Raw genomic sequence first — 57,671 nt, 5'->3', positions numbered from 1 at the left:
CCATTAAAGATGATTTGGATGGGTTTGGAGGTTTCTTCCAGGCGTGGGGGACGGGGATAGTCCCAGACCGATTCTTGACCAGGGCCGGGGGGGATGGGTGCGGGTCGCATGGCGATTTCTCAAGATAGAGTAGGAAAAACAAAGATACAGCATTTTCCAGGCGGATGAGGTACGTGGGCTTTGTCTCACGTACCTCATCTGCTTGGAACGGGTGATAAAGCCTGGAAAGGTTAATCCACGCGGATCTCCTGGGGGTTGTTCCACCGGATAATGATCTCGCCACCCAATGCGTTGACAATATCCTCAATGATGTAGAGCTTGACATTGTCGGGGTCGTTGAGAGCTTTGCCGATGCTGGAGTTGTATTTCAGCACTGGGGGGACATCGCCATCTTCGGACCGCAATTTGCAAACTTCCTGCGTGAGTTTGTACTGGCTATAGCCCAACTGCTGCATGCGGTGAGCCAAAATTTCTTTCATGTCCATCAGGACGGTATGCCGTAAACGCTAACGGTAATCATGCTTGATTGAAGAACCCATTTGAGGTTGTTCACGGAGAGAGTCCCCGAGAAAACAATAGCTCAAATGGGTCGTGAGAGAGGATAACGGAGAAGCAACCCCATTTGGAGCGATCGCCTGTCCCATCGCTCTCAAAATGGGCTTTACACCTAGGCAGCCAAGGCCAAATCCATCGCCAAGTCCACATCGCGGTCTAAAACCATAGAAGCAATCTCGTGCCGTAGCTTGAGCTTGGCAACACTAAACGCATTCCGCAGCATCTCCAGTTGGATTTCCTTGCGGGTACGCTTCTCTCGGGCTCGTGTCAACTGCTCTTGATAGGTCCGTAGCTCTGGATGGAACCCACGCAACTCTCCGCGCTTCGCCCGACGCTGGGTGTCGTTCTTCAGCTCACGGTTGCTGGCAATGGTGTTTTCAATGCTCAGGTCAATTCGGGCGATCGCATACTCTAAACTCGCAACTTCGCGGTCGAGACGGGCGATCGCTGTCCTCAACTTGGCAATCTCATGGGGATAGTCGTTGATCGTTAATTCTGGTTTCCGAGGGGTTTGCATAACCATAGTGTGTGAATCCTTATTGAAAAAATCTGTTTTACGCCACAGCTTGACCGGCACCCGAATCCTGTTGCTGCCGCTGGTCGATCGCCCTCAGGGCGTGTTCAAAGTCGTGCCGATTAAAGGGATAGGCTCCGCTGTAAAGGTGGTAATCCATCTCATTCACGAGTGCTTCGATGGATAACTCTAACCAGCGCTGCATCGCCTCCATGAGTTCTGGATCGGTGTAGGGGTCTTCGCCCCATCGCTCCCGGAGGTTGTGCTTCAGGTCAGGCAACGCATCAGTCATGGCCTGCCGAATGCGGGCCGAGTTGATGTACAGTTCCATGGGAACTCCTCTAAAAATTGGGCTGAACGACCTCGGCTCAGAGGCGAACGATCAGACGGGATAGTTTGAAGACGGATGGGGGCAGAAAACTGGGCGATACCGCACGTTACACACGCTCGCTCACTGGCTCATATCTGTAAGCCAAGGCTGGTCAATAGAGAGAGCGATCGCCACAGCACTTAATTTATGTATTCATTATAGCGTACCTACGCTATAGAAAGGGCAAAAAATACCCTATTTAAAGCCATAAAAGCGTACTTTTGTTCTAGTGCGAAAATGGGCAGATTTGGGCCGTATAGCGGCCGCTTTAAACATCATTTCTTAAGCGCAAAGCCGACCACAGCACAGTCAAAGTTGGGCAAAATGAGGATATAGCATGAAAGTGCTATATATGGCGATCGCTCTCCTCTCAAAACCCCACTCCACAGCCCAATCAAATTACCTCTCAAAATTCCATGATGCAGGTTCGCGCTATACCCTTCTGATTGTTTAAATCCATGCGGGTTGAGTGTAATTGTTTAGCCCCTCAGGAGTGAGGCTCCTCATGGGCAGAATTTAGGGTTACAGTAGCAACGACCCCTCTCGGTGTCGGCATGATAAGGCTGGGCATGGGCGCATCAAATTCTGGTATTGAAGCGGAACGTCAGGCGGTGATTCGCCTGGATAACATTTCCCGTGTCTATGGTCAGGGAGAAGCGATGATTCGGGCGTGCGATCGCATCTCTCTCTCCATCCACGCTGGGGAGTACTGCGCTATTATTGGCCAGTCTGGTTCCGGCAAAAGCACGCTAATGAACTTGATAGGCTGCCTCGATCGCCCGACTTCAGGGCGCTACTACCTGGATGGAGTCGAGGTGTCGCAGCTTAGCAAGAGCCGCTTGGCGAGAATTCGCAACCGCAAGCTGGGCTTTGTGTTTCAGCGCTATGAGCTGCTGCCAAATCTGACGGCTCTAGAAAACGTCATTTTACCCATGATGTATGCCGGAGTAGGGCACTCGCTTCGGCGTAAACGTGCCGAGTATGCTTTGCAGCGGGTGGGGTTGAGCGATCGCCTCCACAAAAAGCCAGGGCAATTGTCGGGGGGACAGCAGCAGCGGGTGGCGATCGCCCGCGCATTGGTGAATCGTCCGGTCCTTCTGTTGGCCGATGAGCCAACGGGGGCACTGGATACGCAGTCAGCTCAAGTCATCACCCAGATTTTCGATGAACTGCATGCCAGTGGTATGACCCTGATTGTAATTACCCACTCCCAGGAAGTGGCCAGCTACAGCCAGCGCATGATCCGTATGAGTGATGGACGTATTGTAGATGATAGTGCGACGCCGGCCGCTATACCTCGTTAAGCCAAATGGGCGTAGGACAAGGCCTTACATCCATCTCTTGTACTTCATCGGCTCGGAAAGGGTTATAGATTGAGGAGCTGTATCAGCATCCGTCGAGATGTTTGAGAACTTAGTTTTTTGTTGTTCTGTTAAAACAAAAACTAAGTTCTCGCAGAATATCCAATTATGTGTTTGTCTGATAGGCCATTTTGAAAATTACTGTGTTTATGGCTCATGCTTTTTGCAATTACCTCAGGATTTTATTATTTGTCTACCCGTTTTAATAGAGCCTGATATTTTATCTCTGAATTTGATGTTTAATACTTCTCTTTTGTACTGAGTCTGGATACTTGACGGAGGCTTGTGAACATGAGCGAAAGCTGTTCTAAGTATTACACTAAGAATCATTTTCGGTGTCCTGCTTTGTATGCTATCTTTGGCTATTTCTGGAATAGTCTCGCCCACCTCATCGATATAGATAGGGTTTGTGTCGCCTGTATTTTAGAGATTTAGATTGGCATTTTGTGAGGTTGCTAGAATACAGGGTTTGGCTTTCTGTTGGCACCACTCTTTTTTGCGCGTAAAATCTCAAGAAATGTGTTCTAAAGTGTTGGCTTAAATGGTGCTGTTCAACGTCGTCTACCTGAATCTGGGTGTCAGTTAAGGGGGTTTGGTGAAACCTGATTTATCTTCGGATTTGGAGCCTCAGCAACCTCCATCCGATTTTCCTGAAAATACGTCTGCAACGGGTCTGGGTTTACTGGAGGAGGATATCGATTCTCGGCAGCGCCGAGGGGTACGTTGGATCATTGGTTCTGGTCTAGTTTTACTACTGGGATTGGGAGGCTGGTTTGCCTATCAGAAAACCTTGCGTGCCCCAGCAGAACCCGTGAGTGTGGCAACCATTCCGGCTCAGCGGGGGGATGTGGAGGTCATCGTGACTGGGTCTGGTGTGGTGGAATTGGGGGGACAGCAGACCTTCAAAGCACCAACTGATGTGACCGTGGAAGCGGTAGCCGTGAACGAGCGGCAGCGGGTAGCTAAAGGGGAGGTTTTGTTGGTGTTGCGCGATCGCAACCTACAACAGCAACTAAACCAGGCGCGGGTGGATGTGCAAAAATCCCGCAACACCTTCAACCGAGAACGAGAGCGCATTCAAGAACGTCAGGGTCGCCGCGCTCGAGCACAAGAACGGGTTCAGGAATCCCAGTCGTTGCTGGACCAGGGCTTTATTTCTGAAGACGATTTTCGAGGGGACCAAAATGCTTTGGAAGACGCTGAGAGTAGCCTGCGGGATGCGGAAGTAGATCTTGCCAATGCTGAGCTGGAGCTTCGTAATGATGAACTACAGCTGCAAACCCTGCAGGCCCAGCTTGCCGACACTCGGATTGTGGCCCCTTTCGATGCCGTTATTCTGAACGTCCTGGTTAATCCGGGGGATGGGGTTCAGCAGGAGGGGGAGTTACTCACCATCGGTGACCCCACCCAGGAAATGGTACGGCTTCAATTATTGACATTGGATGCCCAAAGGGTTCGACCCAACATGCCCGTGCGGGTCAGCGTTATTGGCCCCAATGCACGTACCTTTGCAGGCCGGATTGCTGATGTCGCGCCCCAGGCTGCTGCCCCTAGTGCCAACAATTCTGGCCGCAACGACCCAACCACTGTGGAAGCACGAGTAGTGTTGGATGCTCCCAGCCAGACCCTAATTCCCGGTAGCGATGTCAGTGTGGAAATTATTTTAGAGCGAAGCCGGAATGCGATCGCCATCCCCATTACAGCCGTTCAGAATGGAGACTCCCCCTATGTTTGGGTGCGAGGTGAGGATGGGACGGCACAGAGGCGATCGGTCGTGCTGGGGCTTCAGAGCGTGGAACAGGTGGAAATCCGGTCTGGTCTGGCTCCGGGAGACCAGATTATTCCCGTCCTTCCCTCTGGCGTTACGCTAACTCCGGGTACACCCCTCACCGCACCGGGGGAGGCTCCGTCGCCATGAGCCTCTCTCCTCTAGATTTATTGCAGGTTACATTCAACGATCTGCGAGGTAATTGGGTGCGATCGGGGCTGACGGCTCTCGGCATTTTTATGGGAGTTGCTGCGGTCAATGCCACTCTTAACATCGATGCCATTACTACGACCCAGCTCAATCAGAAGCTTGCAGAACGTGATAACCCCTACGTCTCTCCCTTTATTTACGACCCCACCTGGGATAAAGATCCACCTCGCCTCACTGCCGAGGAGATCGAAACGGCGCGTCGGGAGGTGGCGGGCATCCGTGACTATAGCTTTACGACCAACATTTGGGGCATTTCTGAGGTGCAATACCAGGATGTAGTAGCCACCCAGGTAGATATGGTTGGTGTTTCACAGAACTACCAGCAAACGACCGGACGGCAAATTCTGCAAGGGCGATTTTTCAGCCCGGTGGATTTTGAGCAGTACTACGCTGTGGTCATCGTGGATGAAGCGTTAGCCGGTCGCCTATTTCAGGACGTGTCTCCGATTGGGCAAGGTATCTATATTGCCGGAACCCGCTTCACTGTAATTGGGGTAAGCGAAACCAAGAAAAACTGGGCAGACGAAGAACCAACTGGAACCGTCTGGTTTACTCAGAGTTATACCAGTGTGCTGGCCGGCGGGTACAACATGGAACGGGCACAACTTGCTCTTGCCCAACTGAGCACTTACAAGACAGTAGAGGAATCGTTGGAAACCTTTTTCAAGCAGCGCTATCCCGGTTTTAATGTTCAGATTGGAAGTAATGCGGAAGATCTCTACAAAGAAGAACAGCAGCAGCGAGCGTCAGCCCGAGTATTGAAAGGAGTGGGGCTGCTGGCCCTGGTGATTGGCGGAGTGGGAATTGCCAATATCACAGTGGCAGCGGTGGTAGAGCGAACCCGAGAAATTGGTCTGCGGCGAGCGTTAGGTGCCACAGATCTGGAGGTGATGGCTCAGTTTATTACCGAGGCAGCGGTTCTGAGCCTGCTAGGTGGAGTCGCTGCAGTGGTAACGGTACACTTCTTGACCCAGGTGGCGGCTAAGCAAGTCTTTGAGGTTCCCTACACGTTTCGCTCGCAGGATGCAGCAATCTCCATGGGAGCTGCTTTTGCCGTAGGGGTCGGGGCCAGCCTGCTGCCAGCTTTGCGGGTCGCTCGCTTAGATATTGTTGATGCACTGCGGGGAGATTAGAGGAGGATGTTGGGCGATCGCCATCCATGGCTCAAAATGAGTCTTCTCACAGGTGTGCTGTTGGGTTCTATAGTTCCAGCCGGAACTGCACAGCCGCTCGATCCTACTATCCCAACGGGAGTTGCCCCTGTCTCTCCCCTGTTTCAGTCCACACCCCAAACTTCTCTCTCAGAATCCACTGATTTCCAACAGGTACCCCTCCGTCTGCCTCAACTCATTGATTTGGTGCTTGAAGGCAATCGCGAACTACGAGATGCCCTGCTAGAGCGGATTGTGCAGCAACAACAACTGGTGGAGGCAGAGAGCCGATTTGACCCCGACATTACTCCCCGGCTTTCCCTGGCCGTGACGCAACGCTTAGAAGATTCGGAGAATGAGTTTGTGAGGGAAGACCGCACGACCACCGATGAGTCGGCCCGGGTCACAGCCGAAACCCTGACCCCAATTGGTACCAGGTTAGAATTGGCGATCGACCCACTCGATGATCAGCCTGTCGAATTGATTGTGCGCCAACCGCTTCTGCGAGGCTTTGGTGAACGCATTAACCGGGCCCCTATCACCCAGGCACGCCTGACCGAGCAGCGTAATCAGCTGGCCCTGCAACAGCAAACCACGGAGACCATCACTCAGGCCATAACTAGCTACACTGACCTGATTCAGCAACAGGAAGCGGTTCGGATTCAGGAGCAGGCCCTGGAGCGACGTCGTGACCAGAACGCAATCATCAACGCTCTGGTACAGGCTGGTCGGCGTCCCCGAGTTGATTTGGTGGAAGCCGACGGCAATATTGCCAATGCCGAACGAGACTTGCAAAATGCACGTAACCAATTGGCCCAGGCTAATACAAATCTGCTGAATTTAATTGGTAGTGATGAGCCGATCCAGTTTGTCGCATCACTGGATGAAGTTGCTCGGTGGTTTACAGCGGCACTGGAGCAAGTACCCAGCCTGAAGCTCACGGCATTATTAGAAACGGCTTATCAACAACGGCCTGACTATCGCAGGGCTCAGCTTGCGACCCAGGTAGAGCAGGTGAGCGTGGATATTGCAGCGGATAATCAGCGCTGGCAACTGGATGCGGAGGGGCGCGCTACTATGGGCGATGATGCGGAGGCCCGATTGGGGTTGGTCGTGACCCGACCTTTGGGGGATGAACGCTTGGAGACAGAGCGCCGCCGTAGCCAGGTAAACCTGTTGCAGAGCGAAAATGAACTGGCACGTGTAACGACGGCAATTCGCAACGAGGTAACGACGCGCCTGGAGGACGTGCGATCGAATCAACTACGGGTAGAAGCAGCACGCCGAGCCTCCGAGGCGGCCGCGTTGCAATTGCAGGGCGATCGCGAAAAGTTTCGGCGGGGCCGGGGCGGGGTTACCTTACTGGATCTGAGCCAGCGAGAAGAAGCGTTGGTGAATGCCCAAAATGCACAACTGGAAGCAGAAATCGCGTTCTTGAACAGCCTGACCCAACTGGAGCAAGCGGTGGGCATTACCCTGATTACCTGGGAATCTCAGATCAATTTCACACCTGCTTTGGACGTACCAACCCTACCCTAAAGCCCGTTTAAGATGATTTCTCTTGCCCTTGGAGAGAAAAGCATCCTGTGTCATCAGGGCTTACGCAAGCCCACCATATTTAGAGCATTTACGTTGGGTGTGGTGTGCTTCGCACACCACACCCAACGTAAATGCGTAAGTCCTGGTCATGTTGGGTTAAATGTCTATGATAAAAAGTGGCACGGCGCAAAGCACCGTGCCACTTTTTATCATAGACATCTAAATTTACTTGTGATTGAACTTTATTCGCTGCAAGTGTAGACGGGATGCCCATTTACATCGGTGACAGTACAACGGCGGCTAATATCTCGATGGGCGGCAATTCGGCTGAATTCCTGTTTGTCCATCTGCGCCAGTTCGGCAGCTTTGCTAAAGGGGAGCATTTCGCGATCGTACAGAGCGATCGCCAATTCCTTCAACAACTCCTGCTCAACCTGCTGATTGGGAATCCGCAGCGCTTCCAAAACAGGATCAGGAATGATTAATTGCATCGTCATAGTGTGTTTTTCCTCATCCAGACCTATGTATAGGATGCCCTGTCAGCCGGAAGATCCCACGTTCTAAAGGTATATTTTCACACTTTGTTTTCCAGGTTTTCATACTTAATACCAATTCGATATGGAGCTGTACTATAAGGTGGCAGGGCGTGGAACAGGGCGTAGAACAGGGCGCAGCTTCATATTCTCTTTGTCCTAATTTGGCAGTCGAAATTTGTGTGCTGGCATATTAAAGAACCGTAAAAATAGATTTTTTGTAGGAACCGAGCCAAAAAAAGAGTGGAGTAAGCTCCACTCTTCTGCTAATAAACTCGCGATCGCAGCCGTTCCTTATTTTTAGGAGGATGGAAGCGTACGAGCCTGATCAATCTGCCGGAACAGCCAGAGGCCAAGGCCGAACTTGAGGATTTCCATGCTCCAGTAGCCGCCATGCAGCCAATCCATCGTGGGCGAAATGCTGAGGCGATCGCTGAACAGGTCGAGCTGTGCTCCCAGCGCTATCATTTCGGGCGTCAGAATGTAGGTGTAGAGTAGCGGGATGGTGAGAAGAAGTGTAGCCAGGGCGATCGCCCGTCGGCCATCATGGATAATCGAGTTTTGGGCTAGCACCAGTACGCCTGTCAAAACCACCGAGGCACACAGCAACTCGGTCCGATTCAGTACCCAAAACAGGCTATAGCCCACGGAGGTAAAGCCGCTTTCAGCCATCATGCCAGCAACGTATAGCGTAGGCATGACGATCAAGCTGACTACCAGACTACCGCCCAGCCACAGACCCAGGGTGAATAGAATGACGGATGCCCAGGATCTGCGCTCATTGGCAAAATTGATTGCTCTCATAATAATTCCTGATTGCTCTCCCCTTTAGCTTATCGAATTCTGCTAGTGGAAAGTGTGAACTATCGTGTCTGTCTTAGAGTTGATGGCGTGCCCTATCTCAGGTCGGATTTTGCACCAAACCCCAGAAGCTCTATTTTTCGTGTGCCTCCACGAAAAATAGAGCTTCTGGGGTTGGCTACAAGATGTGAGTTCCTCACTGGGTAGAACCGTGAAACATGAAAGAAACAGCTGTGTTTCTTAGGAATCACAAATAAAACAACCTGTAACTCTTTTTGTGGGAGTGGTAGCAAAGCCACCACTCCCACAAAAAGAGTTACAGGTTGTTCGACGCACGCTCCTTAGGAGTGTAGGAAGCTATAGAACCGGTTGAAACCCAACGGATATAGCACAAGGTGCTGGCCAGTTGATGAGGGCTTTGAAGAAGTGCTGTTACACATAAGCGAGCTTGCAAGGTTTCATCCAAAGCATACCAACTATGTTGGATCTACCAGTTTCCTGGACAGTTTTTCAACAATAATTTGGGCTGGTGTTGTAGGTCGTGTTTTTTGTGAGTGAAACGTATCGGGTAAATCTCACTTCTGTAAGTGTTAAATCCGGTTTTATTGCGATCGCCTGGTTAGTTAGGGCATTCGAAGCTAATTAAAGGCAATGCCTTCAATTAGCTTCGAATGCCTAACTAACCAGGCCAAGGCTATCCGGGGGCGGGTAAAGTCCACCGCCCTCGTAAAACTGCTTGTATCCAACGCTTGGGCAGGGAGAATACCTTCTCAAAAATCGTGCGATTAAGGCTGCGAGCTGTTTAGCAAGTTCAGTTAAACGCAGTGGTTCCTTGAAAAAGGGTTACTTTCAGGTGCGTATTTAATGGTTCAAGTTTGATTCTGGGATGAAATTTGCACAGTTGGCGGAACTATATTCCGCTAAGTTGCCATGGGTTGTTAGGAGAAGACTTGGTTAAAGTAGAGACATCCCTGAACAAAGCCCCATTCCATTATTCGAGTTGTGTTGTTACCTGAAGGATTTGACCGGAATGAGTGGTGATTTGATTGATTTCTACCAAAGTTGGGTAATCGAATTGGTGAAGGAGGAAGACGGCTACCGTAGCGTTTGCTATTCGGCCTCTCGAAAGCGTCTTCATATTCGTCAGGTGTATGAAGAACAGTTTCAGGCCATTCGGGCGGCGAAACAACTGATTAGCCGCTATGAAGCCTGTAGCCAACTGAGCCAATTGGTGCGGGATTGGTACGAGCAACATCAACTCAGTCTGGAGGAATGGCGATCGCTAAATGCCTCCCTGTTTGATTGGGTTTTCGACTAATTTTTCGGGCTTTTAGCCCCCTGCTTTGGTTTTGTTAAGTGTGTTCCCTGCTGAAGACTGTATCAACAACACAAAGTCTAAAACTCGGCCCTGCGACTGGAGCCGAGTTTTTTTTAGCTTATGCATACTTGCTGGGTATGGTGTACGCACACGACACCTAGCAAGCAACCCGTTACTTTACCGGGCTGCGGTTTGAGGCATGGCTGGAGCCAGAACGTTATCAATCTCCCGCAGTATCTCAGCACTCAGCTCAACGTCAGATGCAGCTGCGTTGTCCGCTAACTGTTCGGGGCGACTGGCTCCAACGATTGCCGACGACACGCGCTCATCACGTAGAATCCAGGCGAGGGCCAGTTGAGCCATGGAGATATTAAGCCGTTCGGCAATAGGTTTGAGGTTTTGAACGGCAGCGAGGGTGCGATCGCTCATCAAATCATTCATAAATCCATTCATCTTGTCATTGGATGCGCGGGAATCCTGGGGTGGTGCTTCACCGGGTTTGTATTTTCCAGTCAAGACTCCTTGGGCTAAAGGTGACCACACAATTTGGCCAATCCCATGGGCTGCACATAGGGGAAAAACTTCTGCTTCAGGCTGTCGCCATAACATTGAGTATTGGGGCTGGCTAGACACAAACTTGGCCGCATCGGGCATATCTAACGCGGCTTGAATTTGGCTAGCGTTCCATTCGCTAAAGCCGATGTAGCGGGCTTTTCCCTGCTGTACGACTTCCGTGAGCGCCATCATGGTTTCTTCCAGAGGTGTATTCACGTCGTAGCGATGGCACTGGTAGAGATCCACATAATCTACGCGAAGTCGTTGTAGAGAGGCATCCACTTGTTTGCGGATTTGTGCTGCAGATAGACCGCGATCGGTATCTGACATGGGAAAGTACACTTTGGTCGCGAGAACATAGGAGCTGCGATCGACTCCCTGCAACACTTCCCCTAACAGAGATTCTGCTGCACCGCGCCCGTAAACATTGGCGGTGTCAATAAAGTTGATGCCCAGATCAAAGGCTTTGTGGATACACGCTTCGGCCTGTTGCCGCTCGACTCCCCCACTGTAGGTTAACCACGACCCCAAGCTGATCTCAGAAACATTCAGATCACTGCTACCGAGTCTCCGATACTTCATAGCTATGAATCCGTTTTAGTGTTGTCTCCCGCAGTGTGAGGGAAATGCTGAAGGGATTCATCATCAATTTGGGTGGTTTTCAAAGCTTATTCACCTTGCTGTGTCTGGTGAGAAAACTCAACGAACACAGCAAATTACGCCATATGTAGCGGATGGTGAATCAGTCAGCCCATTCTGAAGTGCGTTTTAGTCAAAGTCACCCATTTTGTTGAGTTGAGTACGTCTCATACACTCGACTCAACAAAATGCATCACTTGTAATCAACTGGTGTCAGCCTACAGCGGCTAAACTGCTGCGGCTTTTCGGCGAGCGCTGATCTCTAGATGTAGGAGCAGCGCGTTAATATCGGCTGGATTCACGCCACCAATACGTGCGGCCTGACCAATGGTCAGGGGCCGTACTGCTGCCAGCTTCTCACGCGACTCCTTAGAAAGAGTGTCGATGGTGTGGTAATCCAGATCTGCGGGGAGGGGACGGTTTGCCTGGCGGCTGATCTGGTCGATCTGATTCTGCTGCCGTTGTAAGTATCCGGAATATTTAATTTCAATTTCGACGCCATCCCGTTCCTCCCGGTTCAGGGATGCATTGCCTAATCCGTAATGTGTCAGGTTGCCGTAGTGGAAACCGGGACGACGCAGTAAATCGGCCAGCGTAATCGAACCTTTGATTGCTTGCTGAGTATCCTCCACGATCTGTTGACCGATCGCATCGTGTTGTTTAACGCGGGTGCTGTGAAGGCGTTCTTTTTCAGCCGCGATCGCCTCCTGCTTCTGGGTATACAAATCCCAGCGGCGATCGTCAATCAGGCCAATCTCGCGGCCCAGAGGGGTGAGCCGCTGATCGGCATTGTCGGAGCGCAGAATAAGCCGATACTCGGATCGTGAGGTTAGCATCCGATACGGTTCCCGCAAATCCTTTGTGCACAGGTCGTCGATGAGCGTGCCGATATAGCTCTGCTCACGGGGAAAGACGATCATCTCTTGGCCCTGGGCAAAGCGTACGGCGTTAATGCCTGCTACTAAGCCCTGAGCCGCGGCTTCTTCGTAGCCAGTGGTGCCATTAATTTGTCCGGCACAGAATAGCCCCTCTACTTTCTTCGTCATTAGCGTGGGGTAGCACTGGGTAGCCGGAATGTAATCGTACTCCACGGCATAGGCAGGGCGTAGCATAATGCAGTTTTCGAGGCCGGGGAGCGATCGCAACATCTGCAACTGTAGGTTTTCGGGCAACCCGGTGGAGAACCCCTGGATGTAGAGTTCTGGGCTATCCCGTCCTTCTGGCTCAATGAAGATTTGGTGAGAATCCTTATCGACGAACCGTACAATTTTGTCTTCAATACTGGGGCAGTAGCGTGGCCCCTTGGCATCAACCCAACCCCCATAGACCGGAGACATGTGCAGGTTTTCCCGAATCAGGCGGTGAGTTTCTGCTGTCGTGCGGGTTAAATAGCACGGCATCTGCTCCCGCTCTACCCAGACCTCCGGATCAAAGCTGAACCAGCGCACATCCTCATCACCGGGTTGCAACTCCATGGCGGTGTAATCGACTGAGCGCCGATCCACCCGGGCTGGAGTTCCTGTTTTTAAGCGCCCGACTTCAAACCCGATCTGATTCAGGGTTTCCGTTAGTCCTTCGGCGGCGAATTCCCCGGCTCGTCCAGCTGCCATCGACTTGTTGCCAACCCAGATGCGTCCGCCCAGAAATGTCCCGGTGGTCAAAATCACAGCTTTGCAGCCGAAGGCAACGCCGAAGTAGGTTTCTACCCCAATGATTTCGTCGTTCTTGCCCAAGACCAGGTCGGTTACCATACTTTCCCGCACCATCAAGTTGGGCTGGTTCTCGATAATCCCCTTCATGATGGCGGCGTATTCGCGCTTGTCGGTCTGTGCTCGCAATGCCCATACCGCAGGGCCTCGCGATATATTCAGCACCCGCTTTTGCAGGTAAGTGCGATCGGCCATCTTGCCGATTTCGCCTCCCAAAGCATCTACCTCGTGGGTCAACTGCGACTTCGCTGGCCCCCCGACTGCCGGATTGCAGGGCTGCCAGGCGATCTTGTCCAGATTGAGGGTGAGCAGGAGGGTGCGGCATCCCAACCGCGCCGACGCGAGTGCCGCCTCACAGCCAGAGTGACCCGCACCAACGACGATGACATCAAAACAATCTTGAAATTCGACAGTGGAAGGGGAGGACATGGGCGATCGCATAACTCAATCAATCTTCTATTCTAAAGCTACAGCTCTTTTTCATAAGGACGTTGCTAGTGGGAGACAGCAATTCTCAGTATGGGCACCAAAGCCAAGAGTTCACACCCTACGGGCGTGAACTCTTGGCTTTGGTGCCCGAAAACCGCGCGCCTTTAGCGCGCGGTTTTCGGGCCTGATTTCAAAATGAGAATTGCTGAGTGGGAGATGAGGTGGAAAACTGTAGTCTTCCACCTCATCTCCCACTAGCAACGGCTTCATCAGGGGAAAAAGAGCTGACAGAGCTGTGAGAGCCAAGACGGCAAAATAATTGGTCAATTCAATGTCGTGGGCTTGCGTAAGTTCTATCTTCTTGGAAATAGAAATTTAGTTTAGAGAGTTTTTGAAGGTGGCACATTGCATTGCCCTCAGAAGCATCCCTGGCTCAAAATGGCGTTAATAACGGGCGATACAATGATTCTGTCTTGTTCAACAGTTTGGATACAGCCATGAGAGCACTGGTTACAGGGGCGAATGGATTTACAGGCTCCCATCTGGTCAAAGCTTTGATTGATCGTGGGCATACAGTGGTGGCATTGGTGCGCAAGACCAGTGACCTATCCCGGCTGGAAGGGCTGCCCGTAGAGTTTGCCTATGGGGATGTAACCGATACCGATGCGGTGAAGCAAGCCATGAGCGGCATTGATTGGGTATTCCACGTCGCTGCCTATGTGGAGTTGGGCGTTGTGGATGCAGCTCGTATGGAGCGGGTGAATGTGCAGGGGACCGCTAACGTGCTGGCGGCAGCCCGAGCGGCTCAGGTACAAAAGATGCTCTATTGCAGCACGATTGGGGTTTACGGTGATACCCAGGGTCGAGTGATTGACGAAACCTTTCAGCGGACTCAAAAAGATTTTTCGTCGGCCTACGATTCCACGAAGTACAAGGCGCAGCAGTTGGTGGATCAGGCGGTAGCGGAAGGCTTTTCGGTGGTGAGTGTGATGCCCTCGGGTATCTTTGGGCCAGATGACCCGCACTTTGGCCCAGTGCTTCAGGCCTTTCGCAGTGGCAAGTTGAAGGTATGGGCGGGAGGCGATCGCATCACCGGCATTGTTCACGTCGATGATCTCGTCGATCTGATGCTGCTGGCGATCGAAAAAGCTCCGTCAGGTGCTCACTACATTGCCTCGGCTGGGGAAATGACAACCCGTGAAATGTTCCAGATTGTGGGTGAAGCTAACCAACTCGCTGCCCCCGCCGAAATGCCTCCTCCGGTGGTGCGGATCGTGGGTAATCTGCTTGATCCCATTGGCCGTGTGCTGAAGTGGCAACCGCCGATCAGTAAGGAGCGGGTGCATTATCTATACGATCGCTGTGTGCGTGTCGATGGAAGTAAGGCTATACGGGAGTTAGGTTGGCAGCCGCGATCGCCCGAAGTGGTCATCCGCGAACTGGCGTCTTTAGGAGCTTAACCGCCGCTGTCTTGTTGATATTGATCAATGACACTGGCAGAAAAACTAGTACGCTGAGGCGGAATCCATCACCTATGTTTTTGTGTGGGGTGCGAAGCACCCCACACAAAAACATAGGTTGCAAACGTGAAGACTAGGTGGGCAAATTAGCATCTGGATCAGTGGGCATCACCATCGGGTCGGTATCAGGCAGAGCCCCTTGCATGTCCGGGTCAGGCAGGTCGGGGTTATTTTGCAGATTCACCTGTCCTGGGCTATGCTCCTCTCCCGTTGAGAAGGAGCCACCTGTTGTAGAAACTCCGGCGGTTTTAGCATCACCGGAGGAAGCCCGTGAAACGTTGGTGGCAATGGGATCCGAAATGGGTTCGCCTTCAGGCTGGGAACCATCGGTGGCGGTGCGAGCATCCAGCATGGCACTGCCCGATACGTTCGTGGGGGCCATAGGTTGGGCTTGCTCGGATGAGATAACTGCCTGATCAGGATTATTGCTGGAATCTGACAGGGATGGGTCGTTCATGGTTGTTTCTCAATATTGACAACATTGAAGTGAATGGCAATGAAGTGATAAGCCTACCCTCATGCTAGGAAGGCGATCGCCCTCTTTCCTCTAACAAACGGGGGAAGCTCTGATCTGGGAGTGGGCTCTATGGGAGGAACCCGTCACCCGTCAGCTTGAGACGCAATGGGAACGGATTCAACCCATTCAAATAGGCGTTGTTGCAGAGTGTTGAGCCCTAAGCGATGAGTGGCAGAGATAAAGACTGCATCTGGATGGAGGGCTTGAGCCCGAGCTAGGGCTTCGCTGCTGGTGCGATCGACTTTGTTAAACACCAACAGTTCTCGGGGAGGAATATCGGGTAATTCAGAGAGCACTTCAGCGACGGATTGGATATGCCGCTCCCAGGCAGGATGGGAGAGATCGACCACATGCACCAGCGCATAGGCTTCGCTCACCTCCTCCAGGGTGGCACGGAATGCGTCCATCAGGGCGGGCGGGAGATGGTGAATAAAACCTACGGTGTCGGTGAGCAGGATATCGCGGCGCGTTTGGGCTTCGGGGTCTGCGATGGTGAGGCGGCGGGTGGTGGGGTCGAGAGTGGCAAAGAGTTGGTCCGCAGTATACACCTCAGCGTGGGTCAGCACGTTTAGCAGGGTGGATTTACCCGCGTTGGTGTAACCTACCAGGGCAAAGGTGGGAATCTCTTGCTGTTCTCGCTGGTGCCGTAGTCGAGCGCGATGGGCTTGTAGCTGGTTGACATCCTGTTGGAGCTGGGCAATGCGACGCTGGATGGTGCGGCGTTCCGTTTCCAGGCGAGTTTCCCCAGGGCCACGGGTTCCAATTCCAGCACCGAGGCGGGACATGGTGCGCCCCTGCCCCCGCAATCGAGGCAGACGATACTCAAGCTGTGCCAATTCGACCTGGAGTTTTCCGGCTTGCGATCGCGCCCGCTGCGCAAAAATATCCAGAATGACTTCCGTGCGATCGACCACGCGCAGGCCAATCTCGTCTTCCAGATTTCGAGCCTGAGAGGGCGAAATGTCTTGATTAAATACAATTAAGTTGGCTCCCACCCGTTGAGCTTCGGCGCGGATTTCGTCTAATTTGCCCTGCCCAACGACGGTCTTGGGATGGGGTTGCGATCGCTTCTGCTGCACCATGCCCACCACTTCTGCATCGGCGCTATCTACCAAACGTTCTAGCTCAGCAACGCTGTCGTCAAAGGCGCGGTCGGCCAGGTCATCTGTTTCTACCGCCACGATCAGAACGCGATCGTGATCGGCCTCAGATGGATGTAGCTGATTCAAATCAATGCCAGCATCCTGAAGCTCTCGTTCCCAGCTATGAATCAGGTCATCGGCATCCTGGTCTGTTAGGTCATCTAGACTGAATGACTCCACCATCCAGGGCTGCTCCAGGTCGGGTGCCAGGTGAGCTAAAAACACGTCTTGAATCGTCCCTGCATTTGGGTTATTACGACCGCCATTCTCAAGGGCTAAAACAACAAGGGCATCCAACCGTTGCTGCACCATAGCGACCAGATCGCCCGAGTCGTAGGGGCGGGCCTGAGCCACGATGCAACGAATTCCGCTGAGGCGATCGCCACTCTTCCGGGGCAAGGCTTCTTCCCTTAATTGGGTTTGCGCGGGAGTGCCTACGGCCACTCGCACGAACTGCCCTCGGCGGTTGATGTAGCAGGAAATGGGATGGTGAATGGCAGCACTCAGGTCGGCAAGTTGCTCAGCTAGCTCGGGGGTGAGGAAGCGATCGCCCGGTTGCCGCTGCTCCTGAAGTTTCTCAAGCTGTTTGATGTGATTGGCTTTGAGGCCTTGAAGATCGCCATAGATTTTAGCCATGATACGTACCCGCTGAAAAAGAGTGAAGGGATAGAACGCGGATTTGAAACGGGTTGGCTCCCCAGGTTGTGACCTGGGGAGCCAGATTGTGTGTCAGGTGGTGGAAGCAAAGTGGAATCTAGCGCTGAAATGACATTCCATGCTGTTTCTCCTAATCAAGTCTTTAGTTAAGCAACCCCGATACAGAAACTGCCGAAGATTCTGGCCTATCCGCCTCTACTCTGACCGCCTCCGGCAGAATGGTGGGCTCATCGTCGATCGCCAGCAAAAATTGAATTAATGCGGTCTGATCCTCCGGACTGAAACCGGCCCTGGCATCCACCCAATATTCATGGCCGCTGCCATCTGCATGAATCATCTGCAAATCGGGGTTCTGACGATTGGCGGTGACGGCAACTTGCCGTAGATTGCGATCGAGTAGGACCCGCAAGCTGGCCTCTGGATCGGGTTTGCGGTTCTGTACCAGCGTGCCGGCCAAGCCTATCTCATCCGGATTGGCAACGCTATAGCTGCCGTCTGCGTCCTGTTGCAGGGCAGTGGCGGTGGCAGCCGCCCCACCATCATGAAGATAGGGAGCCGTCACATAAAGCCCCACCAAGTTCTGCACCTTATAGCCCCCATTGCTGTTGAACGCGTAGGCAAGCTCCTGGTTCTGTTCGGGAGTAATGTCTGTGGGAACCGAGAGAATTTTGGGCTCTGTGGGCAGTGGCACCCGAATATTGGCGGGATAGGTTTCAGGGGGCACCATCGCGGGTGGCAATTTCGCCAGGGCTGTGGCGCGGGAGGGCTGTGACTTCACTTCCTCGATAGGAATGACATCGTGGTTGGTGAAATAGCGACCGCTATGGCACTGAGCGCAATTGGCATTGGCAAATACTGCGGCCCCTTGCTTAAGGGTGTCCGGCTCGACCTCAAAGGGATAAGGGGGTGGCGCCAGGGTGTTCTGGTAGGCGGACATGCCATTGACCTGACTGGCGAAAGGCTTACCGGGGGAATTAGCCACCAGCCCATCCAGAATGAAGACGGAACCTTTGGGAAATCCTGGCATTCGCACCACCTGATTGAGGCCGGGAGTGCCGGGGGTGGGGTCGCCTTTCTCAAAGAATTCGGATGGTTTTGCTCCATCGGGTAGCCGAAATCTCGAATCTGCGGCGTTTTGCAGCATTGTCCCCAGCATGGTCTCCTGGTCCATCCCCAGCAAATATTTGCTGAAGTAGGCTCCGGTAGTGGGGTCGGAGTTGACGGCATGAACGTTGTTGTTGAGGGTGGTCAACCCGTGGAACCAGCCCACTGAAGCGAAGCCACTCCAACCATAAGGGTAGGTGTCGTGGGTGTAGGAGGACGGAATTTGGGCTGGATTGTTGACGTTATCGGGGCTGGAATCGAAATTCCCCGGTGCCCAGGCGAGTAGCTGTGCATCGACGGCATCTTCCAGAGCTTTAGCATCGGGCAGTTTCACCGTTTGACCAAAGCCGTTAATGTAGGAGCGATCGCCCAACCCCACGGTCAACGGATTCACCCCCGTTTGCCGGAACATGGCGGCAGAGTTAGTGGCGAATGCCTGCAACAATCCTGAATCTAAATCACTGTTGGGGGCACCTTCTAAAACACGCCCAGTTTCGGCATCAACGGTGGAATGGCAGACAGCACAGCTTAAACCAACCCGCAGCTTTGCACCTTCTTTATGGGCAATCATTCCCAGGGGCAGCAGGCTACCTTTCGGTACATCCAGTCCCGTATTCAGCACGGTTCCCGCTGGAAAGTTGCGGCCTCCAACGGTGACATCCTGATCCAGCTTAATTTGCAGGTTGGTTGTGGGTTGCCCTTTCAGAGCCAGAATCGCTTTGCCCATGCTGATGGGGTTAATAGGACCTGCGATGGCCCCCACCACATCGGTAAAGAAATACTCGTTGCCGAAGGTTTCCCGGTAGAAGGCATCGCGTCCTAACTCAATCAAATCATCCGTAATGGCAAGGGCACCCTGTTCGGGGGCTAGTTGCACGCGACCCGCTTCTGTTTGCCTTAAAACGTCTGCCTCTTCTGCACTCACAACTCGGCCCAGGATATCAAAGGAACCAACCTGAGAAGGCGGAGCCTGGGTAACGGGCGTGAAGGTATTTTTGAGGTCAGGGGCTTTCGTGGGAAAGGTTAATTTGATGTTGTAGGCTAACAGGACAACGCTAACCAGAACGATCAGAAGTGCCAGAATGGGGCGGCGTTTGGGGGTATTGATGCTATCCGACATCGGTAATCTAGAGCCTGCTTAGCCAGAAGGTGCATATCTCCGATACCATCGCAAATTTGGAGTAGGGCTATATCTATCCCATGAGCGAGTTGGAATAGGGAGGCAGGCTGAAGTTTAAAGGGGCGATCGCAATTCCTCCTTGCGGTAGCACGATCTCATACCTCCTGCGAGAGCTTTCCTTAAGGATTAGGGTTACTGCAAGCTGAGCTTCCTTGGGTGAGAGGTGTTTTGGAACATCCAAAAGGGCTTAGCCTGCAGGATGGTTGACTCAAGTGATTGATTAAGGCGTTGGGAGATCAAGTTTCCAGGACGATCGCCCTTCTGTGGCGGGTTTTGCTTCGGATGGTCCTGGTGTCGGGGCGGCGGGAGGCCGGGGACGAAGCGTGTAGTGAATTTCCACGTCTCCATAGGTAACTGGGTTGTCGGTAACCAGAGCGCTCTTCAACACATCACTGGTACCGCTGGCAATATATTGAACGGCCAGGGCTGCCAGCAAAACGCCCAAAACTCGGGTAACAACATTGATGCCGGTTCGCCCAAAAACTTTGGCTAACCAGGTCGCCAGGCCGAAGAGCCCATAAGTCAGGAGCAACACGAGGGCGACGACGCCTAGAATGAGCGCAAAACCCAGGCGATCGCCATCTACCTCACTGGTAAAAATCAGCAAGCTGGCTAAAGTCCCAGGACCCGCGAGCAAAGGAATGGCCAGCGGAAATACACTCACATCCTCTCGCTGTTGGGCTTCTTGCTCTTCTTCGGGGGTTTCTCGCTCCTGCTGGGCGAACACCATGTCAACACCAATCTTGAGAAGCAGTAACCCAGCGGCAATTTCAAAGGCTTCGAAACTAATGCCCAGGTAGCGCAGCAGTAGATTACCCGTAAAGCTAAAAACGAGCAAAATAACGGCTGCCACCAGCACCGCTCGTCGGGCAATGCGATTCTGCTCTTCAGGAGGATATTTGCCCGTCAAGCTAATAAATAGGGGCAGTAAGCCAACCGGATCAATGACTACGAAGAAGGTCAAAAAAGCTCTAGCAAAAAGAGAAAGCATAGGGAGGGAACCGTAAGGGAGCTGGCACGGGCTAACGGCAGAGGTCTTTTATCGATCTACCTGTTACGGTAGATGCTTTCTGTCTTGGGGTGATTCAAGCTGCACATTAAGGCTTGTGGATTAAACAATGCGAGATAAACGTTTTGAGCGGCTGAGCTGAGCATTTAGCCCGTCCTACAAGAATTGCAGTTTATCTGATTTATGCTGCAGAGTCTGTCTCTGAATTGCCTGTACTTGTGTTTACCGGGATAGCGCTTTCGCATGGAAACCTATGACGTTGTTTTGATTGGGGCAGGACACAACAGTTTGGTGTGTGCTGCTTACTTGCTAAAAGTGGGTTACTCCGTTCTGTTGCTGGAAAAGAATTCCATTCCCGGAGGAGCGGCCACCACAGAAGAGTTGATGCCAGATGAGGCACCCGGGTTTAAGTTCAACCCCTGTGCAATCGACCATATCTTTATTCATCTGGGACCTGTGGTTCAGGAGTTAGAACTGAATAAATATGGTCTGGAATATCTTTTCTGCGATCCGGTTGTGTTTTGTCCACACCCCGACGGCAAATATTTTCTAGCCCATCGCTCTGTCGAAAAAACCTGCGCCGAAATTGCCCGCTTTAGCCCCCGCGATGCTCAAAAATATGCTGAATTCGCCGAGTTCTGGCAGCGGGTTGTTGGGATGCTCATTCCCATATTTAATGCACCACCCAAATCTGTGGTGGATATGCTGGGCAATTATGATTTAAACAAGCTCAACGATGTTTTTTCCCTGATAGGTTCTTCGGATAAGACCCTGGATCTAATCCGAACCATGTTCACCAGCCCCATGGATCTGATCAATGAATACTTTGATTCAGAATTTCTCAAGGCTCCTCTGGCGCGGTTAGCGGCGGAACTGAGTACGCCGCCCTCCCAGAAAAACATGGCAGTCGGTTCCATCATGATGACCCTGCGCCACAACCCGGGTATGGCTCGTCCTCGCGGTGGAACGGGAGCTTTATCCAAGGCATTGGTTCGGTGTGTGCAGGATTTGGGCGGTATTATTCGCACCGAACAGGATGTGCAAAAAGTACTGGTGGATGAAGGCAGAGCCGTTGGGGTGCGCCTTGCTAATGGCAAGGAGTATCGAGCCAAGGACGGTGTGATTTCTAGCCTGGATGCTCAACGTCTGTTTCTTAAGCTTGTGGACCCGAAAGATGTGGATGCAGCGAATCCGGAGCTGCGGGAACGGGTCGATCGCCGTATCACTAACCACAACGAAGCTATTCTCAAAATCGACTGCGCCCTATCCGAGCCACCACGCTTCATCCATCACCAACACCGGGATGAAAACATGATGGGTGCTGTGCTGATTGCTGACTCGGTGGCTCAGGTTGAACTGGCCCACACCGACCCTAACATCGGCAGGATTCCCCTGGAAGACCCATCCATGTATGCGGTTGTGCCAACCATTCGCGACCCGTCGATGGCTCCTGAGGGCAAACATACCCTATGGATTGAGTACTTTGTTCCCTACCAGATTGCTGGTGCCGAGGGCACTGGGCTAAATGGTACGGGTTGGACGGAGGAACTGAAGAACAAAGTGGCCGATCGCGTCCTGGCAAAATTTGCCGACTATGCTCCCAATGTCAGTTCCTCGATCATTGCCCGTCACATTGAAAGTCCTCCAGAACTGGAACGCCGTATTGGTGTTACCAAGGGCAACTACTATCACCTGGATATGACCTTTGACCAGATGATGTTTTTCCGCCCACTGCCCGAGTTGGCCAACTACAAAACGCCGATTGAGGGACTATTTCTGACAGGGGCAGGCACTCATCCGGGTGGCTCGATCTCTGGCTTGCCAGGTCGCAACTGTGCGCGGGTTTTCTTGCAAACGCAACGGCCCCTGGTCCAAGCCCTCACGGATGCTGGGGAAATGATTAAATCTACCGCCAGTTCGCTCTTTAACCTCTCATAGCAGGGGTTATGGAACGTGTTAACCCTACACGTTCCATCGTTGGTGTTTAGGTTTCATCTTGCATAGCCGCTAGCCTGCACCCCAAGAAGATCAGTGGTGTCTTCTTGGGGTGTAGGTTTTGTGACCCTATAAATAGCAAGGTGCAAGTGCGTTAAGACAGCGTAGTAGCAACGTTGCCTACAATGCGACGATTACGCGTTTGAACCTACTGTAATGTGATGCGTTATCTAGGATGTTATGGGTTTCATTCATAACATCCTAGATAACTGCGTCAGTGCCGAATAATATGCGAATGGCTCAGGCATAGAGGCTTGACCCGGTTCAGCAATATAGATTAGTGTCCTATGTTTAGCCCACACAGCATTGGAAAAGGCTGGTGATCTTGCAAGCTGGAGTTTGTTTGAGTCGTAAATCGATGGATAGCTAATGACTTCCATTGCATCGTGATTGTTCCAGTTCAATCAATTTGTGATGTGCGGAAGTGGGAATAAGGATGTTCGCAAATGCCTAAATGGAAATTGACAACCGAGTTTACGTTTGATGCTGCCCACTACATCCGAGATTATGATGGGCCCTGCGGTCGTATGCATGGGCATACCTATCGTGTACGCCTGGAAGCAGCCTCTCGCCAGTTGCACGCTTCTGAATATTGTCCCCATGCGGTGATGGTGGCGGATTTCCGAACTCTGCGTTGGGCAAAGCGTGATGTTCTCAAGGGAGGATTAGATCATTGCGTTTTGAATGAGGTGTTACCCGAAGGGTATGAGACTACGGCTGAGATGATTGCTCAGTTCATTTATGACAAGACCAAAAAACAATTACCTGAAGGGGTAAGCCTCAAGGTTGCGGTGTCTGAGACGCCGGGCTCTTGGGCCGAGTACGAGGATGACTAAAGAGGAAACGATGACGATTTCAAGCGCAACGCAGACCGAGCTTTATTCAGAAGAAACCGAGGTGCCGGTTGTCGAGACGTTTCACTCAGTTCAAGGGGAAGGGGCATGGGCTGGAACCAGTGCCTTTTTTATCCGCCTGGCAGGTTGTGATGTTGGGTGCTCCTGGTGTGACACAAAGCAGTCATGGAGTGCCCGTCGTCATCCTGTACGCAGAACGGCTGACTTGATTGCCGAGGCAAAAGCAGCAAACCCGGCGATCGCCATCATCACAGGCGGTGAACCCCTCATGCACAACCTTGGTTCTCTCAGCACCGGATTAAAAGCCGCTGGTCTGCCCGTGCATCTTGAAACTTCTGGAGCCCACCCGTTTAGTGGCATCTTTGATTGGGTTACTTTCTCCCCAAAACAATCTAAACCCCCTCATCCAAGTATCTATCCACACGTGGGTGAATTGAAGGTCGTCGTTGCCAATGCCGCTGACTTGGAATGGGCAGAGCGCCATGCGGCAAAAGTGCCAGCCAATGCCATGAAACTTCTACAACCGGAATGGAATACCTCTGACAGCTATTCCCTCATTTTTGATTACGTTCTGCGCCATCCTGAGTGGCGAATTAGCTTACAAACTCATAAATTCACGAATATTCGATAGGAGTCACCGATGAGCACCCCCAAGGCGATTGTTTTGTTATCCGGTGGTTTGGATTCTGCGACTTCGGCGGCTCAGGCGATCGCCGACGGTTACGACCTGATCGCCCTATCACTTCACTACGGCCAGCGCCACGATCGCGAACTCGATGCTGCCAAACGCGTCGTCGAGCATCTGGGAATTAAAGAACACTTCGTTGTGGATGTGAACCTGGCCCAGTGGGGTGGCTCTGCGCTCACGGATCAGGCGGTTGACGTGCCAACAGGTGGTGTGAAAACTGGCGAGATTCCTAATACCTATGTGCCGGGGCGGAATACAGTGTTTTTGGCGATCGCCCTCTCCCTGGCCGAAGCCAAAGGAGCCGAAGCCATTTACCTTGGCATCAACGCTGTGGACTACTCCGGCTATCCCGACTGCCGTCCCGATTATCTGGCCGCTGTTCAACACCTTGCAACTCTCTCCTGCAAAGTCGGGTTGGAGGGCCATGCGCCCAAACTTGTAGCTCCTTTAGTTATGGATTCCAAGGTGGATATTGTCCACCGAGCCTTGCGATTGGGGGTTCCCATCCATTTCACCTGGTCGTGCTATCAGGGTAATGATGAACCTTGCGGAGTTTGTGACTCTTGCCGAATTCGCGATCGCGCCCTGATTGAAGCCGGTAGATCTGACCTCGCGTCACAGGTGGGGCAGTCCTTGTATGAGCAGGAGACAACTACTTCTATGTGATGGGTTTAACTGGTGATGACAGCGATCGCCCAATGGACAGCCTACTTCCTGCGGGCCCACGTCTATCAAGACAGAGAGGCTTGTCAAAGAATTAATGGGAGCGATCGCCCCCATTCATGGTTACAGTGCTTAGCGTTGCTGAATTAGATCAACAAGCTTACTCCCGAACTTGAAGCACGATTTTGCCACGGGTGCGTCCGCTCTGGCTCAACTTATGGGCTTCTACTACCTGGTCTAGCGGTAGCACGGTTTCAACAATCGGTTTGACCTGCCCTTGATCAATGAGTTGTGCCATCTCGGTTAGCCAATCCGCTCTGGGTTGAATGAAGACATAAGCACTCCGGCATTGATGAGCAGCCGCTTTTTCTTCAGGTGGAGGCGAGATAACAGAAACTAAAATGCCACCCGGTTTCACAACTTGCCAGGAACGTTCTTGAACATCCCCACCCACGGTGTCAAACACCACATCTACAGGATTAACAACGTCCTCAAACTGAGTGGTTTGGTAATCAATCACCTCATCAGCACCCAACTCCAACAAAAAGTCTCGGTTTCGAGCTGAGGCTGTGCCTATCACATGGGCCCCTTTCCAATGGGCAAACTGAACGGCGTAGCTTCCGACACCGCCTGCTGCCGCATGAATCAAAACTCGTTGCCCTGGTGATAACTGAGCGGCTTCAAATAGGCAGTGCCAGGCTGTAATTCCTGCCAGAGGCACTGCTGCGGCATGAACGTGATCAACGGTTTTGGGCTTAAGTGCGACTTCTGAAGCTTTGACAGCGACGAACTCTGCATACGTGCCATCCCGTTGAATATCAGGGCGCGAGTAGACCTCATCTCCCGGCTTGAAGGTAGTCACATTAACACCAACGGCTTCCACAACCCCAGACACATCCCATCCCAAAATTAAGGGTAAATCGTAATCAATAAAGCCTTGAAGATATCCTTCCCGGATTTTCCAATCCACTGGGTTGATAGCGGCGGCATGAACCCGAATCAAAACGTCGTCTTCGGCGATCGCCGGTAAAGGCACATCCTCGTACGTCAGAACCTCTGGGCCTCCGTAAGCGTGAATGCGAACTGCTTTCATCGTCGTCATCGCCCTTCTCCTCGGATGTTTCGTCTTGATTCTAAAGAATCTACGTCATACTTGCATATTCAGGCTTTCTGTATCTTGTTGTGGATGGTGTGCTTTTCACCGCATACACAGCAAGTGGTGGAGCCTAAATCCTAATGTTGATGCATTTGTTGAATAAAGTCTGATTGAACCCATTGGTTCAAATTAATGGCTTTTAGGCATTCGTTACCCGGTATCTGGGTGAGTTGCTGGATGTGTAAATTCAACCAGTCCGGACGAACCGTAGTTTCTGAGAAGAAGCGCCCAGGCTGATTGTGATAGGAGGTGCTTAACGTTTGGGAAACGATCGCCGGATCAACGCGTGTCCACTGGCTGACTAACTTAAGTGCTGCAGGGGTTTTGTCATACCACTGTTGGGCGGCAGTTAAAGCTTTCAGATAGCCGATCACAACCTCTGGATAAGCGTCTGCTAATGCAGCACGCACAACCACACCATAGAATACAGGCAAATTTTCTAGACGCTGATTGCAGAGATAACGAAAATTTCCCTCGCGACAAGCGACATCATGGAATGGGGCAAAGTGGGCGTAACTATCGGCTAAATCAGTTGGGAATTCAAATTTCTTAGATGGTTTTGGATGCTCGAGGGAAGTGAGTTGAACATCACTGAGAAGATTGGCCGCTTGTAGCGATCGCATCACCATACCATGCGCGGAAGAATGAAAAGGAACGGCCAGCACTCGGCCTCGCAAGTCTTCAATACTTTCTAGATTTGATTCATTAGGCACAATCATTGCATTGCAAGAACCATCCGGATTGGATGATACAAAGCTAACCAATCGAGTTTTTTGTGCGTCTGTCTTTTCTGCTTGAATCGCACTCAACAAGAGTGGGTAATCTCCTAATATGCCAATATCTAACTTTCCAGAATGCAATCCCTCAATAATGGGTGCGCCTGTTGCAAAGTCAGGCCAGCGAATTTGATACTGAGTATTACTGTAGCGTCCATCTTTTGGTAAAAAGTGTTCCAACAAACCCAACCGCTGCATAATTAGCCCCGCTGTGATCGCTGGAATCGTACGGTTCTGCACCCCAATGGATAACGTGAGTGTTTCCGGTTTGCGGGGATTGGAATCACGCAGGAGAAAGTTGGGCGATCGCAATCGTACACCTGAAGCACTGTTCATCGGCTTAGTTTGCTGAATCAGCGCAACAAACTTTTGAACTGGATTGAGATGAATAGCCTTCTGGGTTTTCAAATTCGTTTCATTCGAGGACTCAAGCTGCTTTGACGTTAGAAGATATATATTCCCAGCGAGAGCAAACTCTTGTAATGAAATAGCGGTAACGTTTTTCGATTGACAATCCAGTTTGAAATCAAACTCAGATGCAAATCCCACATAACTCCCCTGGGTAATGTAAGTTCGCATTAAGCTAACGGTGTCAACGGTTTCGAGCCGTGGAAATGCTGCTAACGATAACCCCAATTCTGAAAGTCGTGACTCAAGCACGAGCCGACTGGGAGAACCTTCGGGCAGTACAACCCAAGCACTCTGTTTTAAGTCTTGAATGCTCAGCCAGCTCTGCTTGGCTAACGGATGAGTTGAGGCGACAAAGGCAGAGTAATGGATGCCATCGATGCAGGTTGCATGAATATCTGACCCATCAGAGCTGACATCAGAAAAGCCGACATCAACCTGTCGGTCAGTCATGGCTCGATATAGTGCTTCGACTGATTCAAAAACAACACATTGGGTTTGAATTTCAGGATATTTCTGGCGGTAGTTAAACAAGATATTGGGTAGCCAGCCCTCGGCGATCGCCCCAGTACAACCAATCTTTAAGTTGCCAACTTTTCCCTGCTTAATTTCTTCAATTCCTTGCAAAAGCTGATTCTCAACCTGAATTAATTTGGGTGCTTCTTCCAACAAAAAACGCCCTACTTCAGTTAGCTCAACTTTTCGCCCGACTCGACTAAATACTGAGGTTCCCAATTCGGATTCCAGGGATTTAATTTTGGCACTCACCGCAGGTTGCGTCAGATTCAGAACATCCGCAGCATCCGTAAAACTGAGATGTCGGGCAACCTCTAGAAAAACTTTAATTTGGTAGATTTCCATGGATTTGGGGGAGGGCGATCGCCTGCATTGAACCAACAGCATTTCTGCATCAAATTATTTTATTGATCCATAGAAGACTTGAATATATATCGGATTACATTTGGCACAGAATGGAATGACGTTGAGCCCAGTTGACGAAATGCGACGTTAAACAGAGCTGTTTAGAATTTGTGACGGAACCACAATGATTAGGCTAGTCACCCATAGTTTTCTCTGATCTCAGCCGAATCCCTCAACGAAAAGCTTTTCTGAATTTAATAAGGAGATCTGTATGAGTCCCCAAAATACTCAGTGGATGAGGACAGATGTGCTTGTCATCGGTGGCGGTACTGCCGGAACCATGGCGGCCATCAAAGCGCGACAGGCCAATCCTGAAGCGGATGTGCTGATTCTAGAAAAAGCCAATATTCGTCGCAGTGGGGCGATCGCCATGGGCATGGATGGCGTTAACACGGCCGTCATTCCCGGTCACTCTACCCCGGAACAGTACACGCGTGAAGTGACGATCGCCAACGACGGCATTGTGGAGCAAAAAGCAGTTTACCAAACAGGCAAACTGGGCTTTGAAGTGATTCAAGAGCTGGAAAGCTGGGGCGTCAAATTCCAGAAAGACCCCGAGGGTAACTATGACCTGAAGCAAGTGCATCGAGTCGGCAAATATGTGTTGCCCATGCCGGAAGGCAAAGACCTGAAAACCATTCTGACGCGACAGGTGAAGCGGCATAAAGCTAGAGTCACTAATCGTGTGATGGCAACCCGTGTGTTGGTGCGGGACGGACGGGCGATCGGTGCAGTTGGGTTTGATGTTCGCAATGGCGATTTCATCGTCATTCAGGCCAAAGCGGTCATTCTCTGCACCGGAGCCTGTGGACGGCTGGGGCTTCCGGCGTCTGGATATCTTTACGGTACCTATGAGAACCCAACCAATGCTGGAGATGGCTACTCAATGGCCTATCACGCTGGTGCCGAACTGAGCAACATCGAATGCTTCCAAATCAATCCCCTGATTAAGGATTACAACGGGCCTGCTTGCGCCTATGTGGCTGGCCCGCTGGGCGCTCAAACCGTGAATGCGGAAGGTTATCGCTTCATCAACTGCGATTACTGGAGCGGCCAGATGATGCTGGAAGTTTGGAAAGAACTCAATTCTGGTAAAGGCCCCATCCAGCTCAAAATGACGCACCTGGATGACGACACGATCGCCGAAATTGAATCCATCCTATGGGCCAATGAACGCCCCAGTCGAGAACGCTTCCATACGGGACGGGGCGAAAATTACCGCACCCATGGCGTTGAAATGAATATCTCCGAGATTGGGCTGTGCAGCGGTCACAGTGCATCCGGTGTGTGGGTGAATGAAAAAGCGGAAACGACAGTGCCCGGGCTTTACGCTGCGGGGGATATGGCCAGCGTGCCGCACAACTACATGATTGGGGCATTTGTGTTTGGGCGATTGGCAGGGGAGAATGCGATCGCCCACATCCAAGACTTGGATCATTTAGAACCCGACCCAGAGTTTTTAGAAGCTGAAAAAGCTAGAATTTACGCTCCTTTGAATCAACCTAATGGTATTCCACACACACAGGTGGAATACAAACTGCGGCGATTAGTAAATGATTATCTGCAACCGCCCAAAGTGAGCCAAAAAATGGAAATTGGCCTGCAAAACTTTGTCCGTTATCAGGAAACCCTGGAATTAATGGGTGCTCGCGATCCGCACGAACTTATGCGCTGCATGGAAGTGCATTTCATTCGCGATTGCGCAGAGATGGCAGCCCGTGCTTCTCTGTACCGTCGTGAAAGCCGATGGGGACTGTATCACTATCGCTTAGATTATCCCGAAAAGAACAATCAGGAATGGTTCTGTCACGTCAATTTGAAGAAGGATGATTCCGGTGAAATGGTGTTCTTCAAGCGTTCAATTACTCCCTACATAATCGACGTTGATGTCAGCCGAGAAGTTTACGACGTTGCAACGCGATAACCATTCACATTTCTAACAATAGGATTTTGATCGTATGGCACTAATCAACCAACGCGTCGATGTTCCCGTCATCGTCGATGAATCCAAATGTCTCGAAAAATGCACAGCCTGTATCGAAGTTTGTCCGTTGGATGTTTTAGCTAAAAATCCAGAAACCGGCAAAGCCTACATGAAATACGACGAGTGCTGGTTCTGCCTCCCTTGCGAAAAAGAATGTCCCACCGGAGCCATTACCGTCCAAATTCCCTTTCTGTTGCGCTAGTTTCGCTCAAACCTGAAGTCGAGAAAGGCCGGGGTCTGCTTCAAAACCCCAGCAAAGCGAAGCGGCTTAACGCCTCCTTCCCAAGGTCTCCTTGCCGAGGGGGGTCTGGGGGAACGGGCAGCCGTCCCTCCAGTCTGGGGGTTTGGGGGGCGACGCGCCCCCCAGCCAGATTTATGCAAACCCCCCAGCTTATGTAGTGCCATTCCCCTAAAAACGAACTCTAGAACAGTGTCTATGACTGCCAATACCGATTCCGAATTAAGCCCATGGCTGGAGATGCTGCGATCGCCCGAAGAAAGCGATCGCCTCGTCGCCGTCAAAACCCTACAACACCTCGGAGATGAAGACGCACTCAATCCTCTAATCACAGCCCTTCAGGACGAGAGCACAACCGTTCAAAAGCTAGCCGTAACAGCACTCTGGGAACTCGCCAATCCAACAGCCGTTCCTGCCTTAATTGAATGCCTTGCCTCACCTGATGAAGAGGTTCGCGACGAAGCTCAATCCGCTTTAGGAGAGTTAGTCTCTTCTGATCATCTGTTGTTATTACTTGATGCGTTGCAACAAGGAAACATCCATCAACAACTAAGTGTCTTGTTCCTGCTACAAAAGATTCACGATGTGCAGTGTTTACCGTATATCTTGCCGTTCTTTAAATCTAATCAGCCTGAGCTACGCGAAGCTGCCGTGATTACTCTGCGGTATCTGAATCAGGTGAAAGAGTGTCCAGAGGCGATCACCCTTCTCTCCGATCCAGACGCAACCGTCAGACGTGCCGCCACCCTAACTTTGGGACATTTAGCCGATGCCGATATTGTTTCTGCTCTTTGTCGTGCCTTAACGGAGGATGCTGATTGGCAGGTGCGACGTAACGCGGCCAAATCCTTAGCATTACACGCCAATTCATTAGCAGTATCAGCTTTAGAAACGGCATTAGCTGATGACCACTGGCAAGTTCGCAAATTCGCCCTGCAAGCTCTGCAAAAAACACCCGACGATCGCACTCTGCCCGCACTTATTCAAGCTCTCGCGGATGAGTATTCCGATGTGCGTCGGGATGCGGCGATCGCCCTCGGCACCCTCAAAAATCCAGCCGCTCTCAATGCCCTTCAGCAAGCCTTAGATGACCCCGATCGAGATGTCTGCATCTACACGCAACGCGCCATCAAATCTATTCAAGAAGCCTTGCAAGAACCCTCCAATGCCTAACGTAGAAACCCTTTCTCAACCGACCCATCTATCAGACTCAGCATCTGTAGAAGACCGTAAACAAGACGTTGTGCAACGGCTCAAACAGATTATCGAACCCATTCTTAATAACGACATCATCAGCTTAGGCATGGTGCGTAACCTGCGGGTTGTGGATGATTACGTTTACCTGCGTCTCTACGTGGGTCAACACCAGCACAGACTGCAAGAACAAATTCAGACGACTTTATCTTCGCTCTCCTGGTGTAAAAAGACTTACGTTCAGCTCTGCACCATTCCGGGTGTTCATACAACTCTCGCCATCTCAAGTGGTAAAGGTGGTGTCGGAAAATCAACCGTCGCCGTTAACTTAGCAGCAGCTCTCACTCTACAAGGGGCCAAAGTTGGTCTGCTCGATGCCGATGTCTACGGTCCCAATGTGCCCCAAATGCTGGGTGTAGACCTATCGGATGTGCAGGTTATCGATACTCCCAACGGGCAGCGGTTTCAACCCCTGGAAGCCCATGGAATTAAAGTAATGTCGGTTGGGCTTCTGGCAGAGCCCGATCACCCACTTGCATGGCGTGGGCCAGTGCTACATAAGATCATTACCCAATTTATCCATCAAGTCGATTGGGGCGATTTGGACTATCTGCTAATTGACCTGCCTCCCGGAACTGGAGATGCCCAAATCACCATTATTCAGGAGAGTCCGATTTGTGGCGTTATTTTGGTGACAACGCCTCAGCAGGTGGCGATCGCCGATGTTCGTCGCAGTGTCCATATGTTTCGTCAAGTGGGTGTTCCAGTTCTCGGCATTGTTGAGAACATGAGTTACCTGACAAGCCCCACAGGTGAAACGCTACCAATCTTTGGAAGTGGGGGTGGTACTCAGTTATCAGCGGAGCTTCAGACTTCCCTACTGGGTCAGATTCCAATAGATGCTCGTATTTGCACCGGCGGTGATACTGGAAAACCGTTGGTATTGACGGAGCCGACATCGGCGATCGGTCAAGTGTTGATGCAGACCGCAACCGCTCTTGAAGCAACATTCTGTGCCGTGAGTAGTTGTCTCTAATTTTTGTGGGGCGGGCAAGATGCCCATCCCACAAAAATTAAGAGCTGATTTCAGTGTCACTCGTGTAAAGCTCCATCACACCTTGCTAGTTTTGAATTGTGTGAGCAGAGCAGCATGTTTCCGAGAACCGAAAGCCTTGGAAAGGATTGATGCTACGTATGCAGCATCAATCCTTTCTAGGGCTTTTCAACCTACTTCTGAAAATACCGGATCTCTGAATGTAACTTTCCTAAGAACAGCTCGTTTGTGAAGTAACCGTGCTGCATAAAAAATCTACTCGTGGTGATGTTCAACGGATGAACCTATAGAGAGAGGTGCTTTTTATCGAGGCTCTGGAAACTATAGGCAGTCCCTCTAGATTGCAACAATTTGGGTGATCCAAGGGGATTTTGAGCTGAGTAATAATTCAAGCTCAGCATTTCCATCCATAAGTGAAATCCCCTTTGTTCAGCCCACGAGGTAAAGTCATGGCTCCCGTTGATGTCTTAAACAAAATTTCGGATGTCATCTGGGAAATTCCAGTCTCCTACAAGAGTGGAATGCGTGTGCCTGGACGGATCTATGGCACTGAGAAACTGATTCGGGAATTAGATGACGCCGTCTACGACCAGATCACCAATGTGGCGACCCTGCCCGGAATCACCAAATATGCCTTGTGTATGCCCGATGGCCACTTTGGCTATGGCTTTCCGATCGGGGGCGTGGCGGCTATGGACGTGGATCAGGGAGGCGTGATTTCCCCCGGTGGCATTGGGTTTGATATTAACTGTGGAATGCGGTTGGTCACGACCAATCTCGACTACAAGGAAGTCAAACCTTACATCAAAAAACTGATTGATAAGCTATATGAACGGGTTCCGGCCGGGGTTGGTAGTGCCGGGTTCGTCAAGTTGTCCCGAAATGAGTTCCGCAAGGTAGCGGAGCAAGGGGCACAATGGTGCATCCAGAATGGCTATGGGTGGGAAGAAGACCTGGAATTAATGGAAGAGCAGGGCTGCTTAAAGGGAGCCGATGCCAACAAAATTAGTGAAAAGGCGATCGATCGCGGGGCTCATCAAATTGGCACACTGGGTTCGGGAAATCATTACTTAGAAATCCAGGTGGCTAAACGGGAGAATATTTTTGATAAAGAGTTAGCCAAAGCAATGGGGATCACCCGCCCCGATCAGGTGGTGGTGATGTTTCATTGCGGTAGTCGCGGATTTGGGCATCAGGTTGCAACGGATTACCTGCAAAGCTTTCTCAAGGTTATGGAAAGCAAGTACGGTATCAAAATTCTCGATCGCGAATTGGCCTGTGCTCCCTTTCACTCTCCTGAAGGACAAGCCTACTTTTCTGCGATGAAATGTGGTATTAACATGTCGTTTGCCAACCGACAGGTAATTTTGCATCGCATTCGTGAAGTCTTTTCGCAGGTGTTTGAGCGATCGCCCGAAGACCTCGGTATGCACATGGTTTACGATGTGTCACACAACACGGCAAAGCTAGAGAAACACATGGTGGATGGTCAGGAGCGATCGCTCCTCGTCCATCGTAAGGGTGCGACTCGTGCCTTTGGCCCTGGGATGGCTGACCTGCCATTTCGGTATCAGGAGACAGGACAGCCTGTGATTATTGGTGGCAGCATGGAAACAGGTTCGTACTTGCTCACCGGAGTATCTACAGGCGATCAAACCTTCTTTAGCACTGCCCACGGCAGCGGACGCACGATGAGCCGTACGAAAGCTCGTAAAACCTGGCAAGGACAGCAGCTTCAGAAGGAGATGCAGCAAAAAGGCATTTATGTTCGCAGCACCTCCTATGCAGGGCTGGCCGAGGAAGCCGGAGGAGCCTATAAGGATGTCGACGAAGTGATTGAAGCGGCAGAGTTGGCGGGTATTAGCCAACGGGTCGCCCGATTAACACCCATTGGTAACGTGAAGGGGTAATGTATGCCAGGACGTACACCGTTGACGGTGCTGACGGGACCGTTGGGAAGTGGTAAGACAACACTACTGCGACACATTCTGACAGTGGTGCCCCGCAAAATTGCCATTTTGATGAATGAGTTTGGGGAGATTGCGATCGACACAAAAATTCTGCAAGGCAAGAATGTGGAAATGGCAGATTTGGGTGGTGGTTGTGTTTGCTGTTCGCTACTAGGTGAATTTGAAGCGGCAGTTGATGAAATTATCGCAACGGTGAATCCAGATCACCTTGTAGTAGAAACAACAGGCGTAGCAGAACCGGATGCTCTGGTATTTGATATTCAAGAAAGCTTGCCCCAGGTACGACTGGATGGCGTAATTACGGTCATTGATGCGGACGGTATGGTGAAGTATCCCCAGGTGGGACATACGGGCCGCATTCAAATTGAATCCGCAGATATCTTGCTTCTCAATAAGGTCGATCTCGTTTCTGAAGAGGAATGGGTCACGGTTACCGACAAACTCCACACAATCAACGAAATCGCTTCCATCATCCCTACGGTTCGCTGTCAGATTGACCCCGATCTGCTATTTGGCATCGGGCGTGAACGCTTACAAGCAGCGCTCCACCATCATCACCAACCCGAGTTTGAGTCCTTTAGCTACACCTCCCAGGCGGTTTATGACCCCGCCCGGTTCACAGAATTTGCCGATTCTCTGAGGGCTGATGTCTATCGAGCCAAAGGTTTTGTGCAATTTCCTGAAGGTACACACCTGTTCAACTTTGTTGCCGGACGCTGGGACTTAGAACCTTTTGATCCCTCTCCCACAGAAATCGTTTTCATTGGCAAACACATCACCCAACAGAAACCTGAAATTTGCGATCGCCTCCAATCCTGCGAGCAAGAGTAAGTACCATGCCCTACGAATTTCTTGAAGATATCGCGACGGCTGATATTGCCTTCCATGCCTGGGGAGACGATTTAGAAGAAGTATTTAAATCTGCAGGAGATGCTGTGATCAACACCATGATTGATAACCTGGAGGCGATCGCGCTTACTGAAACACGTACGTTTCAACTTGAAAACGATGAACTGGATCTCTTGCTGTTTAACTTCTTGCAGGAATTTGTTTATTACAAGGACAGTGAATTGTTATTACTACGGGCACAGCAGGTTCAGATTGAAGCAAAAGAATCTGAATATCGCTTAACAGCCACTGCTCAAGGAGAACGCTTGGATAACGATCGCCATCATCAGCGAGTTGATGTCAAAGCCGTCACGCTCCATCAATTTCAGCTTCAAAAAACAGATGCGGGTTGGATGGCACAAGTCATTCTGGATATTTAAGATGCTACAAATTGACGGTTCTTATGGAGAAGGGGGAGGACAAATCCTTCGTACCAGCTTAAGTTTGGCGGCGATCACTGGGCAACCAATTCGTATCGATCGCATCCGAGCAAAACGGGCGAAGCCAGGATTAGCGATTCAGCATTTAACGGGAGTACGAGCGGCTGCGACACTTTGTCAGGCAGAAATTACAGGCGATCGCGTCGGTTCTACCCAGTTAGAATTCATCCCCGGCCGAGCTGTTCAGGCTGGAGAGTACACCTTTGATGTCACTGAAACTCTGGGAACCGGCTCTGCTGGAGCCGTCACCCTGATTCTACAAACGGTTCTACTACCCCTGGCACTCGCGAAAGGGGAGTCATTTGTCACTTTAAAGGGCGGTACTTTCGTCGCGTGGAGCCCGCCCGCTTCTTACATTGAACAGGTCTACCTTCCGTTCTTACAGCAGATGGGAGTGCTGGCAACGGTAGAACTTGCGGCCTGGGGCTGGTATCCACGGGGCGGGGGTGAGTTAAATTTACAAGTCAGCGGTAATGGTGCGGGTGTGGGTTCGCTCAAACCTCTTCAACTACTGGAACGGGGAGCATTGCAGCAGGTTAAGGGATTGGCGATCGTTACTGAACTGCCGTCCCATATTCCACAACGGATGGCAAGCCGAGCACAAACTTTGTTGGAGCAAGCACAGCTCAAAGCCCAGATACAACCGCGACGAGAACGAGGGGTTGGCCCCGGAGCGGGGGTTTTTCTGATGGCTGAGTACGAACATACTCGGACGGGCTTTGGGGCCGTTGGAAAACTCGGATTACCTGCTGAAGAGGTGGCAGCGATCGCCACCCAGGAACTTCTCGCGTTTCACGAAAATGGAGCCCCCGTAGACGTTCACCTCGCGGATCAGCTTCTTCTCCCGGCCGCATTAGCGTCACAACCCAGCCAGTATCGAGTCGCTGAAGTCAGTACCCACTTGACTACGAATGCCTGGGTGATTGAGCAATTTGGGCTGGCAAAGGTTGCGATCGACGAAAGCACTCAGCTCGTGACCGTTACACCCTGCCGTTGACGCAAGCCCAGGCTATAGCGAGTCGATTGAATGTTGGTGACAAAATGAAACGGGCGCACGGATGTATTGAGAAAACCAGGAGCGCGCAGAAAAATTACATTGCCGGGTGTGGTGTCGAGTTGAACGGCATTGCTACCTTGACGGTCATCGCACCGATAGAACTCAGCTTGCCCACTCAGATTAACCAGGGCAATTAGATTAATTGCCCTCAAACTATCTCGATGGGGGGTAATTCCCAACTGGCCTGGTAGATACCGTTGCAATACCAGCTCTGTGAATTGCAAGGGTGTTGTGAAAGGGTACTCAACTAGACCATTACACGCCTGATCCATCAAGTCTTGAAACGCCTGTTTGAAGTCTGGATATAGCCCAGCATCAGGAAATTGGTTACAGGAACTATATTCTGTTCTGACAATGCGATCGCCACCCCCAATAGTTTCAACCTCGGGTTCATAGTGAAAACTCTCTGCCTCCTGCTGAAGAGCTTGCCGCGCTGATTCGGTCAGCAGAGGAATAGACACCGCACCATCAATGGTTAGGGTGTATATCAGAGTATTAATATCAAGGGGTGAGATAAAGAAGGGAATGCCTCCGAATCCTACACCTCCAGCTTACGACTTCTTCTGTGATGATTGAGGGCGCTTCTTCTGACTGTCGCGCCATTCCTCTAAGGTTTTCCCAAAGTGATACAGGCTCCAATGCTTAGGATCGTGTATTAAATAACCTGTAATTCTTTTTGTGAGAGGGGCGGCTTCGCCGCCCCTCTCACAAAAAGAATTACAGGTTATTTTGTTTTTGATCCTTAGGAATCTGCACACAGGCTTTTGAGGCTGGTTAAGCGAGTAATATTAAAATCGTTGCCTTGATAAAGTTGTTCCGCGATTTGAGCAAGCGTCGAGATCTTTTTTGACTCAGGTGATGAGGCCATATTGTATCGTCGCCTTGTTTATTTTTATAGGATTCACATCAAATCTCGCTGCTTCAACATATTCATCAGCTTTAGTTTACGAGCATGAAGTCGCATCAGCTCGGTGTGATACCGTTGCCATTCTTGCTGTTGTCCGAGTTGAAGATAAGCAGCCCGAACTTTATGCAACCAGTTGATTGCATGGTAGTAATACTTCGCTTTTCCCTCATTCATAATGGACTCGGCACGACGACGAGCATTTTCAAGCACCCAGTCGGGCCGATGGGGAATTGCGGCATCCATCACAGGATGAATAATCTCTGATTGATGGGAGCTGAGTTGATTTACTGTGGCGATCGCATCTGCAATCAATCCTTCTTCCACAAAAATAGCGGCTTTTGCTTTCTTACTCTGGTACGTCATGTCCTGCCGTAAGACCGTGAGCAATTCTTGCCGTAGAGAGGGCCAGCGATCGCCTGCCAACTCCTGTAGCTTCAGATAATCTGCTAAGGAGGGCTGAGCCTGAAACGCGATGACTCTCGTTTCTAGGGCAATATCCAGATTGATCCCCTCAGCCAGCTCACTTGCCCAAACGCCGAGTTGATGTTTGCCATATCCATCAAGGGACAAACCCTGAGTTGCAATGCTGAGGGCTTGCTCCAGTTTCCCCTGTTCTCGGAGAGCCTGCGCCAATGTCATTGCTTCTTCCACCGTGCTCATTTGCTGCTGGGCCTGGGCGATCGCCTCTTCCGTGCGTCCCAATTTGGCTAGCATCCACAGGTAGCGATCGGTCTGTCCTTCCGCTTCGGCAAAATGCAGGTATTCCTCATATTTGCCCTGGCGTTCTAAAATCTTCAGGCGAATGCGGGCCAGGCCATCAGCAAAGTCCGGTGCTTCATCGTCCCACGCTCCCAGTTCTGTAATTTCCCCTTGCAGAACCTGCTGAAGTGGCTCGTAGTCCCAGCCCTGTTCTAAAGCTGTCAGACTCATCTCAAAACTATCAATGCCATAATCTTCAGCCTCCTTTCGCCAAGTTTGCAAATCCTTTCGCCATTGCTGGCGATCGCTGTTAGATAACTCGGCACTCAAAAAAGCTTCAGTCAAAGCATCGTCCAGTTCCTCAAAGAAGGCCCCACTATTCCCACTGGAACCATCTAAATTCATCCAATCTTGTATATAGGCGCGGGTAATGGCCCCCAAAATGATCAACGCACTATTGCCATCGTCCTGTTCCAGAAACGCAGCGGCCTTCTGCATCATCTGCCGAATTTCATCCAAGGCAGGCTCATCATTCCATTGCTCGGAGTATCTCATGATAATGCGTTCAACCTGCTGTTCAATAGGTTTTGGATCGATGGTTGTGCGACGGGTTGTTTTCCTGAGTGATGCAGCTTTGGGGGCTGTGAGCAGAACAATCTGAGCTTCGATGGCATCCATCCAGTCGGGTTGCTCCTGCGCGAGATTTTGCACAATCGTTTGTAATTGTTCGCGGCTCAGGGAAGTCAACAGTTGCATTAGCTCAGGACGCTGTTCTATCTGTTCAGGCTGATGCAAACAGGTTAGGAGGGCCGCAACGATGTGTTTGCACCATCCTTCATAGTCGTAGGGACAGGTGCAGGTTGCGCCGGTTATGCCGCCTTTATCGAAGTGAATATTGACCTGGTAGGGGGCCGCCTCACTGCCTTCAACTCTGGCAGATAGTGTATTGCCGCGTTGTACTAATGAGTAGACGGAACCGTTGCGATAGTAAACCTGCCCCCGTTCAAAGGATTGGGCAATCGTGTGGCGACGAATGGTTGTCTCGCTCAACTTTGGTATCACAAGCACACTCCCAGTAAGTCTGAATCAACCTAACTCCAACTTTAAAGTGATCTGACCTTACTCATGTTCTGAGCTAAGGTCATCAAGTAATTTTATTGAAAGTTACACTCAAAACCATACAAAGAGCAAATAAATCAAGGGAGTTGCATTCCTGTGAGGTTTCATGAGCTGTTTTGAGAAGCCCAAGTAGACAAAAAATGAGTATTTACCGATCAAAAAGCTTGTCGGCTCTACCTAGGACTCCATGGATAGAGTTCTGATTGCCATCGATTCGACCCACTATGAAATCGATGTCGTTAAAAATAGAGCTGATACAGGTAAAAATTGTTTAGATGGGATAGCCATAGATCCAATGCAATTGGAACTGGAGTCGATGCGGTTAAAAATTGATGCAATACAATCTCAAATAGAGTTAATGCAATTGAAAGTAGAATCAATGCAGTAAAAAGGAGTATCTGTTAGCTCTCTTTTCGTGATTTGCGGATTCCTATTTTTGCCTGAAATAATTTTTCAGTATCGGCACGGAGTTGAAAACATCTCAATTCAAGGCATTGTTCAAAGAATGCGCGTCTAGGTGCATCTACTCCACTTTCAGGCCATTCAAATATGGCACGTCAGACGATTGATGCTACGTTAACTCCCCAGGAGATTGAGTCGATCATCACGGCTCTCAAAACTATTCGTGAACAGCTTCCCTTCCTGGTAGGCTTATCAACCCAGGAGCGACGTCAGCTGACGAAAATGGGGCGTAAGACACAAACGTTCACCATGCGATCGCTCGATATGGCTGCTCAACATAGCGATGTAATGCCTCGCCATCTAGATGTTGAAGAAGCTCGCCGTGATATTGCCCTATACGAGGCATTAAATCCAATTCTGCAAGCCGTCAGCCAGTTGCAAGAGCTTCTAGAAGATACCCAGATGCTGGCAGGCAGTGAAGCCTACGCGGCTGCTCGGTTGGCTTACCACTCAGCTAAGGTGTCTGGGAAAAAGCTGGGCATTGATGACATCATCGAAGACCTTTCGAAGCAGTTTCGTCGGGTACGGAAGACTCCGACTGTGGTGGAGTAATGAAATGGCGCGATCGCCCTCCTCAAGCAATATTTGTTAGGGTGTCACTAGCGAATCTATTGTGTTAGCTCGTCGGATGACTGCCCCTCCAAAACCCACAAAAGCCGAAATTCAGTCGTGCATCGGCCAAACCATGCACGACGTTATCGCCCCGGATCTCAAAGTGCTGTTTTGTGGCATCAACCCCAGCCTGTATAGTGCCGCCGTAGGACATCACTTTGCCCGCCCTGGAAATCGCTTCTGGCCAACACTTTATGCAGCAGGCTTTACACCCCGACTGTATAGCCCCGCAGAGGATGGCGATTTGCTGAAGTTGGGTTATGGCATTACCAATATTGCTGACCCCGCCACGGCAAGAGCCGATGAATTGACATTGGAAGATTTGCGAACGGGGCAGCGGCAGCTTACGGAGAAGGTGCTGCATTACAAACCACGGGTTCTTGCCGTGTTAGGGGTGAGTGCTTATCGAACAGCATTTAGCCAGCCAAAAACAGGGATGGGACTTCAGGCAGAGACAATTGGTGAAACGGCAATCTGGATATTACCCAACCCCAGTGGACTGAATGCTCACTACCAACTTCCCGAACTGGCAGTAGTCTATCGAGAACTGTTAGAAGCCTGCAAACCCAACTAAGACAGCACAGCAATTCTCATTATGGGCTTCAAAGCCGAGAGCATACACCCGACCGGCGTACACTCTCGGCTTTGAAGCCCGAAAATTGCCCACCTCCAGTAGGCAACAGATCCCTTGTCCCTCATACCATCTCGGGTCAAATGCTTATGATGGAAAGTGGCGCGGCGCAAAGCGCCGCGCCACTTTCCATCATAAGCATTTAACTTTACTTGTTATCACAGTCCAGGTGAGGTTTGGGCAAACAGAGCAGCAAAATCCTTAGTGACCGAAGCAGAGGGATCTTCTGCGGGTTTAGAGATCAGGTCAAAGGCCTTGTTTCGGGCTCCCCGTTCTTGCAGGGCCTGTATAGCAACTTCTGCCACATCGGCTCTGGGAATAGAAGGAGGAATGCCGTTGGGAGCCTGGGTCAAAAATACATCCTGCTTACTGACCAGCAATTCCCGCAGTCCGCCCGGTTGATCCAGTAACCCCCCCGCTCGAATGATGGTGTAATCAATCCCAGAGTTGATTAAGTACTCCTCTGCTCGACGCTTCCACACCAGAATATTGCCCTGCCCAAGTTGATTGAGGGGGTGGTTCAACTGAGTACCTCCCATCGAGCCAACCAGTACGATCTGCTCTACCCCAGCGGCGATCGCGGCATCAATCTGGTTACGCTGACCCTCATAGTCGATCGCTTCTGGCATACCACCGGGTTCAAAATCAAAGGTGGGGCGTTCTCCCGGTTGGGGAGGGGCGGCCATTCGGGGAACGGCACTGGTGAGAATGATGAGAGCCTGGCATCCTTTGAACGCTTGTTCTAAAGCAGCTTTGTCCTTAATATCCCCCAGGAAAAAGCCCTCTGTTGAGCCAAATAATTCCTTGACCTTCGCCTCGGAGCGAGCAAACCCGATCGCCTCAAACTCCTCGGGGTGTTGCCGCAACTTTTGCAGCGTCAGAGAACCCGTTTTTCCAGTGGCACCCGTTACTAAAACCCGTTTCAATGCCATGAGTTTGACCCTAAACTACCAGGACTGTTCTGTCCTCACTCAGTGTAGAACGGGGATGAAGCCTGCTTAACGGTCAGCCCAATCTCTTTTTCACAGAACTTACGCAAGTCCGCCATATTTAGAGCATTTGTGTTGTGTGTAGTGTACGAAGCACACACAACACAAATGCATAAGTCCTGTTTCAAACAAGCGTTTTGGACGTATACACCATGCCCATAATGCTTAAAAAAACAGAGAGGGGAGGTGTATTGCTCCTCCCCTCTCTGTTTTTTAAGTTTTAATGGAGCTAAGCGGATTCGAACCGCTGACCCTCTCAATGCCATTGAGATGCGCTACCAACTGCGCTATAGCCCCGCGTGTGCTTTATTATGATGCCTGAGATTTAGAGATTCGTCAAGCACGGGTTGAAGAAAAGTCCTGAAGTAGGCAGAATGAGGGAGTGCCGGGTTTTCAGGTGCTTTACATACCCAGAATTCTGCGGTTCTGTCCAAATAATTTTCAGGCGATCGCCTTCTCACCATGACCAACACGCCATCCGAGTTTCAGCAAACCCAACCGCTCAGCGAGGAAGAAGCCCAGGAAGTGCTCTTATCCCTGCGTCGTAAAGAAGGCACCTGGCTGAATTGGGGGGATGGATGCCAGCGGCTCCAGAAGGCCGCCTATGCACCGCAACAGATTTTTGAAGGGACGGGGATTGAGCCGATTCATCAGAATCAGTTGATTGTGGCAGCGCAGGTGTATCGCTCCATTCTGGAGAAGGGGGTTTCTGAGGGAGTTCAGACCCGCTTTGAGCGCACGGGGAGTGATAGCCTCTATGAGTTTCGGATTTTGGGGGTGAGCGATCGCGTTGCGGCGGCTGAGCTGGTCGTGGAGAAGAACCTGGATTCAGAAGGGGCTCGGGAAGTCGCCCGGGCATTGAAGGATTTTTCGCGGTTATCTGCACCGCCGGATGCCTTTCCTACCTACCCGGCCGATGCGGTGGCCTATCACTATTGGAAGCTGGCCAAGCAGCAGGGAGATTTGCAGGAGCGATCGCGCCTGATTGCCTTAGGCTTGCGGTTTGCGGATAGTGACACGGCTCGCCAGCAAATTGAAAAATTGCTGACGGATTTTACCGTGACCCGCATGAAAAAGGCTCCTCTGATGCCGACCTATCGGTTGGAAACGGAGAGCGAGGTACCCCGGATGGTACCTGTGGTGGGCAAGATGCCACTGACTGTAGAGGATTTTAAGGCGGTGCCTATTCTGGAGGAGGAAGGAGCGTTCCGTCTGGTGAAATTTTCGGGGGCAGGAGCCTGGGTGGCTCTGCCGGGATGGCAGTCGGTGTTTGCGGCGGAGGATCCGGTTGCGCTACTGATGAATACGGACGAGTTGCCAGGGGAAATTGCCGACGCCAACGAAGAGGTGTTGGTGCTAATTGACCGGGCCGATCGCCAGTGGAGCGAGTTTGCCTACTTCCTGGTGCAGCAGGGAAATGCTCTGGAAGTCAACTGGTTCCCAGATGCACCTGCCCAACCAATTTTGGGTCGTCTGCTGCTTGTAATGCGGCCTAAAAAGGTGCTGGATGAGGCATTTAACAAACAACCGTGGCAAATGGACGAATAACACGCTTGCGCAATGTTTACAGCGCTTTTCAAGCGCTTAAAATCTAGTTATTTTAGTGAGCGCTGTGCTCCGCAGCGCTCACTAAAATAACCGTGGCTGGTTCAAGCGCAAAGCACTGTAAGAGCCGAAGGGTAGTAAGCGTCGGTAGGGATGGGTTTTGCTCGTCTCTTAACATCACATCAAAAATACATTTCAGGCCCGTCCTTGTAGCGATTCGTGGCGATCGCAAGGGCGGGTTTTGCCGAAAGGTTAACACCATAAGCAAACATTCTCAGCTAAACCGGCCACTACGTTAACCTGAGTTTGGGTTAAGGGTGTTTTCGAGTGCCGCGCAACGCGCGGCACTCGAAAACGCTTATTTTGGCGTGCGCGAAGCGCACGCCAAAATAAGGAGATTTCCAGTAATGAAATTACCCCCAGAATGTTGGTGCTTTGCCCGCGAAGCGGGCAAAGCACCAACATTCTGGGTAAATTCTTATGCAGAAACCTCCTAAGCACTTCAGCTTATCCCGAACTGAAGTTACGTTAGAGTGTGACCATTTTAGGAGGGACAACGGTAACGCTGATAGGGCATACCAAAAAGGTTGTTGGGTTGTGCTGGATTCACGCTACAACTCACTTGGGTTTGAGTCGCTGTGGGAATTTTCAATTCTGTTGGCAGTGTGGGTGCTTTTGGGCCTGCGAAGTTCCAGAAGTGAAAGGGAGGGGAGATGCTGGTGGGAAGGGACGGAAGCGGTTGCCAGCGTGGGGCTGTGTTAGGTTCATAGGGAAGAAAGGCGATCGCTACTTTCCCATCTTGGGCCCGCGTTGCAACCCGTAAACGCAGTGCAATACTCAGATCTAACGCGAGTTCCTGAGGGGTTGGGTAGTGGAAGGCGATCGCCGTAGGTTGTTGACGTGCTGAATCTTGCCAAGGATCTCCGGCGAGAATTTGTGCGGCAACGGGTTCTGGATCAGGGCTTTTGTAAAAACCAAGGCTATGAACCACCAGGATGCTGCTGAGCAGGCCAGCGGCGATCGCGAGGACAGGTGTATAACGAGCGGCATTGAGTGCTTGTCCCAACCGACGCCTGGCTCTGCGCAGGTGTATCTGTTGAGGGGGAATTTGCGTCAGCGCCAGTGCCAATAGTGCCCAGAGGCCAGGGAAGTAGACGAAATTGTAGCGCGGGGCGAGGGTGAGGTCTTTACCCAAAACATAGATGATCGCCAGGTATTCCAGCAAAATCAGCAAGGTAGTGGTGGTGATCAGCCACAGGGCTGGATGGGTTGGATATTGATGGCTAAAATTTCGCCAGCCACGGAAGGCTTGCAGGGCAACCCAAAAGAAGAAGGCGACCATCAACAGACCCAGGGGGATGGCGATCGCTAACGGCTGACGCTCCACAGGTAACATCACCAGCATGATGATCCAACCAACGAGCCCCTGATAAAGGGGAGCCAGGTAGCCCCAACCAGAAGATAGGCCTAACCACTCGGTTTCAGGACGGCTGAAGTGGGTAAGCAACACCGGAATCCAGGGCAGGTATCCAAGGATGAGGAGGGCGATCGCCAACCCCAGCATTACACCCGTTCTTGGGGGTACAGCATGCCGATATAGCAGCCACATGCCTATGAGCGATGCCAACTGAGCTACTAAAGCTAGTAAAAAGAAATAGTGGACGTACAAGCCCAACACATTAACACCCAACCACCCGAGCCATACCCAGGCGCGGGTTCGCTGTGCCAGCCAATCTTGCACGAGTAGAACGGAACCGAGCATTGCGAGGCTAATCAGCAAAATCGGTAATGTATAGTGCCGTGCTTCCTGGGAAAGGTAGACCCCATAGGGTGAGACTGCCATCAGAGCAGCGGCCATCAACCCCGCAGGAGGAGAAAAGGCGATGCGATTGAGTAGGTAGAGAGCCGCGATCGCCCCTGTGCCAAATAGGGCTGGAAGCGATCGCAATCCCCAAATCCAGTTCTCCGCATTGGGCTGAAGCCATACCAGCCATTGGTGCAGCAGGCAGAAGAACAACGGGGGATGGCTGGAGTCGCGAATCAGGCGTTGGGCAATGGTTGGACAGGTCGTCTCAGGATTGAGGGTGAAGAATTGGGCGATCGCCTCCAATCCCACAAATTCCCCGGTCGGTACTTCCTGATAATCCCGTCCCATGGCAAACACTGCTGTAATGGTTTCATCGAGCCACAGCGGTTTATCAGCCAGATGCCAGAACCGCAACCCCAAACCCACCAGCATAATTAAGGCCAGCATGATGTAGTGGAGTAGAGCAACCGAAACCGAACGAGAAAACTTCATGGTGAACTACAGCAGTAACCAGGATTCATCCTACTGGCATTCGCTTCAGTTAATATCCATGATTGCCGTTAATCATTACCGTTGACTGCGCTCAATCCACTTCTGCACATTTGGAACTTCAAAATGGCGCAACTTCTCAATCAGGGTTGCTGGGTCTTCGTCGGTCAGCACAATGCTGCGATGCTCAGAGCGAATAAACCCTTCATTCGTTGCATGGTTGAGAAAGGAAAGGAGCTCGCTATAGAACCCCTCGATGTTGAGCAGCCCACAGGCTTTTTTATGAAAGCCGAGTTGTGTCCAGGTAGCGATTTCAAAAAATTCTTCAAAAGTTCCCAATCCACCGGGCATGGCAATAAAGGCATCTGACAGCTCTGCCATGAGGGATTTGCGTTCGTGCATTGAGCCGACAATATGCAAATCCGTTAAGCCCGTATGGGCCAGTTCTTTATCAAATAAAGCCTGGGGAATGATGCCAATCACCTGCCCACCAGCGGCTAGAGTGGCATCTGCGATCGCCCCCATTAATCCAACTCGTCCTCCACCGTAGACCAGGGTCATGTCACGGTCTGCCAGCGCTATTCCCAACTCCTTTGCTGCTTGGAGGTAGGCAGGGCGATCGCCAAAATTAGAACCGCAGTAGACGCAGATACGTTTCATCGTTGCTAGTTTGGTAGTGGGTATGGGAAATAAATAGGCGTGTGCGCCCAATGCCAGAACTTCTGCTTGTTACAAAATCGCCACTCGAAGGAAGATTCACACAGCAACATGAGACGTGTTTTGCTGAAGCCATACTTCTGCTTCAGAAAGACGACAGAAAAAGCGTTCTACCGCTCGCCCAAGATTCTGGTTGTAAAGGGCCATCTTGTTGCAATCGTGGTGAACATAGGCAACCACAGTGCAACAGGCGCGATCAGGATCGGGCGGAATGGTGTTTTGAATGTCAAAGAGACGAAAAAAGCCCACTTCAAAACCATGTCGCGCTAGAAATGTAGGAATGATGACCCGCTGTTGCTGGTGAACTGCAGGGTCTTGTTCACTGACTTCATACCCTTGAATATCCACCAACATACTGAAGCTGAGATGGTTAGGGATTTTACGGCTTTCCCGTTCCAGAGTTTGTTTCCATTCTTCAACTTGTTCGTGGTTAACAATGCCTGCAATGTGGGTCCGTAATATGTTTTCTTCTGGGCTCCACACGGTCTGTATGGGGTTGAGCATAGTTTGAGGACGCGAAATGTGGCCTGGGCGATCGCCTAGCTATTTTCACGAATCATGCGTCAACTTCAATTCTGAAAAATCCCCCGATAGGGTCTGATATGAAACCCGGTTGAGTGACTGTTATTGAGTACTGATGCTGTACAGATTGGGGTGACCGCAATCTACAGCAATCTACAGCAATCTGCAGCAACCTGCTCTAGAAACAGACCCTGGAAGCCCTATGTTTTGTGCGTACATTGCACGAAAAATAGGGCTTCCAGGGTTTAGTTCAGGATTCTGAGGCAGGGACTAATCTGCCCGCTGCCATTGCATATAAGGCTGGCCGTTCAATACATTTTGATAGGTAATCGCGGCGACCGATCCTGTACCTGCCAGGCGTTCCAGGTCAAAGCGCATATAAACATGGCCAAATTGCAGCCAAATGTTGTATTCCGGATTGTCAGGGGCGGTGACCCAGCCGACGCAGTTGCGGTAGGAAGTGGCGAGGGGAGCCGCGAAGATGACGTGGCGATCGCTACTATCTACGAAAAAGCTGTCTCCGGCAAAATCTTTCGTGTTTACGATAACGGTGTGCTCGGCTCCACCCTCGTAAGGGTGGGCATTGGTCCACAACCGCACAGTGCTGGGGCATTGTCCCTCGCTGCGATAAACAGGGAGGGCAAGGTCTTGTTGATAATCGGTTGTGGTTTGTGCTGAGGCCGCTGTGGGGATGAGGGCAGCCAGTGACAGGAGCGCAGCCCAATAAGGGGCAATTGAGCGGGATTTCATACAATTTCAGGAACGCTACACGGAATACTACACATTCCCGAACAGAACTTACGTAATCTGAGTTTTTCTTCAATAGACCTCCTGCGTGAATTGTTGCGCGGCTCCGCCGCGCAACAATTCACGCAGGAGGTCTAATCATGAGTTCAAACAGTTTTTCTGAAGCCCTTAATTTTGCGTGTCAGCAAAATCAAAGGTTTCAGAAAAACTGTTTAGAGGATTGTCAATGACAAAACTGAGAAGTCTGATTGTGCCGTAATGAATCGATGGCGAAACCGGGGTTTCAGAGCCTATGTTAAAAGCCATTGTTTCGTAAGCCTCGTGTACAGAACAATGGCTTTTAACACAGCTTTAAAGCACGCTTTATTACCAAGTGGCGGAACCCATCTGTTTGGCGGCGATGGCTGCTGCGCACGGCTATCTCTTAATAGGTTCGTTTTTGCGCCTTAGCATCACAAATAAAACAACCTGTAATTCCTTCAAAGGAATTACAGGTATTCAATGCACGATCGCTAGTATCAGGTTTTGATGTAAGGCGTGAGCTGGCTTACATCGTACTATTGTGCTTCGCAGCCAATGCCATCTTTATCGCCATCAAATCGATGGGGGTCGGGTGCCAACACTCGGAAGTTGCGGTGGGTGATTTCCCCACAATCTAGATCGGGGGGTGGCGGTGGGATGCACACGTCGGGGTATGCGGGAGAACAGTTAGATTGGGCTACAGCCACGGGTAATCTCAGGCCCAGCAGCATGACACCAACCACGACCAGACAGGCCATTATCATCAAGCGAGCAAAACGGATCATAGGCTTACCGATAATTCAGTAACCCCGTCCAGAGACAAGGTTGTCTTTTAGGTTTCCCCTTTCAGTCATGAGAGGCACATGAGCTTTATAATTTTTTACTTCACGTACGTTATGTAGCGGCGTGCAACTGCGTTAAGTACAAAAATTGATGGTGCAGTGCGCGAAGCGCACTGCACCACGTCCTGAATCAACGCGCAAAGTGCTATATCAAATTCGGTTGGGAAACACAGAGTTTACGCCTTTTTGTTGTGTGTGGCGCGCTTCGCACACCACACACAACAAAAAGGCATTTGGCGTGGCAGGTGCCCTGCGAAAGATGCGATCGCCCCCCATTTAGAACGAGGATTGGCACAATCGGAGTAATGTCGAATGCTGCTTCTATGCCTCATGCCTTTTTTCGCTTTTATGGCAGCCTGAATGATTTTCTGCCACCCTTTCGCCAGCAGTTGAAGTTTTCGGGTTATATCAAAGATCGGGGTTCTATCAAAGATGCGATCGAAGCTCTGGGTGTTCCCCATCCAGAAATTGATCTGATTGTCGTTAATGGAGAATCTGTTAGCTTCGATTATCTCGTGCAGCCGAGCGATTGCATTAGTGTCTACCCGGCATTTAATAGCCTGGATATCGCTATTACCTCTCAAGTACGACCTGTGCCGTTATCTCCGATGCGGTTTGTGCTGGATGTGCATTTGGGTAAACTGGCAACCTATCTAAGGTTGCTGGGTTTCGATGTGCTTTACCGAAATGATTATAGCGACGATGAACTGGCCCAAATCTCCAGCCAGGAGCAGCGTATGCTCCTGACCCAGGATCGCGGGCTACTCAAGCGAAGCATTGTGACCTACGGCTATGCAGTGCGATCGTCAGATCCCGAAACTCAAACTGTAGAGGTTTTGCAACGGTTTGGATTACATAGGGCGATCGCCCCTCTGCAACGGTGCCCCTATTGCAATGGCGATTTGGTGCAGGTTGAAAAGGCGACGATTGTTGATCAAATTCCTTACTACACCCGAGTGCTATACGATGAGTTTTCCCAGTGCCAGAGTTGCCATCGGGTCTACTGGAAAGGGGCACACTACAAGCGTATTCAGGCGTTGATTGAGCGCGTAACATCCTCGTAGGCTACGGCCTAAGTTCGTCACCTATTTTTCTGTGGGGGTGCGAAGCACTCTCACAGAAAAATAGGTGATATATTTACGCCTCAGCATACTGGCGGGCTTGCGCCATTCCTAAACGGAAGCACGCTTACCCTTTGGGAATGGTTTGGCGGAAAGCTTCCCATGCTTGTAACGCTGTGGGGTTGGAAGGGGTTCGCGATCGCATCAAGGCTACGCCATCCTGGAAGCCAACCAGCCCAAAGTTACCCTTGGTTAACCACATCGTCATACGACGTTCCATTCCTTCCAGGGTGCGCTGTTCATCGTCAAAAACCGCCCCAAAGAGTCGGGGATACCAGAGGTCTATGATCAGAAATTCCACCTGGCGTACCTGGCGATCGTCCTCACGAATGCGGATTTCTGGATAGCGCACCACGGACCGTCGGTTTGATAAATGGGCCACGATAAAGCTGGTGGCTGACACGCTGGCATCCGGGGGAATTTCTTTCATTAACGTACGAATAGCCTGGGCGTGTTGCACCTGCTGAGCGGGGGAGGCATAAACCCAGGGTTGGATGGAATCAGGGATGACAATCGACAGGGCGCGGTTGGGATTGGAGGCGATCGTCAACACCAGAGCTAAACCAATGCAAACCTTCCAGAAATTTTGGATACGGGGTTGGAATTGGAGAGGATGCTGAGCCCACCATAGAATTGAGCCATAGAAGAGACCTGGCACCAGTGACAGCGCATACCGAACATGCAGCGACAGGGCATCCGGGTCTTTTTGCATCAAGATTTTGAGCAGGGGAAATGCTGTGAGCAGCCAGGTGGCGGGAGACAGTACGGGCACAAAGGCCAGGGGGAGCCATTGCCCCAGTAAGTAGCTGATAGTGCGATCGAGGGGGCTGAAGAGCTCGCGCAAGAAGATATGAGGTTGGCGAACGATCGCCCACAACACTTCCAGCGTTGATGCCTCCTGATCATCAATAAATTGCCCAAACTGCTCCACCATGAACCGCCGCGAAATGTCCTCTGAAAACAGCGGCATCATCACATTGGTCACGAATACGATGTAGCCAACACTGAGAACTCCCAGAACTGCCCCAACCACGGGTTGACGGCGGCTCAGCACCAGATACATACCAATCCCAAACAGTCCAATTCCGGCATCTTCCCGTACCAGCAATGTGAGCCCAGCGAGGCTCCAAAACAGCCACCACTTGCGTTTCTCCAATGCCCAAAACGCACCAAACAGGTAAAGCGGCAGTTGAGAGATGTCGTGAAAGTTTGCCAGGGTTGGACCGAGCACTGCATTCGCACAATAAAAGCTAATAGCAATAAAGGCTGACAATAGGGGAGGATGGTAGTGCCGCGCTAGAGCATATAGCACCAACCCTGCTGCTGTTGTCAGGGTAATTTGTAGGATTGAGAGCCCCGCTGGGGATTGAAACAGGGCGTAAAAAGGCAGCCACACCAGCAGGGCAGGGGTAAAGTGTTGCCCTAAACGGCGGTAGACAACATCGGGGGCATCTCCATCCATCACATTGATAGATTCGGTGGAGGAGAGAGAACTTTCAAACCATCGTCCATGCAGGTTATTCCAAAAAACCTGATTGAAAATTCCCTGGTCAAAGGCAACATAGGTGGGGTAGAAGTTGAAATACCGTTGCAGGGCAAAGACGCAGCAGAACACCCAGAACACGATCGCAACCACGGCCACCAGGCGGAATCCTTTCAGAGGGAATGGAATGGTCATGGGATGTCCTGTCACAAAGAGAATTGGTTGAGTCGGGGCTCATTCCTATAGAAGGAGCAGCACAAGACTTAACGTATAAATACAGGGTTTATTATCCACTTTCTGAGTAGACCTGGCCTACAACTTTGCTTTCATACAGAATCCGTCTGCATCGCAAAGACGTCCTGCGTGAATCGTTGCGCGGCGCAGCCGCACAACGATTCACGCTCTTAGAAATCGATTCATGCAGGAGGTCTAATCAGGTTTGATATTACTGCCACTTACGGCTAATTGGGCTGTGGGGGTAGCCGCGGGAGTCGTTGGCAAAGTATCGGGCGATCGCAATTGATCCACTGTACTTTTGATCACGCTAGCCACGGGAACCGCCACGATTAACCCTAAAACGCCACCGACTTTTCCTCCCAGAAATAGCGCTGCAATCAGCCAAATTGGATTGAGTCCAATGCTTCCACCCATTAAACGGGGGGAAATCAGGATGTCATTAATTTGACCAATGACGATTGCTGTAATGAGTACACGAATACCCTGGCTAAAGTCTTGCAACGCTACGATCAGACTCACAAGTGAAATAGTTATGACCCCCGCATAAGGAATGATTGTGCTTATGCCAATGACAAAACCAAAGAGAATAGCATAGGGGACATCCCAAAATACTAATCCAAAAGTCTGCGCCACACTTAGAACACCGGCGAGGATGGCTTGCGTACCAAAATACCGGAGAAACGTCTTTTGAATGGAAGCTTGTAGCGTTTCATTCCAGGGAAATGGAATCCAGCTAAAGATACCGTCCCAAGCACTTTCTCCCCCAATCAGCATGAAGATTAGCAGCACCAAAAAGAACAGGATGTTGACCAGACTGTTAATCGTTGTGGTGACAACCGTTATGACCTGATTGCCGGCGAGCTGGAATACCTGCCCCAATTGGCTAACCACCTGATCTAATAAGTTAGGCAGATTGATGGGTAAGTGGCGCTCAACCACAAATTCTCGTGCCCGTTCTAGCTGCAGATTGCCTGAATCTACCAGTTCGGGAAGGTTGCTAACCAGGTTGCTGGACTGTTCAAGAAGTAAGGGGCCGACCGTTAGGGCAGTACCACCCACGACGAGTAGGGTTGTCATCAGTACGATGGCGATCGCTGTCCCTCTAGAAACCCCTCGGTCTTGTAAAAAATGAGCCGGTAAGTTGAGAAGAAATGCAGAAATGGCGGCTGAAATCAGAACATCTATAAACGGCCGCAGATAATCCAATAACAGTAACAACAACCAGCCATTGAGAAAGGCAAAAGGAAACAGAATCCAAACCTTAAGCCATCCAGGGAGACCTTTCAGGGTTTCAATGATATTCATAAAATCAACTTCTTGTACTGATTGTTAGCGATCGCCCTAACGCTTCTTAAGCTGCTCATACTCAGGTGTGTTCTGACACCACCCGAAGGATTATTTTTGTGTGCTTTGTCAACAAGAAATAACCTTCAAAGCAGCCTCTAATATAGCGCTGTGCATGTTGATTAAGTACGGTGGTGTGGGGCACGAAGTGCCCCACACCACCGTTGTTATACTTAACGCACTTGCACATTGCTATATACAACTCGTTGATGAATATAAATATGAGAAGTGCGTGGTGGAAAACACCGCGCACTTCTCATATTTATATTTCTTCTTTACGGCTGATCGAGTTTTAGGACATGTTTTAAAGCTGACCAGAAGGGTTGTTTTTCGTGTGCTGCGCGCACGAAAAACAACCTTTGAAGGTCCTAATAAACTCTCCGTCTCATGAAGGCATAATATAACCACAAAGCAATGACGGCACCGATAACAGCAATGGCTAACCCAGCAAAGCTAAAACCAACCCCTGCTAGGACAAGCGAACCTGTGGTTAATAGTGTGTATAAGGTGCCACCAATGAAGGCTCCAACAATACCCAGGAGCATGGTTCCCAGGATACTGCTATCTTGATAACCGGGGTAGATTGCTTTGGCGATCGCACCAGCCAATAGACCTAAGACAATCCAGGCTAAAATACCCATAGTAAAGTTCTCCCTTACTTAGTTAGCTACTGATCGCTATTTTGAAGCTAGTATTTTGAACGGAAGAGCTCTTCACACCTTCAAATCTACAAAATTTAGCTAGCTCAGGTGCCCCCCTTTGGAGATAAAAAGAGGTAATCTTCCATACCCAAAGAGTACAGAAGATTACCTCTTTAACTAATTTCTGAGCTGCGGTTATCTAGACTAGCCAGTTAGCCAGCGCCCAGATTCCAATGAGAGATAATAAAACGGCTAACCATGCTCCCAAGTTCACCATTGATATACCTCCTTTTCTCTGTACTAACCGTTTCCTGGAATAATTACAATTACGTTGCTACCAACCCCAGGTTACGGGCTCCAGACATCGGGCCTATTCATCCTCATCTTGGTCACGAGTCATGAGACTAGCCCTTGCATCAATCGTTGGGCTTTCCAACATTTGCGGAGCTACTGCTGGGTTTTCGACAATATCCCGGGGGTTGCCTTCAAACCCACCCTTATAAACCAAGTCCATGGGATCAACAACGCGTTCATCCACACTGTCAGAACGCTTCTGATTTGCTTCCTGGGATGAATCCTGATTAGGGGAAGAATTGTCGTTGGGTGTTGCGTTTTCCATTACATCTCCTGGTTTATCCGTTGTAATTTCTACGAACTTGATGCTTAGTCAAACCGAATCTAAGATTTAACCAGAGCTATTCACAAATGCTTCGATGATTTAGCTTTCCACTTGTATGCCAGTTCTATATTCCACTTCACCGAAATTACTCATTAATTGCATCTATCGATGGTCATGGCAATAAGAGTAATTTTCATCAAAATTGCTTTATGAATGTTGTGTGCGGTGGATTTCAAAGTTGCACACAACGTTAATATGGCAGCCCTTTTTGGGTTAGGGGGCTATGGCGAGGAAAAACTACTTTTTCTTTTGTGCCTTCCAGGTACCACCATAGATGTAATGTGGATTATTCTGGCTGACATCCGAATAACAGGCGTCGCAGATAAAGACCCAGCGTTCGGTGTCATCAATTTGAGCACGGTAGAGAACGGGCGCACTGTTTTGGCAGCGATCGCATACCTTTTCCCGTTGTCGTGTCATGGAATATATTTACCTCCTGTCATGGTAAAAGAGGGGGCACCAGTGCCCCCTCTTTTACCATGACAGTTCTAGAGCAAAATCATATCTGTCGTTAGCGCTGAGATACCGTAGAACTCTGGCTACTATCTTGCTCGGAGTTTTGAGGCCGGGCAAAAATCATGCGTCCGGCAGAGGTTTGGAGTGCGCCCGTCACGACAACACTAATAGACTCGCCAATGTAGCGATCGCCCGTCTCCACCACCACCATAGTGCCATCATTCAAATAGCCAACTCCCTGGTCGGCTTCCTTTCCCGGCTTAAGAATTTTCAAATCAAGGCTATCACCCGGCACATAGGTTGGACGAATAGCCTGGGCCAGGTCGTTAATGTTGAGGACGGTAACTGCTTGCAAACTCGCAACCTTATTCAGGTTGTAATCATTGGTCAGGAGGGTGCCATTAATGTCTTGGGCCAACCGTACGAGTTTGGCATCTACCGTGCTGACATCATCGTAATCCGCTGGGTGAATGACCAGGCGCTCGGGATAGGTTTCGTTCAACCGATTCAAAATATCCAGACCACGCCGCCCTCGGATACGCTTTTGATCGTTGGAGGCATCAGCTAACTGCTGCAACTCTTGCAACACAAACTGCGGTACTAACACCTGTCCTTCAAGAAAACCCGTGCTCAGAATATCTTCGATGCGACCATCAATAATGCAGCTGGTGTCAAGGATTTTCGCCGAGGCTGACTTAAGGGTTCCTTCCGCAACCAGCAGGGTTTCGACAGAGTTAGGGTTGAGTAGGCGTAGGAGCGATCGCCCATTTGCCCCCGCTAAGTTCATTCCAGATACGGCAAAGACGACACTTCCCAGTACCGCCGTCAGGGGTTTGATAAAGGCAAAATCTGGGGGAATCGGCAACAGAAAGATTGGAGCTAGCATTAAGTTAGCGATGAGCAAGCCCAGCACCAACCCAATAGAGCGGCTTAAGAGCTGATCGATGGGCATCACCTTGATCTGTTGCTCCAACCGGCGATAGCTCGTTTGAGCCATCAATCCTAGCGCCAATCCGATCAGCCCGCCAAACCCAGCAATGACTGAGCTAAGCCCTTCTACATTAGAAACCTGACGCAGCGTCTCGGAGGGGAGAAAATCGACACTGTAAAAGCCGATTCCTGCCCCTGCTAGCATGAATGAAATGATAATGAGAGCATCTAGCATAGGTTTAAGCTGGGGTTTGTCTAGGCCTGGGCTCCAGGCTGTGGGGAGCATAAGGCAATTTCATAAAAAAGGGCGATAACCTGAGTTTTAAAAATCAGAATATCAGCTGCGACCAGACCGAACACCGCTGAGATAGCCAATATATACAGCCTCATTATATCCATTGCGTCTCCCCTCGATTGACCGGCAGGCTATTGAATATCCTCGATTTATGAGTTCTAAAAGAGTTGAAATAACCATAGCATCTACGCCCGGAAGTGCTGTGCCAGAAGCCAATTTTGCTCCTGTGAACGCTGCCTACATTCACATTCCCTTCTGTCGACGGCGGTGTTTCTACTGTGACTTCCCGATCTCTGTTGTCGGTGATACACGTCGCGGCGAAAATTCAGGCGCGATCGCTGAATACGTCACTCACCTCTGTCAGGAGATCCAGCAAACTTCGGTGGCGGGGCCGCCCCTGGAAACCATTTTCTTTGGAGGAGGGACCCCTTCTCTGTTGGCAATCGCCCAACTGGAAACCATTCTGAACACCCTGCAACAGAAATTTGGCATTGCTCCTGGCGCAGAAATCTCCATGGAGATGGATCCGGGCACCTTTGATCGAACCCATGTCGAAGGGTATGAGGCTGCCGGGGTGAATCGAGTAAGCCTTGGTGTACAAGCTTTTCAAGCAGAGCTTCTGCAAGTCTGTGGGCGAACCCATCAGCCTGAAGATATTCCTGTAGCCCTGGATCTGGTGCGTCAGGCTGGAATTAAGAATGTCGGTATCGATTTGATTTCAGGGTTGCCGCAACAAACCCTGGAGCAGTGGGAAGAGTCGCTGCGACGAGCGATCGCCCTCAGTCCCACCCATCTTTCTGTCTATGACCTGATCGTAGAACCGGGCACGGCCTTTGCTCGTCAATATCGACCTGGCGAAGGCCCTCTGCCTCCTGAGGAAACTGCCGCCCAAATGTACCGTTTGGCTCAGCACCTTTTAACGGCTGCGGGGTATGAGCATTACGAAATCTCCAATTATGCTCAACCGGGCTATGCCTGTCGCCACAACCGAGTGTATTGGGAGAACCGTCCCTATTACGGCTTTGGCATGGGAGCCGCCAGCTACGTAGGGGGGCAACGGTTCACACGCCCCCGCACTCGGCAGTCCTACTACGACTGGTTACAGGAAGGAATGGTGGTGGATGCGGCTGTAGCAACGACAGGCGATCGCCTGCTCGATGCCCTGATGCTAGGGCTGCGATTAGCCGATGGAATTAATTTGACGACCTTAAAACAAGAGTTTGGCGATGAAGTTGTGGCGCTCATCCTGAAAACTCTGACCCCTTATGAAGGGGCAGGCTGGGTTGAACGTCCTCAGCTAGAACAGGTGCGCCTGAGCGATCCAGAGGGGTTTTTACTCTCCAATACAATTCTGGCGGCCCTCTTCGAACGTTTCTCCATAGATTGAGCAAACTAGTGGGTCATTTGACTCGAATATCGCCATTTTTTATAGGCGGCTGTCAAGATAGTAGGGAACCCTTGGGTGCCCTGCTATGACCCGTCGCCAAAAACATCCCCTGCGTGATCTGA

General features: G+C 50.8%; 52 protein-coding genes and 1 tRNA gene (1 of these 53 running past the window's edge). 24 read left to right on the top strand and 29 right to left on the bottom strand.

Going from position 1 to position 57,671, the window contains the following annotated elements:
• The 4 genes from H6F91_RS16285 to H6F91_RS16270 all read right to left on the bottom strand — a co-directional run.
• Positions 1–110, bottom strand: the start of a protein-coding gene (locus tag H6F91_RS16285; RefSeq protein WP_190771868.1) for a DUF427 domain-containing protein. 385 nt of this gene lie to the left of the window's left edge; the window shows 110 of its 495 coding nt (coding positions 1–110); the start codon lies at positions 108–110; its stop codon lies beyond the left edge, outside the window.
• A gap of 120 nt (positions 111–230) precedes the next feature.
• Positions 231–485 (bottom strand): hypothetical protein, encoded by a 255-nt coding sequence (locus H6F91_RS16280; protein WP_242035827.1) that lies wholly within the window; start codon positions 483–485, stop codon positions 231–233.
• Positions 486–667: 182 nt separating this feature from the next.
• A complete protein-coding gene (locus tag H6F91_RS16275; RefSeq protein ID WP_190771866.1) occupies positions 668–1,078 on the bottom strand; it encodes a hypothetical protein in 411 nt (136 codons plus the stop codon).
• Between the two features lie 31 nt (positions 1,079–1,109).
• Entirely contained in the window at positions 1,110–1,400 is a 291-nt protein-coding gene (locus H6F91_RS16270) for a hypothetical protein (RefSeq protein WP_190771865.1), read from the bottom strand.
• Positions 1,401–2,008: 608 nt separating this feature from the next.
• Between H6F91_RS16270 and H6F91_RS16265 the strand changes: the two genes are divergently transcribed.
• From H6F91_RS16265 to H6F91_RS16250, 4 genes are all read left to right on the top strand, one after another.
• Positions 2,009–2,743 (top strand): ABC transporter ATP-binding protein, encoded by a 735-nt coding sequence (locus H6F91_RS16265; RefSeq protein ID WP_199307872.1) that lies wholly within the window; start codon positions 2,009–2,011, stop codon positions 2,741–2,743.
• A gap of 652 nt (positions 2,744–3,395) precedes the next feature.
• Positions 3,396–4,718 carry an efflux RND transporter periplasmic adaptor subunit gene (locus tag H6F91_RS16260; protein ID WP_190771864.1) on the top strand — a complete coding sequence of 441 codons (1,323 nt, stop codon included), beginning with the start codon at positions 3,396–3,398 and terminating at the stop codon, positions 4,716–4,718.
• Positions 4,715–5,911, top strand: a complete 1,197-nt coding sequence (locus tag H6F91_RS16255) for an ABC transporter permease (protein ID WP_190771863.1) — start codon at positions 4,715–4,717, stop codon at positions 5,909–5,911. Before H6F91_RS16260 ends, H6F91_RS16255 begins: the two co-directional genes overlap by 4 nt.
• 36 nt (positions 5,912–5,947) lie before the next feature.
• The gene (locus tag H6F91_RS16250; protein ID WP_190789402.1) at positions 5,948–7,468 is read left to right on the top strand and encodes a TolC family protein; all 1,521 of its coding nucleotides are present in this window, start codon (positions 5,948–5,950) and stop codon (positions 7,466–7,468) included.
• 242 nt (positions 7,469–7,710) lie between these two features.
• Here the strand turns inward: H6F91_RS16250 and H6F91_RS16245 are convergent, their stop codons facing one another.
• Together H6F91_RS16245 and H6F91_RS16240 are read right to left on the bottom strand one after the other, a co-directional pair.
• Positions 7,711–7,965: a UPF0175 family protein gene (locus tag H6F91_RS16245; protein WP_190771861.1), complete on the bottom strand. Its 255-nt coding sequence runs from the start codon at positions 7,963–7,965 to the stop codon at positions 7,711–7,713.
• A 336-nt stretch (positions 7,966–8,301) separates the two neighbouring features.
• The gene (locus H6F91_RS16240; protein WP_190771860.1) at positions 8,302–8,805 is read right to left on the bottom strand and encodes a DUF4149 domain-containing protein; all 504 of its coding nucleotides are present in this window, start codon (positions 8,803–8,805) and stop codon (positions 8,302–8,304) included.
• A gap of 1,027 nt (positions 8,806–9,832) precedes the next feature.
• On the opposite strand from H6F91_RS16240, the gene H6F91_RS16235 reads away from it, so the two are divergent.
• Positions 9,833–10,120: a hypothetical protein gene (locus H6F91_RS16235; protein WP_190771859.1), complete on the top strand. Its 288-nt coding sequence runs from the start codon at positions 9,833–9,835 to the stop codon at positions 10,118–10,120.
• Positions 10,121–10,297: 177 nt separating this feature from the next.
• Here the strand turns inward: H6F91_RS16235 and H6F91_RS16230 are convergent, their stop codons facing one another.
• Together H6F91_RS16230 and mnmG are read right to left on the bottom strand one after the other, a co-directional pair.
• Positions 10,298–11,257: an aldo/keto reductase family protein gene (locus H6F91_RS16230; RefSeq protein ID WP_190771858.1), complete on the bottom strand. Its 960-nt coding sequence runs from the start codon at positions 11,255–11,257 to the stop codon at positions 10,298–10,300.
• Between the two features lie 284 nt (positions 11,258–11,541).
• Complete coding sequence (gene mnmG / locus H6F91_RS16225; protein WP_190771857.1) at positions 11,542–13,452, bottom strand: tRNA uridine-5-carboxymethylaminomethyl(34) synthesis enzyme MnmG; 1,911 nt, start codon at positions 13,450–13,452, stop codon at positions 11,542–11,544.
• A 497-nt stretch (positions 13,453–13,949) separates the two neighbouring features.
• Here mnmG and H6F91_RS16220 point away from each other — a divergent pair, with 497 nt between their 5' ends.
• Entirely contained in the window at positions 13,950–14,912 is a 963-nt protein-coding gene (locus tag H6F91_RS16220) for an NAD-dependent epimerase/dehydratase family protein (RefSeq protein ID WP_190771856.1), read from the top strand.
• 133 nt (positions 14,913–15,045) lie between these two features.
• Here the strand turns inward: H6F91_RS16220 and H6F91_RS16215 are convergent, their stop codons facing one another.
• The 4 genes from H6F91_RS16215 to H6F91_RS16200 form a co-directional block, all read right to left on the bottom strand.
• Positions 15,046–15,429, bottom strand: a complete 384-nt coding sequence (locus H6F91_RS16215; protein ID WP_190771855.1) for a hypothetical protein — start codon at positions 15,427–15,429, stop codon at positions 15,046–15,048.
• A 143-nt stretch (positions 15,430–15,572) separates the two neighbouring features.
• Positions 15,573–17,267, bottom strand: a complete 1,695-nt coding sequence (hflX, locus tag H6F91_RS16210; RefSeq protein WP_190771854.1) for a GTPase HflX — start codon at positions 17,265–17,267, stop codon at positions 15,573–15,575.
• A gap of 163 nt (positions 17,268–17,430) precedes the next feature.
• The gene (locus H6F91_RS16205) at positions 17,431–19,512 is read right to left on the bottom strand and encodes a hypothetical protein (protein WP_190771853.1); all 2,082 of its coding nucleotides are present in this window, start codon (positions 19,510–19,512) and stop codon (positions 17,431–17,433) included.
• Positions 19,513–19,792: 280 nt separating this feature from the next.
• Positions 19,793–20,563 (bottom strand): MarC family protein, encoded by a 771-nt coding sequence (locus H6F91_RS16200; RefSeq protein WP_190771852.1) that lies wholly within the window; start codon positions 20,561–20,563, stop codon positions 19,793–19,795.
• Between the two features lie 261 nt (positions 20,564–20,824).
• On the opposite strand from H6F91_RS16200, the gene crtO reads away from it, so the two are divergent.
• From crtO to queC, 4 genes are all read left to right on the top strand, one after another.
• Positions 20,825–22,519 carry a beta-carotene ketolase CrtO gene (crtO, locus tag H6F91_RS16195; RefSeq protein ID WP_190771851.1) on the top strand — a complete coding sequence of 565 codons (1,695 nt, stop codon included), beginning with the start codon at positions 20,825–20,827 and terminating at the stop codon, positions 22,517–22,519.
• A 503-nt stretch (positions 22,520–23,022) separates the two neighbouring features.
• Positions 23,023–23,412: a 6-pyruvoyl tetrahydropterin synthase family protein gene (locus H6F91_RS16190; RefSeq protein ID WP_190771850.1), complete on the top strand. Its 390-nt coding sequence runs from the start codon at positions 23,023–23,025 to the stop codon at positions 23,410–23,412.
• A gap of 10 nt (positions 23,413–23,422) precedes the next feature.
• Positions 23,423–24,061 carry a 7-carboxy-7-deazaguanine synthase QueE gene (locus H6F91_RS16185; RefSeq protein WP_190771849.1) on the top strand — a complete coding sequence of 213 codons (639 nt, stop codon included), beginning with the start codon at positions 23,423–23,425 and terminating at the stop codon, positions 24,059–24,061.
• 9 nt (positions 24,062–24,070) lie between these two features.
• Positions 24,071–24,784: a 7-cyano-7-deazaguanine synthase QueC gene (gene queC, locus H6F91_RS16180; RefSeq protein WP_190771848.1), complete on the top strand. Its 714-nt coding sequence runs from the start codon at positions 24,071–24,073 to the stop codon at positions 24,782–24,784.
• A 157-nt stretch (positions 24,785–24,941) separates the two neighbouring features.
• Here the strand turns inward: queC and H6F91_RS16175 are convergent, their stop codons facing one another.
• Complete coding sequence (locus H6F91_RS16175; protein WP_190772013.1) at positions 24,942–25,874, bottom strand: zinc-binding dehydrogenase; 933 nt, start codon at positions 25,872–25,874, stop codon at positions 24,942–24,944.
• Between the two features lie 140 nt (positions 25,875–26,014).
• The gene (locus H6F91_RS16170; protein WP_242035825.1) at positions 26,015–28,024 is read right to left on the bottom strand and encodes a LysR substrate-binding domain-containing protein; all 2,010 of its coding nucleotides are present in this window, start codon (positions 28,022–28,024) and stop codon (positions 26,015–26,017) included.
• A gap of 229 nt (positions 28,025–28,253) precedes the next feature.
• Between H6F91_RS16170 and H6F91_RS16165 the strand changes: the two genes are divergently transcribed.
• The 8 genes from H6F91_RS16165 to rtcA all read left to right on the top strand — a co-directional run bounded on the left by H6F91_RS16165 (position 28,254) and on the right by rtcA (position 36,807).
• Positions 28,254–29,966 (top strand): fumarate reductase/succinate dehydrogenase flavoprotein subunit, encoded by a 1,713-nt coding sequence (locus H6F91_RS16165; RefSeq protein ID WP_242035824.1) that lies wholly within the window; start codon positions 28,254–28,256, stop codon positions 29,964–29,966.
• 34 nt (positions 29,967–30,000) lie between these two features.
• Entirely contained in the window at positions 30,001–30,228 is a 228-nt protein-coding gene (locus H6F91_RS16160; protein WP_190771847.1) for a ferredoxin family protein, read from the top strand.
• Positions 30,229–30,462: 234 nt separating this feature from the next.
• Positions 30,463–31,437, top strand: a complete 975-nt coding sequence (locus tag H6F91_RS16155; protein WP_190771846.1) for a HEAT repeat domain-containing protein — start codon at positions 30,463–30,465, stop codon at positions 31,435–31,437.
• Complete coding sequence (locus H6F91_RS16150) at positions 31,430–32,494, top strand: Mrp/NBP35 family ATP-binding protein (protein ID WP_190771845.1); 1,065 nt, start codon at positions 31,430–31,432, stop codon at positions 32,492–32,494. Before H6F91_RS16155 ends, H6F91_RS16150 begins: the two co-directional genes overlap by 8 nt.
• 467 nt (positions 32,495–32,961) lie before the next feature.
• A complete protein-coding gene (locus H6F91_RS16145) occupies positions 32,962–34,422 on the top strand; it encodes an RtcB family protein (protein WP_190771844.1) in 1,461 nt (486 codons plus the stop codon).
• Between the two features lie 3 nt (positions 34,423–34,425).
• Positions 34,426–35,313, top strand: a complete 888-nt coding sequence (locus tag H6F91_RS16140; RefSeq protein WP_190771843.1) for a GTP-binding protein — start codon at positions 34,426–34,428, stop codon at positions 35,311–35,313.
• A 5-nt stretch (positions 35,314–35,318) separates the two neighbouring features.
• Positions 35,319–35,750, top strand: a complete 432-nt coding sequence (locus H6F91_RS16135; RefSeq protein WP_190771842.1) for an archease — start codon at positions 35,319–35,321, stop codon at positions 35,748–35,750.
• A 1-nt stretch (position 35,751) separates the two neighbouring features.
• Positions 35,752–36,807, top strand: coding sequence for an RNA 3'-terminal phosphate cyclase (gene rtcA, locus H6F91_RS16130; RefSeq protein WP_190771841.1), 1,056 nt, complete (start codon positions 35,752–35,754; stop codon positions 36,805–36,807).
• On the opposite strand, the gene H6F91_RS16125 is transcribed toward rtcA, so the two are convergent.
• Positions 36,777–37,328, bottom strand: a complete 552-nt coding sequence (locus H6F91_RS16125; protein ID WP_199307870.1) for a hypothetical protein — start codon at positions 37,326–37,328, stop codon at positions 36,777–36,779. The two genes, rtcA and H6F91_RS16125, sit on opposite strands and share 31 nt — an antisense overlap.
• 440 nt (positions 37,329–37,768) lie before the next feature.
• Positions 37,769–39,535, bottom strand: coding sequence for an SWIM zinc finger family protein (locus H6F91_RS16120; protein WP_190770669.1), 1,767 nt, complete (start codon positions 39,533–39,535; stop codon positions 37,769–37,771).
• A gap of 244 nt (positions 39,536–39,779) precedes the next feature.
• On the opposite strand from H6F91_RS16120, the gene H6F91_RS16115 reads away from it, so the two are divergent.
• The 3 genes from H6F91_RS16115 (at position 39,780) to mug (ending at position 41,240) form a co-directional block, all read left to right on the top strand.
• Positions 39,780–39,980 carry a hypothetical protein gene (locus H6F91_RS16115; RefSeq protein ID WP_190770668.1) on the top strand — a complete coding sequence of 67 codons (201 nt, stop codon included), beginning with the start codon at positions 39,780–39,782 and terminating at the stop codon, positions 39,978–39,980.
• Positions 39,981–40,141: 161 nt separating this feature from the next.
• Positions 40,142–40,606, top strand: coding sequence for a hypothetical protein (locus tag H6F91_RS16110; protein WP_190770667.1), 465 nt, complete (start codon positions 40,142–40,144; stop codon positions 40,604–40,606).
• Between the two features lie 76 nt (positions 40,607–40,682).
• Positions 40,683–41,240, top strand: coding sequence for a G/U mismatch-specific DNA glycosylase (mug, locus tag H6F91_RS16105; RefSeq protein WP_190770666.1), 558 nt, complete (start codon positions 40,683–40,685; stop codon positions 41,238–41,240).
• Between the two features lie 215 nt (positions 41,241–41,455).
• Here mug and H6F91_RS16100 read toward each other — a convergent pair whose 3' ends face one another.
• Positions 41,456–42,229: an SDR family oxidoreductase gene (locus H6F91_RS16100; protein ID WP_190770665.1), complete on the bottom strand. Its 774-nt coding sequence runs from the start codon at positions 42,227–42,229 to the stop codon at positions 41,456–41,458.
• A 281-nt stretch (positions 42,230–42,510) separates the two neighbouring features.
• Positions 42,511–42,583: transfer RNA gene (locus H6F91_RS16095), tRNA-Ala, on the bottom strand.
• A gap of 165 nt (positions 42,584–42,748) precedes the next feature.
• Here H6F91_RS16095 and H6F91_RS16090 point away from each other — a divergent pair.
• A complete protein-coding gene (locus tag H6F91_RS16090) occupies positions 42,749–43,834 on the top strand; it encodes a RuBisCO accumulation factor 1 (protein WP_190770664.1) in 1,086 nt (361 codons plus the stop codon).
• 541 nt (positions 43,835–44,375) lie between these two features.
• On the opposite strand, the gene H6F91_RS16085 is transcribed toward H6F91_RS16090, so the two are convergent.
• The 5 genes from H6F91_RS16085 to H6F91_RS16065 form a co-directional block, all read right to left on the bottom strand.
• Positions 44,376–46,130 (bottom strand): glycosyltransferase family 39 protein, encoded by a 1,755-nt coding sequence (locus tag H6F91_RS16085; protein ID WP_190770663.1) that lies wholly within the window; start codon positions 46,128–46,130, stop codon positions 44,376–44,378.
• Positions 46,131–46,205: 75 nt separating this feature from the next.
• A complete protein-coding gene (locus H6F91_RS16080; protein WP_190770662.1) occupies positions 46,206–46,787 on the bottom strand; it encodes a TIGR00730 family Rossman fold protein in 582 nt (193 codons plus the stop codon).
• A 96-nt stretch (positions 46,788–46,883) separates the two neighbouring features.
• Positions 46,884–47,348: a hypothetical protein gene (locus tag H6F91_RS16075; protein ID WP_190770661.1), complete on the bottom strand. Its 465-nt coding sequence runs from the start codon at positions 47,346–47,348 to the stop codon at positions 46,884–46,886.
• 288 nt (positions 47,349–47,636) lie between these two features.
• Entirely contained in the window at positions 47,637–48,116 is a 480-nt protein-coding gene (locus H6F91_RS16070; RefSeq protein ID WP_190770660.1) for a hypothetical protein, read from the bottom strand.
• A gap of 554 nt (positions 48,117–48,670) precedes the next feature.
• Positions 48,671–48,919 (bottom strand): hypothetical protein, encoded by a 249-nt coding sequence (locus tag H6F91_RS16065; RefSeq protein ID WP_199307869.1) that lies wholly within the window; start codon positions 48,917–48,919, stop codon positions 48,671–48,673.
• Positions 48,920–49,281: 362 nt separating this feature from the next.
• On the opposite strand from H6F91_RS16065, the gene H6F91_RS16060 reads away from it, so the two are divergent.
• Positions 49,282–50,040, top strand: coding sequence for a Mut7-C RNAse domain-containing protein (locus H6F91_RS16060; protein ID WP_199307868.1), 759 nt, complete (start codon positions 49,282–49,284; stop codon positions 50,038–50,040).
• A gap of 124 nt (positions 50,041–50,164) precedes the next feature.
• Here the strand turns inward: H6F91_RS16060 and H6F91_RS16055 are convergent, their stop codons facing one another.
• From H6F91_RS16055 to H6F91_RS16030, 6 genes are all read right to left on the bottom strand, one after another.
• Positions 50,165–51,775 (bottom strand): DUF2079 domain-containing protein, encoded by a 1,611-nt coding sequence (locus H6F91_RS16055; RefSeq protein WP_190770659.1) that lies wholly within the window; start codon positions 51,773–51,775, stop codon positions 50,165–50,167.
• A gap of 234 nt (positions 51,776–52,009) precedes the next feature.
• On the bottom strand, positions 52,010–53,122 hold the full coding sequence (locus H6F91_RS16050; RefSeq protein ID WP_190770658.1) for an AI-2E family transporter: 1,113 nt from the start codon (positions 53,120–53,122) through the stop codon (positions 52,010–52,012).
• Between the two features lie 407 nt (positions 53,123–53,529).
• Positions 53,530–53,802 carry a GlsB/YeaQ/YmgE family stress response membrane protein gene (locus H6F91_RS16045; protein ID WP_190770657.1) on the bottom strand — a complete coding sequence of 91 codons (273 nt, stop codon included), beginning with the start codon at positions 53,800–53,802 and terminating at the stop codon, positions 53,530–53,532.
• A gap of 370 nt (positions 53,803–54,172) precedes the next feature.
• On the bottom strand, positions 54,173–54,421 hold the full coding sequence (locus H6F91_RS16040; RefSeq protein WP_190770656.1) for a hypothetical protein: 249 nt from the start codon (positions 54,419–54,421) through the stop codon (positions 54,173–54,175).
• A 297-nt stretch (positions 54,422–54,718) separates the two neighbouring features.
• A complete protein-coding gene (locus tag H6F91_RS16035) occupies positions 54,719–54,901 on the bottom strand; it encodes a hypothetical protein (protein WP_190770655.1) in 183 nt (60 codons plus the stop codon).
• A gap of 91 nt (positions 54,902–54,992) precedes the next feature.
• The gene (locus H6F91_RS16030) at positions 54,993–56,102 is read right to left on the bottom strand and encodes a PIN/TRAM domain-containing protein (protein ID WP_190770654.1); all 1,110 of its coding nucleotides are present in this window, start codon (positions 56,100–56,102) and stop codon (positions 54,993–54,995) included.
• A gap of 262 nt (positions 56,103–56,364) precedes the next feature.
• On the opposite strand from H6F91_RS16030, the gene hemW reads away from it, so the two are divergent.
• A complete protein-coding gene (gene hemW / locus H6F91_RS16025) occupies positions 56,365–57,549 on the top strand; it encodes a radical SAM family heme chaperone HemW (protein WP_347280046.1) in 1,185 nt (394 codons plus the stop codon).
• Positions 57,550–57,671 lie beyond the last annotated feature (122 nt).

The organism is Leptolyngbya sp. FACHB-8 (genome assembly GCF_014695575.1).
Classification (GTDB): domain Bacteria; phylum Cyanobacteriota; class Cyanobacteriia; order Elainellales; family Elainellaceae; genus Vacuolonema.
The sequence above is the reverse complement of the archived record's forward strand: the minus strand, read 5'-3'. Positions and strand labels throughout refer to the sequence as shown.

Coding starts and splice junctions, on each gene's coding strand:
- H6F91_RS16240 (WP_190771860.1), bottom strand. CDS start 8,805: ATGAGAGCAATCAATTTTGCCAATGAGCGCAGATCCTGGGCATCCGTC.
- mug (WP_190770666.1), top strand. CDS start 40,683: ATGACTGCCCCTCCAAAACCCACAAAAGCCGAAATTCAGTCGTGCATC.
- H6F91_RS16255 (WP_190771863.1), top strand. CDS start 4,715: ATGAGCCTCTCTCCTCTAGATTTATTGCAGGTTACATTCAACGATCTG.
- H6F91_RS16135 (WP_190771842.1), top strand. CDS start 35,319: ATGCCCTACGAATTTCTTGAAGATATCGCGACGGCTGATATTGCCTTC.
- H6F91_RS16185 (WP_190771849.1), top strand. CDS start 23,423: ATGACGATTTCAAGCGCAACGCAGACCGAGCTTTATTCAGAAGAAACC.
- H6F91_RS16265 (WP_199307872.1), top strand. CDS start 2,009: ATGGGCGCATCAAATTCTGGTATTGAAGCGGAACGTCAGGCGGTGATT.
- H6F91_RS16190 (WP_190771850.1), top strand. CDS start 23,023: ATGCCTAAATGGAAATTGACAACCGAGTTTACGTTTGATGCTGCCCAC.
- H6F91_RS16175 (WP_190772013.1), bottom strand. CDS start 25,874: ATGAAAGCAGTTCGCATTCACGCTTACGGAGGCCCAGAGGTTCTGACG.
- H6F91_RS16170 (WP_242035825.1), bottom strand. CDS start 28,024: ATGCTGTTGGTTCAATGCAGGCGATCGCCCTCCCCCAAATCCATGGAA.
- H6F91_RS16085 (WP_190770663.1), bottom strand. CDS start 46,130: ATGAAGTTTTCTCGTTCGGTTTCGGTTGCTCTACTCCACTACATCATG.
- H6F91_RS16270 (WP_190771865.1), bottom strand. CDS start 1,400: ATGGAACTGTACATCAACTCGGCCCGCATTCGGCAGGCCATGACTGAT.
- H6F91_RS16150 (WP_190771845.1), top strand. CDS start 31,430: ATGCCTAACGTAGAAACCCTTTCTCAACCGACCCATCTATCAGACTCA.
- H6F91_RS16160 (WP_190771847.1), top strand. CDS start 30,001: ATGGCACTAATCAACCAACGCGTCGATGTTCCCGTCATCGTCGATGAA.
- H6F91_RS16155 (WP_190771846.1), top strand. CDS start 30,463: ATGACTGCCAATACCGATTCCGAATTAAGCCCATGGCTGGAGATGCTG.
- H6F91_RS16035 (WP_190770655.1), bottom strand. CDS start 54,901: ATGACACGACAACGGGAAAAGGTATGCGATCGCTGCCAAAACAGTGCG.
- H6F91_RS16030 (WP_190770654.1), bottom strand. CDS start 56,102: ATGCTAGATGCTCTCATTATCATTTCATTCATGCTAGCAGGGGCAGGA.
- rtcA (WP_190771841.1), top strand. CDS start 35,752: ATGCTACAAATTGACGGTTCTTATGGAGAAGGGGGAGGACAAATCCTT.
- H6F91_RS16205 (WP_190771853.1), bottom strand. CDS start 19,512: ATGTCGGATAGCATCAATACCCCCAAACGCCGCCCCATTCTGGCACTT.
- H6F91_RS16235 (WP_190771859.1), top strand. CDS start 9,833: ATGAGTGGTGATTTGATTGATTTCTACCAAAGTTGGGTAATCGAATTG.
- H6F91_RS16100 (WP_190770665.1), bottom strand. CDS start 42,229: ATGGCATTGAAACGGGTTTTAGTAACGGGTGCCACTGGAAAAACGGGT.
- H6F91_RS16050 (WP_190770658.1), bottom strand. CDS start 53,122: ATGAATATCATTGAAACCCTGAAAGGTCTCCCTGGATGGCTTAAGGTT.
- H6F91_RS16200 (WP_190771852.1), bottom strand. CDS start 20,563: ATGCTTTCTCTTTTTGCTAGAGCTTTTTTGACCTTCTTCGTAGTCATT.
- H6F91_RS16045 (WP_190770657.1), bottom strand. CDS start 53,802: ATGGGTATTTTAGCCTGGATTGTCTTAGGTCTATTGGCTGGTGCGATC.
- H6F91_RS16075 (WP_190770661.1), bottom strand. CDS start 47,348: ATGCTCAACCCCATACAGACCGTGTGGAGCCCAGAAGAAAACATATTA.
- H6F91_RS16220 (WP_190771856.1), top strand. CDS start 13,950: ATGAGAGCACTGGTTACAGGGGCGAATGGATTTACAGGCTCCCATCTG.
- H6F91_RS16070 (WP_190770660.1), bottom strand. CDS start 48,116: ATGAAATCCCGCTCAATTGCCCCTTATTGGGCTGCGCTCCTGTCACTG.
- H6F91_RS16245 (WP_190771861.1), bottom strand. CDS start 7,965: ATGACGATGCAATTAATCATTCCTGATCCTGTTTTGGAAGCGCTGCGG.
- H6F91_RS16230 (WP_190771858.1), bottom strand. CDS start 11,257: ATGAAGTATCGGAGACTCGGTAGCAGTGATCTGAATGTTTCTGAGATC.
- H6F91_RS16065 (WP_199307869.1), bottom strand. CDS start 48,919: ATGATCCGTTTTGCTCGCTTGATGATAATGGCCTGTCTGGTCGTGGTT.
- H6F91_RS16055 (WP_190770659.1), bottom strand. CDS start 51,775: ATGACCATTCCATTCCCTCTGAAAGGATTCCGCCTGGTGGCCGTGGTT.
- H6F91_RS16280 (WP_242035827.1), bottom strand. CDS start 485: ATGGACATGAAAGAAATTTTGGCTCACCGCATGCAGCAGTTGGGCTAT.
- H6F91_RS16040 (WP_190770656.1), bottom strand. CDS start 54,421: ATGGAAAACGCAACACCCAACGACAATTCTTCCCCTAATCAGGATTCA.
- mnmG (WP_190771857.1), bottom strand. CDS start 13,452: ATGTCCTCCCCTTCCACTGTCGAATTTCAAGATTGTTTTGATGTCATC.
- H6F91_RS16090 (WP_190770664.1), top strand. CDS start 42,749: ATGACCAACACGCCATCCGAGTTTCAGCAAACCCAACCGCTCAGCGAG.
- crtO (WP_190771851.1), top strand. CDS start 20,825: ATGGAAACCTATGACGTTGTTTTGATTGGGGCAGGACACAACAGTTTG.
- H6F91_RS16145 (WP_190771844.1), top strand. CDS start 32,962: ATGGCTCCCGTTGATGTCTTAAACAAAATTTCGGATGTCATCTGGGAA.
- H6F91_RS16250 (WP_190789402.1), top strand. CDS start 5,948: ATGAGTCTTCTCACAGGTGTGCTGTTGGGTTCTATAGTTCCAGCCGGA.
- hflX (WP_190771854.1), bottom strand. CDS start 17,267: ATGGCTAAAATCTATGGCGATCTTCAAGGCCTCAAAGCCAATCACATC.
- queC (WP_190771848.1), top strand. CDS start 24,071: ATGAGCACCCCCAAGGCGATTGTTTTGTTATCCGGTGGTTTGGATTCT.
- H6F91_RS16140 (WP_190771843.1), top strand. CDS start 34,426: ATGCCAGGACGTACACCGTTGACGGTGCTGACGGGACCGTTGGGAAGT.
- H6F91_RS16110 (WP_190770667.1), top strand. CDS start 40,142: ATGGCACGTCAGACGATTGATGCTACGTTAACTCCCCAGGAGATTGAG.
- H6F91_RS16275 (WP_190771866.1), bottom strand. CDS start 1,078: ATGGTTATGCAAACCCCTCGGAAACCAGAATTAACGATCAACGACTAT.
- H6F91_RS16060 (WP_199307868.1), top strand. CDS start 49,282: ATGTCGAATGCTGCTTCTATGCCTCATGCCTTTTTTCGCTTTTATGGC.
- H6F91_RS16080 (WP_190770662.1), bottom strand. CDS start 46,787: ATGAAACGTATCTGCGTCTACTGCGGTTCTAATTTTGGCGATCGCCCT.
- H6F91_RS16165 (WP_242035824.1), top strand. CDS start 28,254: ATGAGTCCCCAAAATACTCAGTGGATGAGGACAGATGTGCTTGTCATC.
- H6F91_RS16115 (WP_190770668.1), top strand. CDS start 39,780: ATGGATAGAGTTCTGATTGCCATCGATTCGACCCACTATGAAATCGAT.
- H6F91_RS16215 (WP_190771855.1), bottom strand. CDS start 15,429: ATGAACGACCCATCCCTGTCAGATTCCAGCAATAATCCTGATCAGGCA.